We start from the raw sequence: 56841 nt of genomic DNA on the forward strand, positions 1-56841 counted from the left end.
CGCAGGCCCGAGAGGCGCTCCGCCGCGGCGACGCAGATGCGCATGTCGCCCTGGCGGCGGTAGAGCTGGGCGCTCTCGCCGGTCACGTCGCGCAGGTGCGTGAGCACCGGGCCCGCCGTGGCGAGCAGCCGGTCCTCGCCCGCCGCCGCGGCCAGTTCGGCCAGGCGCGGGCCGAGGATGAAACGGCCCTGCATGTCGCGCGCCACCATGCGGTGGTGTTCCAGCGCCACGGCCAGGCGATGGGCCGTGGGTCGTGCCAGTCCGGTCGCCGCGACCAACCCCGCGAGGGTGGCCGGACCGGACTCCAGAGCGCTCAGGACGAGGGCTGCCTTGTCCAGAACGCCGACGCCGCTACTGTTGTCCATGCAACGATACTTGCGTCTCACTCTGTGAAACGCAAGTTCAATTTTCCGTGGAACCCGCCACTCTGGATGCACGGAAGCAACGCGGCCCGTGGACCACCGGGCCTGGCGGCGGACGCCCGGGAGCAGGGGTGCGGGCGCCGTCTCCCCACAGATCTAGTTGGGCCGGCGCACCATCTGCCGGCCGGAGGGACAGCGATGGGTAGGACACTCGCGGAGAAGGTCTGGGACGACCACGTCGTCCGGCGCGCCGAGGGCGAGCCCGACCTCCTCTTCATCGATCTGCACCTGCTGCACGAGGTGACCAGCCCGCAGGCCTTCGACGGCCTGCGCAAGAACGGCCGCCGGGTGCGCCGTCTCGACCTCACCATCGCCACCGAGGACCACAACACCCCCACCCTCGACATCGACAAGCCGATCGCCGACCCGGTCTCCCGGGTCCAGCTGGAGACGCTGCGGAGGAACTGCGCCGAGTTCGGTGTCCGGCTGCACCCGCTGGGCGACGTAGAGCAGGGCGTCGTGCACGTCGTCGGCCCGCAGCTGGGTCTGACCCAGCCCGGCATGACCGTCGTCTGCGGCGACTCGCACACCTCCACGCACGGCGCCTTCGGCGGACTCGCGTTCGGCATCGGCACCTCCCAGGTCGAGCACGTCCTGGCCACCCAGACGCTGCCGATGGCCCGCCCGAAGACCATGGCGATCACGGTCGACGGCGAACTGCCCGAGGGCGTCACGGCCAAGGACCTGATCCTGGCGATCATCGCGAGGATCGGCACCGGCGGCGGCCAGGGCTACGTCCTGGAGTACCGGGGCGAGGCCATCGAGAAGCTCTCGATGGAGGCCCGGATGACCATCTGCAACATGTCGATCGAGGCCGGCGCCCGCGCGGGCATGATCGCCCCCGACGAGACGACGTTCGCCTACCTCGAGGGCCGTCCGCACGCCCCGAAGGGCGAGGACTGGGACGCGGCCGTCGCCTACTGGAAGACGCTGAGGTCCGACGAGGACGCCGTGTTCGACGCCGAGGTGGTCATCGAGGCCGCCGAGCTGTCGCCGTTCGTCACCTGGGGCACCAACCCGGGCCAGGGCGCCCCGCTTTCGGCGTCCGTCCCCGACCCTGCTTCGTACGAGGACGCCTCGGAGCGGCTCGCCGCCGAAAAGGCCCTGGAGTACATGGGGTTGGAGGCCGGCCAGGAGCTGCGCTCCATCGACGTGGACACCGTCTTCGTAGGTTCCTGCACCAACGGCCGCATCGAGGACCTGCGCGCCGCCGCGGACGTCATCAAGGGCCGCAAAGTCGCCGACGGCGTGCGGATGCTGGTCGTCCCGGGCTCCGCGCGGGTGGGTCTGCAGGCCGTCTCGGAGGGCCTGGACGTGGTCTTCAAGGAGGCCGGCGCCGAGTGGCGGCACGCGGGCTGCTCGATGTGCCTGGGCATGAACCCCGACCAGCTCGCCCCCGGTGAGCGCTCCGCCTCCACCTCCAACCGCAACTTCGAGGGCCGGCAGGGCAAGGGCGGCCGCACCCACCTGGTGTCCCCGCAGGTCGCCGCCGCCACCGCGGTCCTCGGTCACCTGGCCTCCCCGGCCGACCTCGCCGCAGCCGACGCCCGTACGCCCGCTGGAGTCTGATCAGTCATGGAAGCATTCACCACCCACACCGGCCGGGCCGTCCCGCTGCGCCGCAGCAACGTCGACACCGACCAGATCATCCCCGCCCACTGGCTCAAGAAGGTCACCCGGGACGGGTTCGAGGACGGACTGTTCGAGGCCTGGCGCAAGGACGCGTCCTTCATCCTCAACCAGCCCGAGCGCGCGGGCGCGACCGTGCTGGTCGCCGGCCCCGACTTCGGCACCGGCTCCTCCCGTGAGCATGCCGTCTGGGCGCTGCAGAACTACGGCTTCAAGACCGTGATCTCCTCCCGCTTCGCCGACATCTTCCGCGGCAACTCGCTGAAGAACGGCCTGCTGACGGTCGTCCTCGACCAGAAGACCGTGGACGCGCTGTGGGAGCTCACCGAAGCCGACCCCACGGCGGAGATCACCGTCGACCTCCAGACCCGCGAGGTGCGCGCCGAGGGCGTCACCGCCTCCTTCGAGCTCGACGAGAACTCCCGCTGGCGGCTGCTGAACGGGCTCGACGACATCTCCATCACGCTGCGGAACGAGCCGGACATCGCCGCGTACGAGGCGAAGCGCCCGTCCTTCAAGCCGAGGACGCTCACGGCCTGACCCGCGCCGCGGCCGAAGTCCTCGCCAGAGGTCGACTTTCGGCCACCGGAACACCCCTCCCGTACCCCCGATCGCCCCGATCGGGGGTACGGGCATGTCCGCACCCATTCGGCTCCGCGCGCTTCCTTGAGGGCCTCCAACTTGCCACGTTAAGAAGGTGGTTGTTGGGGTACACGTGTCACGTGCCCGTGATCCACGCGTGTGTCCGGACGGCCGTGAGAGGCGGCAGTTACCCCCTGCGCAGGCGACAACTCGCCCCAGATGGCACAATCTGTGCATGGAACACGACGGCCAACTCCAGCTCTATGCGGCGCTCGCGGTCCAGCTCAAGGAAGCGCACACGAAGGTGCGCGCACTGCAAGTCCCGGAGGGCGTACGGGTGGCGCTGACCCGGAAGCTGCTGGTCATTACGGCCGCGGCCAAACATGATCTCGCCGATGCGGCAAGGCGTCTGGAGCGGTTCACCGAGGACCTCGACGAGGGTCGATTCCCCGAAGGGGAACGCTGAACCGGCCGGGACGACCGAGTCCGTTGCGGCACAAGGGTGATTAGCCCGTTTCGTGTTTGATTTGCGGTATATATCTGCCTAACGTGCGAAAAAGCTTGAACACTTTCGTTCTGGCGATGTCTCCGAAGGGGAAGACGTGAACAAGGCGCAGCTCGTAGAAGCGATTGCCGACAAGGTGGGCGGCCGCCAGCAGGCCGCCGACGCCGTCGACCACGTACTGGACGCCATCGTCCGCGCGGTCGTCGCGGGGGAGCGGGTCTCGGTCACCGGCTTCGGTTCGTTCGAGAAGGTCGACCGCCCGGCCCGCTACGCCCGTAACCCCCAGACGGGCGAGCGGGTTCGGGTCAAGAAGACCTCCGTTCCGCGCTTCCGTGCGGGCCAGGGTTTCAAGGACCTGGTGAGCGGCTCGAAGAAGCTGCCGCGCGGTGGTGAGGTCTCGGTCAAGAAGGCGCCCAAGGGCAGCCTGAGCGGTGGCGCTTCGGCCACGGTCAAGAAGGCCGCCGCCAAGAAGACGACGGCGAAGAAGGCGGCGGCCAAGAAGACCGCCACCGCGAAGAAGGCCGCCACCAAGACGGCGGCGGCCAAGAAGACCACGGCCAAGAAGGCGCCCGCCAAGACCGCGGCGACGGCGAAGACCGCCGCCGCGAAGAAGACGACCGCCAAGAAGGCCCCGGCGAAGAAGGCGACGGCCACGAAGGCGCCCGCCAAGAAGTCGACCGCGCGCAAGACCACCGCCAAGAAGACCACCACCCGCAAGAAGTAGCGGGCCCTGGTCCGTCCCTTCGGACAGAGCGGCACTCACGCACCGGGCCGGACTCCCTCGGGAGCCCGGCCCGCGGTGTGTCCCGGGGCCTGTCCGGAGCGCCGGGCGGTCAGAACGTCTGGAGCGTCACCAGCGTGATCCGCCGGGCCCCGCCCTCGCCCTCGGTCTCGATGCGCACCCGCTGCCCGGGACGCAGCAGCAGCAGACCCCCCGCGTCGAACGCCGGGGCGTCGAAGGGCACCGGCGTGCCGTCGTCCAGGAGCACCTGACCGCTGCGGCTGTCGGGGTCGTAGGTGTACGCGGTGGCCTGCATGCCGGCAGCCTACTGCTCCGTGATGAGCGACCGCGCGGCGACCGCGGCCGTGTGGGGGCCGACGCCCAGCGCCAGCGCCGCCCGCAGGTCGTCGCCGGTGTCCACGTCCTGCCGCACCGAGTCCACCCCGTCGAGGCCCAGCTCCACGGCTCCGGACTCCCGGTGCCGGGCCCGGGAGCCGGGGCCGAAGAACGGGCGCAGTTCCCGGCCCCCGCTCGCGGCCAGCAGCGTCGTGCCGAGCCCGGCGGCGTCGGCGAGGAACGCGCGCGGGAACGCGGCGGCCGCATCGAGGACGCGGGCCAGTTCCGGCGGGCGGAGCGCCGGGAGATCGGCGTTGAGCGCCGCGACGCACGCCGCGCGGCGAGCGGCGCCCGCCACCGTCGCGCCGTGGGCGAGAGCCGCGTTGAGGCCGCCGCGCGGCTCGTCCGGGACGATTCCGGCCCCCAGCGCGGTCAGCTCCCGGGAGGCGAGGGCGTCGTCCGTGACGACCACCACATCCCGTACCGCCGGGCACGTCAGCGCGGCCGCCACCGTGTCCTGGGCGAAGGCGAGCGCGAGGCCCGGGCGCAGGCCGTCGTCCGCGGTGTCCGAGAGCCTGCTCTTGGCCCGGTCCAGCGGCTTCAGGGGTACCACCAAGGTCCACTGCACGAGTGTTACGTCCCTCTCTTGTCGCGGCCATTGTCACCCGGTACACGGGGCGGCGAGGGGGGCGGGCGTACGGTGTTCTCGACAGACCGGCGGCCCGGGGCGACACTTGTGCGGCCCGTCGGGCCTCCGGGTCCGGGCCCCGGGCCTGTCATTCGGAAGAGGAAGGTGTACTTGTGCCGCGCCGCAGAATCGGCTTCTGGTACCGCTTCGCCGCGGTTCTCTGCAAACCGCCGCTGGTGGTTCTGCTCAAGCGGGACTGGCGCGGAATGGAGAACATTCCGGCCGAGGGTGGATTTATCGCCGCGGTGAACCACAATTCGCACATCGACCCCTTCGCCTACGCGCACTTTCAGTACAACACCGGACGCGTTCCGCGATTCCTGGCGAAGAGCGGGCTTTTCAACAAGGGATTCATCGGCGCCGCGATGCGCGGCACCGGACAGATCCCCGTCTACCGCGAGAGCACCGACGCGCTCAGCGCCTTCCGGGCCGCGATCGACGCCGTGGAGCGCGGCGAGTGCGTCGCCTTCTACCCCGAGGGCACCCTCACCCGCGACCCGGACGGCTGGCCCATGACCGGCAAGACCGGCGCCGCGCGCGTCGCCCTGCAGACCAAGTGCCCCGTGATCCCGGTCGCCCAGTGGGGCGCCAACGAACTGCTGCCGCCGTACGCCAAGAAGCCCAGCCTGCTGCCGCGCAAGACCCACCGCGTGCTGGCCGGGCCGCCGGTGGACCTCGACCGCTTCTACGAGCGGGAGATGACCCCGGAACTGCTCAAGGAGGCGACGGAGGTGATCATGGCGGCCGTCACGCGCCAGCTGGAGCAGATCCGCGGCGAGAAGGCCCCCGAGACGCCGTACGACCCGCGCCGTGAGCGGATCGAGCAGCGCCGCAGGACGCACGCGCAGCGACGGGACGAGCGAACACAGGAGCGGACGCGGGGCGGCAGGCCCGCCGCGCGGGAAGAGGGGCTGGGCACGTGAGCGAGCCGGTCAAGGCGGCCGTCTTCGGTACCGGATCGTGGGGCACGGCCTTCGGCATGGTCCTCGCCGACGCGGGCTGCGACGTCGTGCTGTGGGGACGGCGCCCCGAACTCGCCGAGGCGGTCAACTCCACCCGCACCAACCCCGACTACCTGCCCGGGATCGAACTCCCGGAGAACCTGCGGGCCACCACGGACGCCGTCGATGCCGCGCGCGGCGCGGACTTCACCGTCCTCGCGGTCCCCTCGCAGACGCTGCGCGACAACCTCGCCGACTGGGCGCCGCTGCTCGCGCCCGGCACGGTCCTGGTGTCGCTGATGAAGGGCGTCGAACTCGGCTCCGCGATGCGGATGAGCGAGGTGATCGACGACGTCGCCAAGGTCGGCGCCGAACGCATCGCCGTGGTCACCGGCCCCAACCTGGCCCGGGAGATCGCCGCCCGGATGCCGGCCGCCGCCGTGGTGGCCTGCACCGACGAAGCCGTCGCCCGGCGCCTCCAGACCGCCTGCCACACGTCGTACTTCCGGCCGTACACCAACACCGACGTCATCGGCTGCGAACTGGGCGGCGCGGTGAAGAACGTGATCGGGCTGGCCGTCGGCATCGCGGACGGCATGGGGCTCGGCGACAACGCCAAGGGCTCGCTCATCACCCGGGGCCTCGCCGAGACCACCCGGCTCGGAGTGGCGCTCGGCGCCGACCCGCTGACCTTCTCCGGACTCGCGGGCCTGGGCGACCTGGTGGCCACCTGCTCCTCGCCGCTGTCGCGCAACCACACCTTCGGCACCAACCTCGGCAAGGGCCTGACCCTCGCGGAGACCATCGCGGTCACCAAACAGACCGCCGAGGGCGTCAAGTCCTGCGAGTCGGTGCTGGACCTGGCCCGCCGGCACGGGGTCGACATGCCGCTCACCGAAACGGTCGTCTCCATCGTGCACGAGGGCAAGCCCCCGGTGGTCGCCGTCGAGGAACTGATGTCGCGCAGCGCGAAGCCCGAGCGACGCTGAGCGACGGCCCCCTCCGTTCGGCTCACGCACGGCGTTGCGGGCGCTGTATCCCGGCACCACGGGCAGGTACTCTCGTCGCGATATGAGCACCGAGAACCTCCCCCAGAGCCCCGAGCAGCCGTCCCGCAAGCCGCGTGTGGCCGTCGTGTTCGGCGGGCGCAGCTCCGAACACGGGATCTCCGTGGTCACCGCCGGAGCCGTCCTCAAGGCCATCGACCGGACCGCGTACGACGTCCTGCCGATCGGCATCACCCCCGGCGGCCGCTGGGCGCTCACCGCCGACGAGCCGGAGCGCATGGCGATCAGCGACCGCCGTACGCCCAGCGTCGACCAGCTCGCCGAGTCGACGGAGGGCGCCGTGGTGCTCCCCGTCGACCCCGCCGACCGCGAAGTCGTCTACAGCGAGCCGGGCTCGGTGCCCAAGGCGCTCGGCGAGGTCGACGTGGTCTTCCCGGTGCTGCACGGCCCCTACGGTGAGGACGGCACCCTCCAGGGGCTCCTGGAGCTCTCCGGCGTCCCCTACGTCGGCTCGGGCGTGCTCGCCTCGGCCGTCGGCCAGGACAAGGAGTACATGAAGCGGGTGTTCACCTCCTTCGGGCTGAAGGTCGGCCCGTACCTGGTGATCCGGCCGCGCGAGTGGGAGCGGGACGAGTCAGCCGCCCGCGGGAAGATCGTCGACTTCGCCGGCGAGCACGGCTGGCCGCTGTTCGTGAAGCCCGCGCGCGCGGGCTCGTCGATCGGCATCACCAAGGTCGACGACCTGTCCGCTCTGGACGGGGCGATCGCCGAGGCCCGGCGCCACGACCCGAAGATCCTCGTCGAGGCGGCGCTGCGCGGCCGGGAGATCGAGTGCGGCGTGCTGGAGTTCGAGGACGGCCCGCGCGCCTCGCTGCCGGCCGAGATCCCGCCGCCCGACGCGCACGCGTACTACGACTTCGAGGCCAAGTACATCGATTCCACGCCCGGCATCGTGCCCGCGCCGCTGACCGACGAGGAGACGGCCGAGGTGCGGCGGCTCGCGGTGGAGGCGTTCGACGCGGCCTCCTGCGAGGGGCTGGTCCGCGCGGACTTCTTCCTCACCGAGGACGGCGAGTTCGTGATCAACGAGATCAACACCATGCCCGGCTTCACGCCCATCTCGATGTACCCGCAGATGTGGCAGGCCACCGGGGTGAGCTACCCGGAGCTGGTCGACCTGCTGGTGCGGGCGGCACTGCGCCGGTCGACCGGACTGCGCTGAGCCGCGCACGCACGCGTCAGGGGGCGATCCCCTCGGGGATCGTCTTCTTCAGGGCCGGGGCGAGGTCGATCAGCACGCCCGTGCCGTCCCGCCCGTCGGCCACCTCGACCTCGACGTACGCCTCGCGGTTGGCGGTGGTGAAGCGCTGCACGTCGTCGCCCCGCGTCTCCATGAGCCAGTCGACGCCGTTCACCCCGCCCGGCACCGCGTCGGCGTCGTTGCCGTTGGCCACCCTCGGGTCGGTCATCTTCGGGGGTCGCTCGACACCGCACCGCAGTATGATCGCCACGCCGCCCCAGCCCGCGGTCAGTTCGGACGCGGGTTCGGGATCGTCGCGACTCTCACCGTCCACCTTCGCCGGCAGGGCCTCGTCCAGGTTCTGACACAGCTCGGTGACCTTCGCGTCCGGGCGGGGAACCGCCGCGGACGCGCTGTCGTCTGCCGAGGAGCAGCCCGCGACGGTGATCAGCACCGCGAGCGCGGACAGGACGGCGTGCCGGTGACGGGAAGAGTTCACCGGCACAGGGTAGACGGGGGCTACAGATGGACGACCGGGCAGGTCAGGGTTCGGGTGATGCCGTCCACTTGCTGGACTTTGGCGACCACCATGCGGCCCAGTTCGTCGACGGTGTCGGCCTGGGCGCGCACGATCACGTCGTACGGTCCGGTCACGTCCTCGGCCTGGATGACTCCAGGGATCCTGCCGATCAGCTCGGCGACGGTCGACGCCTTGCCGACCTCCGTCTGGATCAGGATGTACGCCTGTACCACGGAACCTCCAGGGCGGCCACGAGGATCATGTGGGGAAAAGGAACGCCACGGTATCGCGTCGCCGCTCCTCGCGGGGAGACCCGCGGGAGCCGGGCCTTGCGCGCCGGGGTACAGACACGAGAGAAGTTGACGGTCACTTCGACCGTAGCGAGGACGCGAACGACTCGCGACCGGGCACGCACAGGGACAGAAGGGTCGAAAGGGAAATGAAGGGCACTGTTGGTGAGCTCGGGGAGTTCGGGCTCATCAGGGAGCTCACCTCCCGTCTCACCACCACCCCGGCGGTCCGGGTCGGCCCCGGCGACGACGCCGCGGTGGTCTCCGCGCCCGACCGCAGGGTCGTGGCCAGCACCGACATCCTGCTGGAGGGCCGGCACTTCCGCCGCGACTGGTCCACGGCCTACGACGTCGGCCGCAAGGCCGCCGCGCAGAACCTCGCCGACATCGCCGCCATGGGCGCCGTGCCGACCGCGCTGCTGCTCGGCCTCGTCGTCCCGGCGGAACTGCCGGTGACCTGGCCCAGCGAGCTGATGGACGGCCTGCGCGACGAGTGCCAGGTGGCCGGCGCCGCGGTCGTCGGCGGCGATGTCGTACGCGGCGACACGATCATGGTGTCGATCACCGCGCTCGGCGACCTGCGCAACCAGGAGCCCGTGACCCGGGGCGGCGCGCAGCCCGGTGACCTCGTCGCGGTGACCGGCTGGCTGGGCTGGTCCGCGGCCGGACACGCGGTGCTCTCCCGCGGTTTCCGCTCGCCGCGCGCCTTCGTCGAGGCGCACCGGCGTCCCGAACCGCCGTACCACGCGGGGCCCGCGGCCGCCGGGCTCGGCGCCACCGCGATGTGCGACGTGAGTGACGGGCTGATCGCCGACCTCGGGCACATCGCCGAGGCCAGCAAGGTCCGCATCGACATCCGCTCCGGCACGATCGACATCCCCTCGCAGATGAACGACATCGGCCAGGCCGTCGGCGTCGACCCCATGCAGTGGGTGCTGACCGGGGGAGAGGACCACGCGATCGTGGCGACCTTCCCGCCGGACGTGAAGCTGCCCGCCCGCTGGAAGGTGATCGGCGAGGTGCTCAACCCGTCGGCGCTGCCCCAGGTGACGGTCGACGGGGCGCCCTGGACGACCCAGGGCGGCTGGGACCACTTCGGGGACATCGAGTCATGAGCGCGCCGCCCGGGGTGCTCACCGTGGCCGGCTCCGACTCCGGCGGCGGCGCGGGGATCCAGGCCGACCTGAAGACGATGCTGGCGCTCGGCGTGCACGGCATGAGCGTGCTCACCGCGGTGACCGCGCAGAACTCCCTGGGCGTGCAGGGCGCCTGGGAGCTGCCCGTGGAGGCGGTGCGGGCCCAGTACCGCAGCGTCGTCGACGACATCGGGGTGCAGGCGGTCAAGACCGGCATGCTGTCCTCCGCCGAACTCGTCGAGGCGGTGGCCGACTTGATCTCCGGCACGGATGCGCCGGCGGTCGTCGACCCGGTGGGGGTCTCCAAGCACGGGGACCCGCTGCTCGCGGCCTCCGCGCTGGACTCCGTACGGACGAAACTGCTGCCGGTGGCGACCGTGGCCACGCCGAACCTGGACGAGGTGGCACAACTCACGGACGTACGGGTCGGGTCGGAACCCGACATGCGCCGGGCGGCCCGGGCGGTGCTGGCGTTCGGGCCGCGCTGGGTGGTGATCAAGGGCGGCCACCTGTCCGGCGACGCCGTGGACCTGCTCACCGACGGATCCGAGGAGCACTGGCTGCGCGCCCCCAGGCACGACAACCGCCACACCCACGGCACGGGCTGCACACTGGCGTCGGCGATCGCGTCGGAACTGGCGAAGGGCCGGCCCGTGCCGGAGGCGGTGACGACGGCCAAGGCCTACGTCACCGGAGCGATAGCATCCGGCTTCGCGTTGGGTGAGGGAATCGGCCCGGTGGACCACGCCTGGAACCTGAACCCGCCGCGCTGACCCCGGACGACCGCTGCCGCATGCCGCCGTCCCCGTGGGCAGTCGTCCGCCCGGGCAGTCGTGCCTCCCCCAGTGCCTCAAGGGCCTGGGAGGCACTCCCGGGGCGATGGGGATCCCCCCGCTCGAGCGAGGCCGGGAGTGGGGGAGGGCGGGCGCCGGGGGCATCCCCTCCGGGGGAGGTACCCCGCGAGCGCCGGGCCGCGCGAACACCCCCGGCCCGCACCCACGCGGAGCACCCCCGCAAGCGTGCCGGACCACAGCAAAGAGCCGGCCCACCCCAAGGTGGACCGGCTGGTTGCGGCGAAACCGGCTATGGCCGCGCGCTCAGCGAAAGCGTCAGCGCGAGACCTTGCCGGCCTTGATGCACGAGGTGCAGGCGTTCACGCGCTTCGGCGTCCCACCGACCACGGTACGCACACGCTGGATGTTCGGGTTCCAGCGACGGGGCGTACGGCGGTGCGAGTGCGAGATGTTGTTGCCGAAGCCCGGCCCCTTGCCGCAGACGTCGCAGTTGGCAGCCACGGGTCACTCCAAAGACTTCAGATGCACTTACGGTTGATCCCGGCAGGCCGGGATCGAAATTCCGGACTCCAGGAGTCCTGCGGAATCTGAGTGGCGTTACCGGGGGAGAGGCCCGATCGGATCGGGCAACCGGAGCAGCATACAACGGCTGCACCCGTAGAACGAAACTACCACGGCAGCTCAGGGGCCCGCCTCCGGCCTTCTTCCGGCGGACGGCGTCCCACGGTCTACGCTGCCTGCCACGGCCGGCAGCTCAGGGAGGCGCAGGTGGCGCAGGTGCCGCAGACATTCTTCGATGCTCTCGCGGTGCGTTCCTGGTGCGGTCTCGCGCTCGAGGCGCTGGGGCGGGCCCGTGAGGAGATCGACGCGATCAACGTCTACCCGGTGGCCGACGGGGACACCGGGACGAATCTCTATCTGACCGTCGAGTCGGCGACCGCGGCGGTGGAGGCGGTGTTCGCGGGGCACGAGGCCGGCGGGGACCGGCGGCCGGCGCTGGCCGACGCCGTACGGGCGATGGCGCACGGGGCGCTGATCGGCGCCCGCGGCAACTCCGGGACGATCCTGGCGCAGTTGCTGCGCGGCATGGCCCAGGTGCTGGCCGCGGACGGAGCCCCGGCCCACGCCGACGGGGAGGGGCTGCGGACCGCCCTGCGGCACGCGGCCGACTCCGCGCGCCAGGCGGTCGCGCACCCCGTCGAGGGCACGGTCCTCACCGTCGCCGCGGCCGCCGCCGAAGCCGCCGGCCGGGCGGACGGCGACTGCGGGGAGGTGGCGCGGGCGGCTTACGAGGGAGCCCGCGCGGCACTCGCCGAGACCCCGGCCCGACTGGCCGTCCTCCGGCGCGCCGGGGTGGTCGACGCGGGCGGCAGGGGGCTGGTGGCGGTGCTCGCGGCGCTGGTGGAGACGTTCACGGGGGAGGCGCCGCGGGGCATGCCGGCGGTGGGCGGCCCGTGGCGCGGCTCCATCCGCGTCGCCGGTCCCGTGCCGCACGCGCGCGTGGAGGAGACCGGCGGCCCCGGCGCGTGCGCGGAGGGCGGCGCCGCGCCGGGGCCGGGGGCCGGAGGCCCCGCCTTCGAGGTGATCTATCTGCTGGAGGCCGGCGACGCGGCCGTCGCGCGGCTGCGCGACCGGCTCGACGCGCTGGGCGACTCGCTCGTGGTGGTCGGCGGGGACGGGCTGTGGAACGTCCATGTGCACGTGGACGACGCGGGCGCCGCCGTGGAGGCCGGGGTCGAGGCCGGCCGGCCGTACCGGATCCGGATCACCCACTTCGGCGTGGGGGACGCCCACACCACCGGGGCCGAGCCGGCGGCGCCCGGGGAACGCGCTCAGCGGGCCGTCGTGGCCGTGGTGCCCGGCGAGGGCCTGGCGGGTCTGTACGCCGAGGCGGGCGCGACCACCGTGCTCGCCCGTCCCGGGGAGCCGCCCGCGAGCGGTGAACTCGTCCAGGCGGTGCGGCGCGCGCACGCGCGGGAGGTGGTGCTGCTGCCCAACGACGCCGACCTGCGCCACACCGCCGCCGCGGCGGCCGAGCAGGTCCGCGCGGAGGGCGTCCGGGTGGCGCTCATCCCCACCCGCTCCGCGGTCCAGGGCATCGCGGCGCTCGCGGTGCACGAGCCGGAGCGCCGTTTCGACGAGGACGTGGTGTCGATGACGTCGGCGGCGGGCGCGACCCGCTACGCCGAGGTCACCGTCGCCGAGCACCAGTCCTGGACCATGGCGGGCATCTGCCAGGCCGGGGACGTCCTCGGCCTGGTCGACGGGGACGTGGCCGTGATCGGGCAGGACCTCACGGCCACCGCCGAGGCCGTCCTCGACCGCATGCTCGCGGCCGGCGGCGAACTGGTCACCCTGGTCCTCGGCGACGACGCCCCCGAATCCGTCGCCGCCCGCCTGGAGACCCATGTCCGCGAGGGCTACCTCGCCGTCGACACGGTGGTGTGCCACGGCGGCAGACAGGGCGCCCTGCTGCTCATCGGGGTGGAGTGACCCGCACGGGACCTCCGTGCGGAGCCGGGCCCCGGCGTCCGCGTGTTGTCAGTGCCGTGGTGTGCAATGGATCCCGTGCCCGCACTCGACGAACCACTGAAGAAGGTGCTCGGCCCCGCCACCGCGAAGGTGATGGCCGAGCATCTCGGCCTGCACACCGTCGGCGACCTCCTGCACCACTACCCGCGCAGATACGAGGAGCGCGGTCAGCTCACCCACCTCGCCGACCTCCCCATGGACGAGCACGTCACGGTGGTCGCCCAGGTCGCCGACGCCCGTCTGCACACCTTCGCCTCCGCCAAGGCCCCGCGGGGCAAGGGCCAGCGCCTCGAGGTGACCATCACGGACGGCAGCGGCCGGCTGCAACTGGTCTTCTTCGGCGCCGGTGTCCACAAACCGCACAAGGACCTCCTGCCGGGAACCCGCGCGCTGTTCGCCGGCAAGGTCTCCGTCTTCAACCGCCGCCTCCAACTCGCCCACCCCGCCTATGAGTTGTTGCACGGTGATGCCGAGGAGACGGTCGAGACGTGGGCCGGCGCCCTCATCCCGATCTACCCCGCCACCGCCAAACTGGAGTCCTGGAAGATCGGCAAGGCGCTCCAGACGGTGCTGCCCAGCGCCCAGGAGGCCGTCGACCCCCTCCCGGAGTCCCTCCGCGCGGGCCGCGGACTGGCCGCCCTCCCCGAGGCACTCCTCAAGATCCACCGCCCGCACACCAAGGCGGACGTCGAGGACGCCCGCGCCCGCCTCAAGTGGGACGAGGCCTTCGTCCTCCAGGTCGCCCTCGCCCGCCGCCGCCACGCCGACGCGCAACTCCCCGCCGTGGCCCGTCGCCCGAAGCCCGGCGGTCTCCTCGCCGCCTTCGACGACCGCCTCCCCTTCACCCTCACCGAGGGCCAGCGGAAGGTCTCCGCCGAGATCTTCGCCGACCTCGCCACCGAACACCCCATGCACCGCCTGCTCCAGGGCGAGGTGGGCTCCGGCAAGACACTGGTCGCCCTGCGCGCCATGCTCGCCGTCGTCGACGCGGGCGGGCAGGCGGCGATGCTCGCGCCCACCGAGGTGCTCGCCCAGCAGCACCACCGGTCGGTCACCGAGATGATGGGGGAGCTGGCCGAGGGAGGGATGCTCGGGGGAGCGGACGACGCCACCAAGGTGGTGCTGCTCACCGGCTCCATGGGGGCGGCGGCGCGGCGCCACGCGCTGCTCGACCTGGCCACCGGCGAGGCCGGCGTCGTCATCGGCACGCACGCGCTGATCGAGGACAAGGTGCAGTTCCACGACCTGGGCCTGGTCGTGGTCGACGAACAGCACCGCTTCGGCGTGAAGCAGCGCGACGCCCTGCGCGGCAAGGGCAAGCAGCCCCCGCACCTGCTCGTCATGACCGCCACCCCCATCCCGCGCACGGTCGCGATGACGGTCTTCGGCGACCTGGAGACCTCCGTCCTCGACCAGCTCCCGGCCGGCCGCTCGCCCATCGCCAGCCATGTCGTCCCGGCCGCCGACAAGCCGCACTTCCTCGCCCGCGCCTGGGAGCGGGTCCGCGAGGAGGTCGCGAACGGGCACCAGGCGTACGTGGTCTGCCCGCGCATCGGCGACGAGGAGGACGACCCGAAGAAGGCGGGCAGGAAGAAGCCCGCCGAGGACGAGGCGGAGAAGCGGCCCCCGCTCGCCGTCCTGGACATCGCGGAGCAGCTCGCGAAGGGGCCGCTGCGGGGGCTCCGGGTGGAGGTCCTGCACGGGCGCATGCAGCCCGACGACAAGGACGCCGTCATGCGCCGCTTCGCGGCCGGCGAGGCCGACGTCCTGGTCGCCACGACCGTCATCGAGGTCGGGGTCAACGTCCCCAACGCCACCGCGATGGTGATCATGGACGCCGACCGCTTCGGCGTCTCCCAGCTCCACCAGCTGCGCGGCCGGGTCGGCCGCGGCTCGGCCCCGGGGCTGTGCCTGCTGGTCACCGAGATGCCCGAGGCGAGCGCGGCCCGGCAGCGGCTGAACGCCGTCGCCTCCACCCTCGACGGCTTCGAGCTCTCCCGCATCGACCTGGAACAGCGCCGCGAGGGCGACGTGCTGGGCCAGGCGCAGTCCGGCACCCGCTCCAGCCTGCGCATGCTCGCCGTCATCGAGGACGAGGAGATCATCGCCGAGGCGAGGCAGGAGGCGGCGGCGGTGGTGGCCGCCGACCCGGACCTGACGAACCTGCCCGCCCTGCGCACGGCGCTGGACGCCCTGCTGGACGAGGAACGGGAGCAGTACCTGGAGAAGGGCTGACAGACTGGGGTCAGCCACCGACCAGCACACACCGACAAGGACCGAGGACATGACTCGCGTGATCGCCGGCGCGGCCGGCGGACGCCGCCTGGCCGTTCCGCCGGGACAGGGGACCCGCCCGACCTCCGACCGCGCGCGCGAGGGCCTCTTCTCCACCTGGCAGTCCCTGCTCGGCGGCCCGCTGGACGGCGAACGCGTCCTCGACCTGTACGCCGGTTCCGGCGCCGTCGGCCTGGAGGCCCTGTCCCGCGGCGCCGGACACGTCCTGCTCGTCGAAGCCGACGCCCGCGCCGTCCGCACGGTCCGGGAGAACGTGAAGGCGCTCGGACTCCCCGGCGCCGAGGTCGGATCCGGCAAAGCGGAACAGATCGTCCGCGCCGCGCCCCCGCGGGAGCCGTACGACATCGTCTTCCTCGACCCGCCCTACGCCGTCTCGGACGACGATCTCCGCGAGATCCTGCTCACACTCCGTTCGCAGGGCTGGCTCGCCGAAGAAGCCCTCGTCACCGTGGAGCGCAGCACCCGAGGCGGGGAATTCGCCTGGCCGCCCGGCTTCGAGGCGATCCGGGCCCGCCGCTACGGCGAGGGAACGTTTTGGTACGGTCGCGCCGCCTCTACGTGCGAAGACGCACGATGACCGGACCGGAGAGCGAGGGATCACACGTGCGCCGCGCCGTATGCCCCGGGTCGTTCGACCCGATCACCAACGGACACCTCGACATCATCGCCCGGGCCTCCCGGCTGTACGACGAGGTCTACGTCGCGGTGATGATCAACCAGTCCAAGAAGGGCCTGTTCGAGATCGAGGAGCGGATCGACCTGATCCGCCGGGTCACCGCCGAGTACGGCAACGTCCGCGTCGAGGCCTTCCACGGCCTGCTCGTCGACTTCTGCAAGCAGCGCGACATCCCCGCCATCGTCAAGGGCCTGCGCGCGGTCAGCGACTTCGACTACGAACTGCAGATGGCCCAGATGAACAACGGCCTCTCGGGCGTGGAGACCCTCTTCGTCCCCACCAACCCCACCTACAGCTTCCTGTCCTCCTCGCTCGTCAAGGAGGTCGCGGCCTGGGGCGGCGACGTCGCCCACCTGGTGCCGCCGGAGGTCCTGACGGCCCTCACCGAACGCCTTCGCCGGGACTGACCGCCCGTACCCGGCGGTCCGGTGTCCACCGGACGCCCCGTGGTCGTACAGTCGTCCCGTCCGTCTCCAACACAGCTGTAGAGAGTGGCGAGCACACGGTGGACGTGCAGAAGAAGCTCGATGAGATCGTCGCCGCGGTCTCCAGTGCCCGGTCGATGCCCATGTCGGCCTCGTGCGTGGTCAACCGCGCCGAGCTGCTCTCGATGCTCGAAGAGGTGCGTGCGGCGCTGCCCGACTCCCTCGCCCAGGCCGAGGAGCTGATCGGCGGCCGGGCGCAGATGGTCGAGCAGGCCCGCCAGGAGGCCGAGCGGATCATCGAGAGCGCGCACGCCCAGCGCGGCTCCCTGATCTCCGACACCGAGATCGCCCGCCGCTCCCAGAACGAGGCCGACCGGATCCTCGGCGAGGCCCGCAAGGAGGCCGAGGAGATCCGCGCGGAGGCCGACGACTACGTCGACTCCAAGCTGGCCAACTTCGAGGTCGTCCTCACCAAGACGCTCGGCTCCGTCGGCCGCGGCCGCGAGAAGCTGCTCGGCACCGGCCCCGGCCTCGACGAGCAGGGCTACGAGGACGAGGACGCCCCCGAGCGCAGCCACGACCCGGAGACCCTGCGCCGCAGCGCCGACGAGTACGTCGACGTCAAGCTCGGCGCCTTCGAGGCGGTCCTCGCCAAGACGCTGGAGGCGGTGGGGCGGGGCCGGCAGAAGCTGCACGGCCGGATCGCCACCGACGACCTCGGCGCCCTCGCCGACGACCCGACGACCGTCCAGCACTCCAGCGACGCCGACTACCTGGCCGACCTCGCGTCCCTCGCCGAGCAGGACGCCGCCACGGCCGGGCGGTCCGAGCCGCAGCGGCAGACCTACGCCCAGCCGGAGCCCGCCTACGGCTATCAGCAGCAGCCGGACCCGTACGCCGACTACCAGCAGCAGTACGGCGGACAGCAGGACGCCTACTCCTCCGTCTCCGGCTACGCCCCGGCGGGCGGCGCCCCCGTCCAGCAGGCCGACCCGTACGCCGCGTACCAGGGCTACGACGCGCAGGGGCAGGCGTACGACCCGGACCAGGGGCGGCAGGCCGGGCACGACCAGCAGGGCTACGCCCTGGACGAGACCAGCCTCTTCGACACCAGCATGATCACGCCCGAACAGCTGCGGGCCTACGAGCGCGAGCGGGGCCTGTAGGGGCGGATTGGGCCGGGAGCGAAAGGTCCAGTATCCTGGCTCTTCGGTCGCGCTTACGTCCGCGATCCACGCTGCCCGGGAACATCGCGGGGCAGTGGTACCTCTGAGCTCGAAGACCGAAAGCAGGAATGGCCCTGAACGCCCGCCTCGACCACCGCAACCCCCTCGTGTTCGACACACACGAACTGGGGCGGCGTCCTGGTGCGCTGCAGCGCCTGAACCGTACGGTCGACGCTCCCAGGGATCTCGGTATCGCGGGGGTCATCGGAGTGCCGGAAGGCGCCCCGGTGGAGATGGAACTCCGACTCGAGTCGGTCATGGAAGGTGTGCTCGTCACAGGCACCGCCCGTGCGAAGGCCGAGGGGGAGTGCGTAAGGTGTCTGGAGCCGCTGGAGCAGGAGCTCGAAGCGGACTTCCAGGAGCTGTTCTCGTACCCTGACGCCGACGACCGGGGCCGTGTGATCGCGGAACCGGGCGACGACGCCGAGGACGACGAGGACAGGCTCTTCCTCGAGGACGGCCTGTTCGACCTCGAGCCCGTGCTGCGTGATGCGGTGGTGCTCGCACTGCCGATGCAGCCGGTGTGCCGGGAAGACTGCCCGGGTCTGTGCGCCGAGTGCGGAGCACGGCTCGCGGACGACCCGGACCACCACCACGACGCCGTCGACATCCGTTGGGCGGCTTTGCAGGGACTCGCCGGCACCATGAGGGACGGCGAGAAGGACGAGATGAGCGGCGCCGAACCGGGCGTCGACGAGAAGCAGGAGAAGTAGCCGTGGCTGTTCCGAAGCGGAAGATGTCGCGCAGCAACACGCGCCACCGCCGGTCGCAGTGGAAGGCTGCGGTCCCCACCCTGGTTGCGTGCGAGCGCTGCCACGAGCCCAAGCAGCAGCACATCGCGTGCCCGTCTTGCGGCACTTACAACAAGCGCCAGGTCCTCGAGGTCTGAGCGGCTGGTGAGAGGCACTGTGTCGACGCCGAAGAAGAACTCAGCGGACAACCAGGCCTCGTCCCACACGCTTCTGGAAGGGCGGCTCGGCTACCGGCTCGAGTCCGCCCTTCTGGTGCGTGCGCTGACCCACCGTTCCTACGCGTACGAGAACGGCGGCCTGCCGACGAACGAGCGGCTGGAGTTCCTCGGGGACTCCGTGCTCGGCCTCGTCGTCACGGACACGCTGTACCGCACCCACCCCGACCTGCCCGAAGGCCAGCTGGCCAAGCTGCGGGCCGCGGTGGTCAACTCGCGTGCGCTGGCGGAGGTGGGCCGCGGGCTCGAACTGGGCTCCTTCATCCGGCTCGGCCGCGGTGAAGAGGGAACGGGCGGCCGGGACAAGGCGTCCATCCTCGCCGACACCCTGGAAGCGGTGATCGGCGCCGTCTATCTCGACCAGGGCCTGGACTCGGCGGCGGAGCTGGTGCACCGCCTGTTCGATCCCCTGATCGAGAAGTCCTCGAACCTCGGTGCCGGCCTGGACTGGAAGACCAGTCTCCAGGAGCTCACCGCGACCGAAGGACTCGGCGTGCCCGAGTACCTGGTCACGGAGACCGGCCCCGATCACGAGAAGACCTTCACTGCTGCCGCCCGCGTCGGAGGCGTCTCGTACGGCACCGGCACCGGCCGCAGCAAGAAGGAGGCGGAGCAGCAGGCCGCCGAGTCCGCCTGGCGGTCCATCCGGGCCGCCGCGGACGAGCGCGCCAAGGCGGCGGCGGAGGCGGAGGAGACCGTCCGCGCCGCCGAAGCCGATGCCTCCGGGAAGAGCGCCGACGCCCCGTCGGCCTCCGCCTGACGAACCACGCGACCCGAGCGCCCGCCCCGCACCGGGACGGGCGCTCGGTCTCGTCCACCGGCCCTGGGAGGGGACACCATGCCCGAGCTGCCCGAGGTCGAGGTCGTACGGCGCGGACTCGAGCGGTGGGTCGCCCACCGGACCGTCGCCGACGCCGAGGTGCTGCATCCGCGCGCGGTACGCCGTCACCTCTCCGGCGCCGACGACTTCGCGCACCGGCTCGAGGGACACCGCGTCGGCGTCCCCAGCCGCCGCGGCAAGTACCTGTGGCTGCCGCTGGAGGACACCGACCAGTCGGTCCTGGCCCACCTCGGCATGAGCGGCCAGCTGCTGGTGCAGCCGCACACGGCGCCGGACGAGAAGCACCTGCGCGTCCGCGTCCGCTTCACCGACACCCTGGACACCGAGCTCCGCTTCGTGGACCAGCGCACCTTCGGCGGCCTGTCCCTGCACGACAACACCCCCGACGGGCTGCCCGACGTCATCGCGCACATCGCCCGGGACCCCCTCGACCCGCTCTTCGACGAGGAGGCGTTCCACCAGGCGCTGCGCCGCAAGCGGACCACCATCAAGCGGGCCCTGCTCGACCAGTCACTGATCAGCGGCGTCGGCAACATCTACGCCGACGAGGCGCTGTGGCGGGCCCGCATCCACTACGAGCGCCCGACGGCCGGCTTCACCCGTCCGCGCACCCTGCTCCTGCTGGGCCACGTCCGGGACGTCATGAACGCGGCCCTCGCCGTGGGCGGCACCAGCTTCGACAGCCTCTACGTCAACGTCAACGGGGAGTCCGGCTACTTCGACCGGTCCCTGGACGCGTACGGCCGTGAGGGTCTGCCCTGCCGCCGCTGCGGTACGCCGGTGCGCCGACGGGCGTGGATGAACCGCTCCAGCTACTTCTGCCCGAGGTGTCAGCGGGCGCCGCGCGTCTCGTCGTAGCGCTCACGGGCCCGGAGCACGGCGTCCATGCTGCCCTCGACGCACTGGATGAGGGACAGCAGACGCCGGGCGATCTCGTGGCCCAGCGGCGTCAGCTCGTAGTCCACGCGGGGCGGGTTGGTGGGCTGGGCCTCGCGGTGCACCAGCCCGTCGCGCTCCAGCGCGTGCAGCGTCTGGGAGAGCATCTTCTCGCTCACCCCGTCGACCCGGCGGCGCAGCTCGTTGAACCGGAGCGAGCCCTCGTGGAGCGCGCCGAGGGTCAACGCGCCCCAGCGCCCGGTCACGTGCTCCAGCGTGCCGCGGGACGGGCACGCCTTGGCGAACACGTCGAAGGGAAGCTCCTGCTCCCTCGGGCGCCGCACGGTCGTCATACGGGCAAGCCTACGTCAGGGCGGCGCTGACCATCAGAGTGCGCTGACCACAGGTCAGTACCCGAAGTTCTGGGTCCACCACGGACCGCCCGACCCCATGTGGACGCCCACACCCAGCGTCTTGAAGTCGCAGTTCAGTATGTTCGCCTTGTGGCCGGGGCTGTCCATCCAGGCCTGCATCACGGCCTCGGCGTCGGCCTGGCCCCGGGCGATGTTCTCGCCGCCCAGGTTGGCTATGCCGGCCGTCCTGGCCCTGTCCCACGGGGTGTCGCCGTCGGGGTCGGTGTGGTCGAAGAAGCCCCGTTCGGCCATGTCGTCGCTGAACGCCGTGGCCAGACCGGTCAGCGAACTGCTCGCGACGACCGGGCTGCACCCCACCTTGGCCCGCTCCACGTTGACCAGCCGGAGCACCTCGGCCCCCGCGACGGCCTCCGCCGACCCGGCCACCGGACTGCTCGTCTTCTTCTCCGGCTCCGGTTCCGGCTCCGGCGCCGCCTCGCGGGACGGCGTCTCCTGCGCGGTCCTCTCCGGAGCCGCCGCGGTCTCCTTTTTCTCCGGAGTCCTCTTCTCCGGGGTCTTCTCCGGCGCGGTCGATGCCGACGCCGACGCCGACGCCGAGGCGGACGGCCCGGACGAGGCGGAGCGCTCGGCGTCACGGCTCGCCGGGGTGGCGGCGTCGCGGCCCGGGCTCTCCAGGCTGCCGGACGTGCCGCCCTGCCCGCTGGGCGAGTTGGTCGGCGCGTCCCCGGCCTGCACGCTCTCACCGGAGGCGCTGTCGCCGCCGAGCCGGTAGTTCTCCAGACCGGGCACCGTGCCCGTGGCCACCGCCACCGTGCCGAGGGCCACCGCGGCGGAGACGCCGAGCAGGCCGGTGCGGACCGGGGCCACGGCCTTCTTCTTCCGGCGCCGGTGTCCGCCGGTACGGGGGGCGTCGTCGTCGGGCGCGAGGCCGTCACCGGCGAAGGCGTGGCCGATCCGGTCCGGATCCGCCGGGAAGCCGGCGCCCGGGAAGCCGCCGCGGGCGAAGTCGCCGCCCCCGGCGGGGGATCCGGCACCGTCCGTCGCGTAGAGGTAGGCCTCGCTCTTCGCGTACGTCTCGGCGTACGCCTGCGGGTTCAGATACGGCGCGGTGCCCATCGTGGGCGGGCCGTCCCCCCGGTCGTTCCTCGGAAGCGGACCGCCGTCGTAGGGGGCGTCGTGAGTGGCCCCGGCGGCGCGGCCCGTGGCGGCGCGGCCGGCGGCGGAGCGTCGGTGGCGTCCCATGTCCTGGCCTTCCTCGTCCTCGCGGTCGACTCGTGCTGGCGACCAACCCGAAACGCGACGATCACGAAACTCACACGAACGAGTGAGTTTCATATGAGATTTATGGGTGGGGACGCTACCGCATGGCGCAAGGACGCCGTGTGCCCCCAGTGACTTTGTCCGGTTAGGTTGCAGCCATGAGCGAGGATGTGCGATTGATCGCCTGGGTGCGGGGACGTGTCCAAGGTGTGGGTTTCCGCTGGTTCACGCGCGCCAAGGCGCTGGAGATCGGCGGCCTGAGTGGTTTTGCTCTCAATCTGGGCGACGGCAGGGTCCAAGTGGTCGCCGAGGGCGCCCGGGAGCGCTGTAAAGGGCTGCTGGACTGGCTCCAGACCGGCGACACGCCCGGACACGTGGACGGAGTCACCGAGATCTGGGACACACCCCGCGGCGGCTACGACGGCTTCGCCATCCGCTGATCCCGCCCGCTCCGGCGGCCCCGAACGCCCCGGGCGGTCCGCGCGGCGGGCCCTCCTCGGAGGAAAAGTCCTGGTGATTGCCGAGAAGGGCTTGCCGTGGGCGGCGCCGGCGGCCAAGATGATCGCCACGTCCCGAGGACCCGTGAGACCCGCGCCGCCGCTCTCCGCCGGCCGTGCGCACCCGGTTGTCCGCCGATACGGGGCGTGATCGTGTTGACCCTCAAACTTTTTGGTGAGACGCTGAAAGCCCCGCGCACCTTAGCTGTTTGGCATGGCTGAACGGCAGCACGACTCCAGGCCTGCCAAGCACCGCGGGTGCGAATCCCTCACGACCCACACCGCATCGGTCGGTCACTCATTGTGGAGGACCATCCATCATGGCAAAGGCGCTTCTCGGTTACGTCGGCGGCTCCGACCCGCGACTCCTCGCCGAGATGCGACGGCTCCAGCAGCGCGTCCAGGACCTGGAATCCGAGCTCGTACGGATCCAGGCGGAGAAGGACGCGCTGGCGGCTGCCGCTTCTCACGACAGGATCATGGAGAGCGTTGACGCACACCAGGCGGAGCCTGCGCTCACCTGATCACTTCACCGCCGCACGAACAGCACAGCAGTGGTCGGGCCCGCCCGTCACCACCGTCGAGCAGTCAGAACTCCAAGGGACGCCCCGGCGTCCCTTTTTTCTTTCCCGCCTCCGCGACCTCACCCCGGCACCCGCGCCCCCGCGCACGGCGCTTAGCACTCGCTGTCCCGCGCATCCTTTCACCGTCTTCAACGTCTGGTGTGCCCTGCGCGTTCACCCGCGAAACCGTGTGTTCACGGAGCGGGATCCGCCCGGCGGGTAGAGTCCGGCGGCGTGCACCTCAAGGCCCTGACCCTCCGCGGCTTCAAGTCGTTCGCCTCCGCGACCACGCTCCGTTTCGAGCCGGGGATCACCTGCGTCGTGGGTCCGAACGGCTCGGGCAAGTCCAACGTCGTGGACGCGCTCAGCTGGGTCATGGGCGAGCAGGGCGCCAAGTCGCTGCGCGGCGGCAAGATGGAGGACGTCATCTTCGCCGGCACCACCGGCCGCCCCCCGCTGGGCCGCGCCGAGGTGTCCCTGACCATCGACAACTCCGACGGCGCCCTCCCCATCGAGTACTCCGAGGTCACCATCACGCGGATCATGTTCCGCAACGGCGGCAGCGAGTACCAGATCAACGGCGACACCTGCCGGCTCCTCGACATCCAGGAACTGCTGTCCGACTCCGGCATCGGCCGTGAGATGCACGTCATCGTCGGCCAGGGCCGGCTCGACTCCGTCCTGCACGCCGACCCCACGGGCCGCCGCGCCTTCATCGAGGAGGCCGCCGGCGTCCTCAAGCACCGCAAGCGCAAGGAGAAGGCGCTGCGGAAGCTGGACGCGATGCAGGCCAACCTCGCCCGTGTGCGGGACCTCACCGAGGAACTGCGGCGCCGGCTCAAGCCGCTCGGCCGCCAGGCCGCCGTCGCGCGGCGGGCCGCCGTCATCCAGGCCGACCTGCGCGACGCCCGGCTGCGGCTGCTCGCCGACGACCTCGTACGGCTGCGCGAGGCGCTGCGGGCCGAGATCGCCGACGAGACCGTCCTCAAGGAGCGCAAGGAGGCGGCCGAGGCCGAGCTGGGGCGGGCGCTCCGGCGCGAGGCCCACCTGGAGGACGAGGTGCGCCGGCTCAGCCCGCGCCTGCACAGCGCCCAGCAGACCTGGTACGAGCTCTCCCAGCTCGCCGAGCGGGTGCGCGGCACGATCTCGCTGGCCGACGCGCGCGTGAAGAGCGCGACGTCCGCGCCCGTCGAGGAGCGGGGCGGGCGGGACCCGGAGGACATGGAGCGCGAGGCCGCCCGCGTCCGCGAGCAGGAGGCCGAACTGGAGGCCGCCCTGGAGGCGGCCGAACGCGCCCTGGAGGACACGGTCGCCCACCGCGCGGAACTGGAACGCGAACTCGCCCAGGAGGAACGGCGCCTGAAGGACGTCGCGCGGGCCGTGGCCGACCGGCGCGAAGGGCTCGCCCGGCTCAAGGGACAGGTGGGCGCGGCCCGTTCGCGTGCCGCCGCGGCCCAGGCCGAGATCGAGCGGCTGGCCGCCGCGCATGACGGGGCCCGGGAGCGGGCCGTCGCCGCACAGGAGGAGTACGAGGCGCTCCGGGCCGAGGTCGACGGCCTCGACGCGGGCGACACCGAACTCGCCGAGCGGCACGAGGACGCCAGGCGACGGCTCGCGGAGGCCGAGACCGCCCTCACCGCAGCCCGCGAGGCGGTCACCGCCACGGAACGGGAACACGCCGCGACCCAGGCCCGCCACGAGGCACTGGCGCTCGGCCTGCGCCGCAAGGACGGCACCGGCGCCCTGCTGGGAGCGAAGGACCGCCTCACGGGGCTGCTGGGTCCGGCCGCGGAGCTGCTGGCGGTGACGGCCGGCTACGAGGTACCGCTCGCGGCCGCGTTCGGCACGGCGGCGGACGCCCTGGCGGCGACCTCACCGTCCGCCGCGGCCGACGCGATCCGCCTGCTCCGGGCACAGGACGCGGGCCGGGCGGCCCTGCTCCTGACCGGGACACCGGACCTGCGAAGGGGCACGGAGGACCGCGCGACCGAGCTCGACGGCCCCGGCTCCCCCCTCCCCGCCGAGCGCCTCGTCAGCGGACCTCCCGAGCTGATGCCGGCCGTACGACGGCTCCTGCGCCACATCGTCGTCGTCGGCACCCTGGAGGAGGCCGAGGAGCTCGTCGCCGCCCACCCCCATCTCACCGCCGTCACCGCCGACGGCGATCTGCTCGGCGCCCACTTCGCGCAGGGCGGTTCGGCGGGCGCCCCCAGCCTGCTGGAAGTACAGGCGTCCGTGGACGAGGCCGCCGCCGAGCTGGAGGAGCTGGCCGCGCGGTGCGCGGAGCTGGCCGAGGCGCAGGAGGCGGCGGCCGGCCGGCGCCGGGAGTGCGCGGGCCTCGTCGAGGAGCTCGGGGAGCGGCGCCGGGCCGCGGACCGGGAGAAGTCCTCCGTCGCCCAGCAGCTCGGCCGGCTCGCGGGACAGGCGCGCGGTGCCGCCGGGGAGGCCGAGCGGGCCGAAGCCGCGGCGGCCCGGGCCCAGGAAGCCCTCGACAAGGCGCTCATCGACGTCGAGGAACTCGCCGAGCGGCTCGCCGTCGCCGAGGAGACGCCGTTCGAGGAGGAGCCCGACACCGCCGTACGCGATCGGCTCGCCGCCGACGGGGCCAACGCCCGCCAGACGGAGATGGAGGCCCGTCTCCAGGTCCGTACGCACGAGGAGCGGGTGAAGGGGCTCGCCGGACGGGCCGACTCACTGGACCGCGCCGCCCGCGCGGAACGCGAGGCACGCGCGCGTGCCGAACAGCGCCGGGCCCGGCTGCGCCACGAGGCCGCCGTCGCCGGGGCCGTGGCCTCCGGCGCCCGGCAGCTCCTCGCACACGTCGAGGTCTCCCTCGCCCGCGCCGACCGGGAGCGCACCGCCGCCGAGGCCGCCAAGGCCCGCCGCGAGCAGGAACTCGCCCGCGCCCGCACCGAGGGACGCGATCTCAAGGCGGAACTCGACAAGTTGACGGATTCAGTTCACCGAGGCGAGGTACTAGGAGCGGAGAAGCGGCTGCGGATGGAGCAGCTGGAGACCAGGGCGCTGGAGGAACTGGGTGTGGAACCGGCCGGGCTGGTGTCGGAGTACGGTCCGCACCAGCCGGTGCCGCCCTCGCCCCCCGCCGGGGACGAACAGCTGCCGGAGGCTGATTCCCATGGCGGCTCCGCCGCGGGGGAGCACCCGCGCAACCGGCCCCGCCCCTTCGTCCGGGCCGAGCAGGAGAAGCGCCTGAAGGCCGCCGAGCGCGCCTACCAGCAGCTCGGCAAGGTGAACCCGCTCGCCCTGGAGGAGTTCGCGGCGCTCGAGGAACGCCACCAGTTCCTCAGCGAGCAGCTGGCGGACCTGAAGAAGACCCGCGCGGACCTGCTCCAGGTCGTCAAGGAGGTCGACGAACGCGTCGAACAGGTCTTCACCGAGGCCTACCGGGACACCGCGCGCGAGTTCGAGGGCGTCTTCTCCCGGCTGTTCCCGGGCGGCGAGGGCCGTCTGGTGCTGACCGACCCCGACAACATGCTCACCACGGGCGTGGACGTCGAGGCGCGGCCGCCGGGCAAGAAGGTCAAGCGGCTCTCCCTGCTCTCGGGCGGTGAGCGGTCGCTGACCGCGGTGGCGATGCTCGTGTCGATCTTCAAGGCGCGGCCCAGCCCGTTCTACGTCATGGACGAGGTCGAGGCCGCCCTCGACGACACCAACCTCCAGCGGCTGATCCGGATCATGCAGGAGCTGCAGGAGGCCTCGCAGCTGATCGTGATCACGCACCAGAAGCGCACCATGGAGGTCGCCGACGCGCTCTACGGCGTCTCCATGCAGGGCGACGGCGTGTCCAAGGTCATCAGCCAGCGTCTGCGCTAGAGCAGCACACAATCTTCAAGTTCTGAACGATCTTTACTTCCGCACGTCTCCAAAGTCACAACACACGGCCTATTGACTTCAATAGTTGAAGACATAGTCTCTGCAATGTTGCTTTTACCTTCAGGTACCTTCAGTTGGACCTCGAAGGGCTGACCCCCCATCCGGCGACGTTGCCGGTGGCCCGAGGAGTACAACGTGACCAGCACACCGCAGGCACAGCAGTCAGGAGCCAAGGCGGCTCACCCCGATCATCTCGGGCACGTCATCTTCATCGCGGCGGCGGCCGCCATGGGCGGTTTCCTCTTCGGCTACGACAGCTCCGTGATCAACGGCGCCGTCGAGGCCGTCCGCGACCGCTACGACATCGGCTCCGCCGCGCTCGCGCAGGTCATCGCCATCGCCCTGATCGGCTGTGCCATCGGCGCCGCGACCGCCGGCCGCATAGCCGACCGCATCGGCCGCATCCGGTGCATGCAGATCGCCGCGGTCCTGTTCACCGTCAGCGCCGTCGGCTCCGCGCTGCCCTTCGCGCTGTGGGACCTCGCCTTCTGGCGCGTCGTCGGCGGCTTCGCCATCGGCATGGCCTCCGTCATCGGCCCGGCCTACATCGCCGAGGTCGCCCCGCCCGCCTACCGCGGCCGGCTCGGTTCCTTCCAGCAGGCCGCGATCGTCGTCGGCATCGCCGTGTCCCAGCTGGTCAACTGGGGCATCCTCAACGCCGCCGACGGCGACCAGCGCGGTGAGCTGATGGGCCTGGAGGCCTGGCAGGTCATGCTCGGCGTCATGGTGATCCCGGCCGTCCTGTACGGCCTGCTCTCCTTCGCCATCCCCGAGTCCCCGCGCTACCTGATCTCCGTCGGCAAGCGCGAGCGCGCCCGGCAGATCCTCGAAGAGGTCGAGGGCAAGGACATCGACCTGACCGCCCGCGTCACCGAGATCGAGTCGGCGATGCACCGCGAGGAGAAGTCCAGCTTCAAGGACCTGCTCGGCGGCAGCTTCTTCTTCAAGCCGATCGTCTGGATCGGCATCGGCCTGTCGGTGTTCCAGCAGTTCGTCGGCATCAACGTCGCGTTCTACTACTCCTCGACGCTGTGGCAGTCGGTCGGCGTCGACCCGACGGACTCGTTCTTCTACTCGTTCACCACGTCGATCATCAACATCGTCGGCACCGTCATCGCGATGATCTTCGTCGACCGCATCGGCCGCAAGCCGCTCGCGATCATCGGCTCCGTCGGCATGGTGATCGGTCTCGCCCTCGAGGCCTGGGCCTTCTCCGCCGACCTCGTCGACGGGGCGCTGCCGGCCACCCAGGGCTGGGTCGCCCTGATCGCCGCGCACGTCTTCGTCCTCTTCTTCGCCCTGTCGTGGGGCGTGGTCGTCTGGGTCATGCTCGGCGAGATGTTCCCCAACCGGCTCCGCGCCGCCGCCCTCGGCGTCGCCGCCGCCGCGCAGTGGATCGCCAACTGGGCCATCACCGCGAGCTTCCCCTCGCTGGCCGACTGGAACCTGTCGTTCACCTACGTGATCTACACGGTCTTCGCCGCGCTCTCCATCCCGTTCGTCCTGAAGTTCGTGAAGGAGACCAAGGGCAAGACGCTGGAGGAGATGGGCTGAGCAGCCCTCCCAGTCCGGGGAGGAGGGCTCACGTCCCCGCTGCCCCTCTCCTCGTACCTTCGCCGCCGCCCTCGCCCGGGTCACCCGGGCGAGGGCGGCGGTGTGTTCTCCCCGGGGAGCCGGGCATCAGGCGTGGGCCTTCGCGGGTCCCGCGCGTACAACGGACGGCCTCGTGAGAGGTCGCGCCATACTGGGGCTGTTATGGACATCGTCATCCTTGCTGTAGTCATCGCCGTGGTCGTGCTCGGCGCGCTCGGCGGGCTCATCGTCGGCAGTCGGCGCAGGAAGCCACTGCCCCCGCCGCCGCCCGCCGCGCCCGACATCACCGCCCCTCCGACCGAGCCGCACGTCGGCGAAGAGGCCGAGACGCCGCGGGAGGAACCGCGGCGCACCATCGAGGAGGTTGATCTTCCGGCGGGCGCCGGTCCCGTCGTCATCGAGGAACCGCCCGCCGCCGAGGCTCCCGAGATCGAGATCCCGGAGCCCACCGCCGGCCGTCTGGTCCGGCTGCGCGCCCGTCTCTCCCGTTCGCAGAACGCCCTGGGCAAGGGTCTGCTCACCCTGCTGTCCCGCGAGCACCTCGACGAGGACACCTGGGAGGAGATCGAGGACACCCTGCTCACCGCCGACGTCGGTGTGCAGCCCACCCAGGAGCTGGTCGAGCGGCTGCGCGAGCGCGTGAAGGTACTCGGCACCCGCACCCCCGAGGAGCTGCGCGGACTGCTCCGTGAGGAGCTGATCACGCTGGTCGGCCCCGAGATGGACCGCACCGTGCACACCGAGAACCCGGCCGGCGGCCCCGGCGTCGTGATGGTCGTCGGCGTCAACGGCACCGGCAAGACCACCACCACCGGCAAGCTCGCCCGCGTCCTGGTCGCCGACGGCAACACCGTCGTGCTCGGCGCCGCCGACACCTTCCGTGCCGCCGCCGCCGACCAGCTGCAGACCTGGGGCGAGCGGGTCGGCGCCCACACCGTGCGCGGCCCGGAGGGCGGTGATCCGGCCTCCGTCGCGTTCGACGCGGTCAAGGAGGGCAAGGAGATGGCCGCCGGCGCCGTGCTCATCGACACCGCGGGCCGGCTGCACACCAAGACCGGCCTCATGGACGAGCTCGGCAAGGTCAAGCGGGTCGTGGAGAAGCAGGCCCCGCTGGACGAGGTGCTGCTCGTGCTCGACGCCACCACCGGTCAGAACGGTCTGGTGCAGGCGCGGGTCTTCGCCGAGGTCGTCGCCATCACCGGCATCGTGCTCACCAAGCTGGACGGCACGGCCAAGGGCGGCATCGTGATCGCCGTCCAGCGCGAGCTGGGCGTGCCGGTCAAGCTGATCGGGCTCGGTGAGGGCGCGGACGACCTGGCGCCGTTCGAGCCGGACGCGTTCGTGGACGCCCTCATCGGGGAGTGAGGTCCGACTCCGTCAGACGGATCCGGCAGACGCGAGGAAGCGCCCGCCCCCGAGCAGAGCGGGGGACGGGCGCTTCGCCGTGTCCGGGGGTGTGCGGCGTCGGTGTGGGCCGGGGCGGGTCGCTCCGCCCGGCGCTTGCGGGGGTGCCTGCCCCACTCCCGGCTGCTCCCTCGCTCCCGACTTCGCTCGAGCGGGGGACCCCCGTCGTCCTGGGGGTGCCTCTCGGGCCCTTTCGGGCTCCGGGGAGGCACGACTGCCCGCGGAGTGCGGGGCCCGTCCGTGTGGCTACCCACCCGACCGGTGCGCCACGTACGCCAGCGTGCCCAGCAGCAGACGCGCCTCGGGCGGGCGGGACGCCGAGTCCAGGGCGGGGGAGCGGAGCCAGCGCACCGGGCCCAGGCCGCCTTGGTCGGACGGCGGCGCCGTGATGTGCGTACCCGGTCCGAGACCGCGCAGGTCCAGGGCGGCCGGGTCGTCCCAGCCCATGCGGTAGAGCAGCTCGGGCAGTGCGGCGGCGGCGCCGGGGGCGACGAAGAAGTGGGCGCGGCCGTCCGGGGTGGCGGCGACCGGGCCGACCGGCAGGCCCATGCGCTCCAGCCGGGCCAGGGCGTGGCGTCCGGCGGCCTCCGCGACCTCGATCACGTCGAACGCCCGTCCGACCGGCAGCATCAGCGAGGCCCCCGGGAACTCCGACCACACCGCGGTCACCTCGTCCAGCGGGGCCCCGGCGCGGATCACCGGCGCGTGGTCCAGCGGATGCGCGCCCGGCGCCCGGCAGCCGGCGCTCCCGCAGGAGCAGACGCCCGCGGCGGCCCGGACGCCCGGCACCACGTCCCAGCCCCACAGCCCGGTGTACTCCGCCGCGACGGTGCCGTCCGAGGAGCGGCTCCGGCGACGCGAGCCGGACCGGATGTCGCGGATGCCCCGACTGATGCCGATCGTGAAGCCCATGCCCCCTCCAACGGGTCCGACACAGCGGCGGTTACGTAGCGAACGCGGAAAGTGACTCTCTGTTTCCGACTTCCCGGCGTCGCTCTCCTCAACCGGCGCTTCGAAGCGCCAGGGGTGGTGCGTCCGGCCGTGCGCGCCCTTCGGTGCACCGCTGCGTTCGCTTTTGACTGTCCCGTGTCAAGTGAATCGTGGGATGGCCACGGGGAGTTCATTCGAAGGGGTGGCGAATGGTGGCGATTGTGGTTCCGTCGTGGTGGGGCGGGTGATCGTGGGGTTACTGTGTGTGCACGGCTTCTTGGGGCACGTGCATTCGTGGGTATGCCGGAGGCAACTCGGCTTTCCGTTCGAAGGGTGACAATCGTCGGACGGGCGGCCCCGACAACCGGCATTCTGATAGGGCTTGGCGCACTCGGCGACAAGTGGTCTTCAGGGATGGGGGCGTTCCAGTGAGCGGCAACGGCGGTGGCGGGACGAGCGCTGCGAGTGCGGAGAAACGGCCGAACGAGCTGCTCGCGTCGTGGTTCGTCCGCAGCGGCTGGTCCAAGGGCGAACTCGCCCGCCAGGTCAACCGCAGGGCACGCCAGTTGGGCGCTCACCACATTTCCACCGACACCTCGCGCGTGCGCCGCTGGCTGGACGGCGAGAACCCTCGCGAGCCGATCCCCCGGATCCTGTCCGAGCTGTTCTCCGAACGCTTCGGCGTCGTCGTCTCCGTCGAGGACCTGGGCCTGCGCGCCACCCGTCCGGCCCCCTCCGCGACCGGCGTCGACCTGCCCTGGACGGGCCCGCAGACCGTGGCCCTGCTCAGCGAGTTCTCGCGCAGCGACCTGATGCTGGCGCGGCGCGGCTTCCTCGGGAGCTCGCTGGCCCTCTCCGCGGGCCCGTCCCTCATCGAGCCCATGCAGCGCTGGCTCGTCCCCTCCCCGTCCGCCCCGCTGGCCCCGCCCGAGGCCGAACCGGTGTCCTCCTCCGCCCGCGCCCGCGGCCGCCTGTCCAGGCCGGAGCTGGACCTGCTGGAGACCACCACCGTGATGTTCCGGCAGTGGGACGCCCAGTGCGGCGGCGGCCTGCGCCGCAAGGCGGTCGTCGGACAGCTGCACGAGGTGACCGACCTGCTCCAGGAACCCCAGCCCGAGGCCACCACCCGGCGCCTGTTCAAGGTCGCCGCCGAACTCGCCCAACTTGCCGGCTGGATGTCGTACGACGTCGGGCTCCAGCCCACCGCGCAGAAGTACTTCGTGCTCGCCCTGCACGCCGCCAAGGAGGCCGGCGACCGGCCGCTCGGCTCCTACGTGCTGTCCAGCATGAGCCGGCAGATGATCCACCTCGGCCGGCCCGAGGACGCCCTGGAGCTGATCCACCTCGCGCAGTACGGCAGCCGGGACTGCGCGAGCCCGCGCACCCAGTCCATGCTGTATGCGATGGAGGCCCGCGCCTACGCCAACATGGGCCAGCCCGGCCGGTGCAAGCGGGCGGTGCGGATGGCCGAGGACACCTTCGCCGAGGCCGACGAGTGGGACGAGCCCGACCCCGACTGGATCGGCTTCTTCTCCGAGGCCGAGCTGTACGCGGAGAACTCCCACTCCTACCGCGACCTCGCCTACGTCGCCGGCCGCAGCCCCACCTACGCCTCGCTCGCCGAGCCGCTGATGCGGCGGGCCGTGGAGCTGTTCGGCCGGGAGGGCGGCGAACACCAGCGCTCCTACGCCCTCAACCTGATCGGCATGGCCACCGTCCACCTGCTGCAGAGCGAGCCCGAGCAGAGCACGGTCCTCGCCACCGACGCCATCAAGGCGGCCAAAAAGGTCCGTTCCGAGCGCGTCAACACTCGTATCCGAAAGACGGTCGACACCGCCGTACGCGACTTCGGGGGCCTCGCCGAAGTCGTCGAACTCGGCGAGCGGCTCGCGATCGAGCTGCCCGAGACCGCGGACGCGGTCTGACACCCCCGAGCCACCGCTAGGCCCCGGCCGTGGCCGGCCCTCCCGAACTGCCCGACTCGGCTCCCCCATGCCAGGTCATGCGGAGGCCGGCCGCGGCCGGTCGTGTGTCTCCCCGGCCACGGCTCACCGCCGTCCACCGAAGGTCGCGCCACGATAACGATCGGCGCTGCCCGGTTCCGGCGGTTCACCGACCCGTAACACGCCGGGTGCCTTCGTCACGGCGGCGAAACAACGAGGGGCTTCCACCGAAACGGCGCTGCGCGAATCTCATGGCGCATAACCGGCCCACCCCTCAATCCGCCCAAGGCTTCGCCCGCACGGGGCCGTACCAACGACGAGGAGACGCCGATGGCACCAGCCATCACCCTGGCCGCAGACGCGCCCACGCTGTCCGCCGCCAACACAGGGTTCATGCTCATCTGTTCCGCCCTGGTGATGCTCATGACCCCGGGTCTCGCCTTCTTCTACGGAGGCATGGTCCGCGTCAAGAGCACGCTGAACATGCTGATGATGAGCTTCATCAGCCTGGGGATCGTCACCGTCCTGTGGGTGCTGTACGGCTTCTCCATGGCGTTCGGCACCGACTCCGGCAGCGTCATCGGCTGGAACTCCGACTGGGTCGGCCTGAGCGACATCGGCCTGACCGAACTCTGGGACGGCTACACCATCCCGGTCTTCGTCTTCCTGGTCTTCCAGCTGATGTTCGCCGTCCTCACGCCCGCGCTGATCAGCGGAGCGCTCGCGGACCGCGTGAAGTTCACCGCGTGGGCGCTGTTCGTCGCCCTGTGGGCCACCGTCGTCTACTTCCCGGTCGCGCACTGGGTCTGGGGCGCCGGCGGCTGGGCCTTCGAGCTGGGCGTCATCGACTTCGCCGGCGGCACGGCGGTCCACATCAACGCCGGCGCCGCCGCGCTCGGTGTGATCCTGGTGATCGGCAAGCGCATCGGCTTCAAGAAGGACCCGATGCGCCCGCACAGCCTCCCGCTGGTCATGCTCGGCGCCGCGCTGCTGTGGTTCGGCTGGTTCGGCTTCAACGCCGGCTCCTGGCTCGGCAACGACGACGGCGTCGGCGCGCTGATGTTCGTCAACACCCAGGTCGCCACCGGCGCCGCCGTCCTCGGCTGGCTCGCCTACGAGAAGATCCGTCACGGCGCGTTCACCACGCTGGGCGCAGCCTCCGGCGCGGTCTCCGGTCTGGTCGCCATCACCCCGGCCGGCGGCGCGGTCTCCCCGCTCGGCGCGATCGCCGTCGGCGTCATCGCCGGTGTGCTGTGCGCCATGGCCGTCGGCCTGAAGTACAAGCTCGGCTACGACGACTCCCTCGACGTCGTCGGCGTCCACCTCGTCGGCGGCATCCTCGGCTCGCTCCTCATCGGCTTCTTCGCCACCGGCAAGGGCCAGTCCGACGTCGCGGGCCTCTTCTACGGCGGCGGCCTGGACCAGTTCTGGAAGCAGTGCGCCGGTGTCTTCGGCGTCCTCGCCTACTCCCTGGTCGTCTCCGCGGTCCTCGCCCTCCTCCTGGACAAGACCATCGGTATGCGAGTCTCCGAGGACGACGAGGTGGCCGGCATCGACCAGGCCGAGCACGCCGAGACCGCATACGACTTCAGCGGAGCCGGCGGCGGCGCGGCCCGCACCGCGGTCACCGCCCCCGTCGCCCCGGCCGAGAGCAAGAAGGTGGACGCATGAAGCTCATCACCGCCGTCGTCAAGCCGCACCGGCTCGACGAGATCAAGGAGGCCCTGCAGGCCTTCGGAGTCCACGGCCTGACCGTCACCGAGGCCAGCGGCTACGGCCGCCAGCGCGGCCACACCGAGGTCTACCGCGGCGCCGAGTACACCGTCGACCTGGTGCCCAAGATCCGCATCGAGGTGCTGGTCGAGGACGACGACGCCGAGCAGCTGATCGACGTCGTGGTCAAGGCGGCCCGCACCGGCAAGATCGGTGACGGCAAGGTCTGGTCGGTCCCGGTGGAGACGGCCGTACGGGTACGGACCGGCGAGCGCGGCCCGGACGCGCTCTGAGACACGAGGACGGGAGTCGCCGGGTGACGAGTACGAACGTGACGAAGGAAACAGAGGACTCGGGACCCGGCGGTTACGCGGCGGCCCGGCTGCGCCTCCTCACCGAGGAGGCGCGGTCCGGGCCGCCGCGCCGTACCGCTCTGGCGGACCTCACCGACGACTGGCTCGGCGGGCTGTTCGCGGCGGGCGCGCAGGGGGCGCGCGGGGTGTCCCTGGTCGCCGTGGGCGGCTACGGACGCGCGGAACTGTCCCCGCGCAGCGACCTCGACCTCCTCCTGCTGCACGACGGAAGCGACCCCGAGGCGGTCGCCGCCCTGGCGGACCGCCTCTGGTACCCCGTCTGGGACCTGGGTCTCGCCCTCGACCACTCCGTCCGCACCGCCGCCGAGGCCCGCAAGGCCGCGGGCGAGGACCTCAAGGTGCAGCTCGGCCTGCTGGACGCCCGGCACATCGCCGGCGACCTCGGCCTCACCACGTCGCTGCGCACCACGGTGCTCGCCGACTGGCGCAACCAGGCGCCGAAACGCCTTCCCGCCCTGCGGGAGCTGTGCGAGGAACGCGCCGAACGCCAGGGCGAACTGCAGTACCTCCTGGAACCCGACCTCAAGGAGGCCCGCGGCGGACTGCGCGACGCCACCGCCCTGCGCGCCGTCGCCGCCTCCTGGCTGGCCGACGCCCCGCGCGAGGGCCTCGCCGACGCCCGCCGCCGGCTCCTCGACGTACGGGACGCCCTGCACCTGACGACCGGGCGTGCCACCGACCGGCTCGCGCTCCAGGAACAGGACCAGGTCGCGGCCGAACTGGGCGTGCTCGACGCGGACGCGCTGCTGCGGCAGGTCTACGAGGCCGCGCGGGTCATCGCCTACGCCGGAGACGTCACCTGGCGCGAAGTGGGACGCGTCCTGCGCTCCCGCGCGGTGCGGCCCCGACTGCGCGCCGTCCTCGGCGGCGGGAAACCGGCGCCCGAGCGCTCCCCGCTGGCCGAGGGGGTCGTGGAACAGGACGGCGAGGTGGTGCTCGCCCGCGCCGCGCGCCCCGACCGCGACCCCGTGCTTCCCCTGCGCGCCGCGGCGGCCGCCGCCCAGGCCGGACTCCCCCTCTCCCCGCACGCCGTACGGCGCATGGCGGCCGGCGCCCGCCCGCTGCCCGCGCCCTGGCCCGCCGAGGCCCGCGAACAGCTCGTCACCCTGCTGGGCTCGGGGCGTCCCACCATCGAGGTCTGGGAGGCGCTGGAGGCGGAGGGACTGGTCAGCCTGCTGCTGCCGGACTGGGACCGGGTGCGCTGCCGCCCGCAGCGCAACGCCGTGCACCTGTGGACCGTCGACCGGCACCTCATCGAGACCGCCGTGCGCGCCTCCGCGTTCACCCGCCGGGTCGGCCGCCCCGACCTGCTGCTGGTCGCCGCGCTGCTGCACGACATCGGCAAGGGCTGGCCCGGCGACCACTCGGTGGCCGGCGAGGTCATCGCCAGGGACGTGGCCGCCCGCATCGGCTTCGACCAGCACGACGTCACGGTGGTCGCCACCCTCGTACGCCACCATCTGCTGCTCGTCGAGACCGCCACCCGGCGCGACCTGGAGGACCCCGCCACCGTGCGCGCGGTCGCCGACGCCGTCGGCGCCCAGGGCACCCTCGAACTGCTGCACGCCCTCACCGAGGCGGACGCCCTCGCCACCGGCCCGGCCGCCTGGTCGTCCTGGCGCGCCTCGCTCGTCGCGGACCTGGTCGAACGGGTCGGTGCCGTGCTGTCCGGGGACGCCCCGGACGGGCCCGAGGAAGCCGTGCCCACCGCGGAACAGGAGCGCCTCGCGATCGAGGCCGTCGCCACGGGCGCGCCGGTGCTGTCCCTGCGGGCCCGGGCCGAGCCGCCCACCGAGCCCTCCGGCGGCCCCGAGCCGCTGGGCGTGGAGCTGCGCATCGCCGTACCCGACCAGGCGGGCGTGCTGCCCGCCGTGGCCGGGGTGCTCGCCATGCACCGGCTGACCGTGCGCACGGCCGAGCTGCGGGCCCTGGACCTCCCGGACGGCGTGGACGGCTCCGTACTGCTGCTGGACTGGCGGGTCGCCGCCGAGTACGGCTCCCTGCCCCAGGCCGCCCGGCTCCGCGCGGACCTCGTCCGCGCCCTCGACGGCACCCTGGACATCGCCGGCCGGCTCGCCGAACGGGACGCCGCCTACCCGCGCCGCCGGGGCGTGGTGGCGCCCCCGCCGCGCGTGACGGTCGCCCCGGCCGCCTCCCGGCACGCCACGGTGATCGAGGTCCGGGCCCAGGACGCCCCCGGGCTGCTGTTCCGCATCGGGCGGGCGCTGGAGGACGCGGCCGTGCGGGTGCGCAGCGCGCACGCGAGCACGCTGGGCGCGAACGCGGTCGACGCCTTCTACGTGACCTCGCCGGACGGCTCGCCCCTTCCCGGCGAGGAGGCGGTGTCCATGGCCCGGAAACTGGAGGAGACGCTGCGGGCGTGACCTCGTGGTCCTTCCGTGCGCCGATCGGGCGTGCCCCCCGCCCGCGCGGGAATCCGCTCCCGTCCGCCGACTCCGGCGGGCGGGGGCGATTTGCTCGCCGGGCCGGATACCCTGGAGGGCAGCCCAGATTCGCCCCCGACCCCGAGGACCGACGCCGCCGTGTTCGATACTCTCTCCGACCGCCTCAGCGCGACCTTCAAAAACCTCCGCGGAAAAGGCCGGCTGAGCGAAGCGGACATCGACGCCACGGCGCGTGAGATCCGCATCGCCCTGCTGGAAGCGGACGTGGCCCTGCCGGTCGTCCGCACGTTCATCAAGAACGTCAAGGAGCGCGCGCTCGGCGCCGAGGTCTCCAAGGCGCTGAACCCCGCCCAGCAGGTCCTCAAGATCGTCAACGACGAGCTCGTCACGATCCTGGGCGGCGAGACCCGCCGGCTGCGCTTCGCCAAGCAGCCGCCGACCGTGATCATGCTGGCCGGTCTGCAGGGTGCCGGTAAGACCACCCTCGCGGGCAAGCTCGGCCGCTGGCTCAAGGAGCAGGGCCACTCCCCGGTGCTGGTCGCCGCCGACCTCCAGCGCCCCAACGCCGTCAACCAGCTGAGCGTCGTCGCCGAGCGCGCGGGCGTAGCCGTCTACGCGCCCGAGCCGGGCAACGGCGTGGGCGACCCGGTGAAGGTCGCCAAGGACTCCGTCGAGTTCGCGAAGACCAAGGTCCACGACATCGTGATCGTGGACACCGCCGGCCGCCTGGGCATCGACCAGGAGATGATGCGGCAGGCCGCGGACATCCGCGACGCCGTCTCCCCGGACGAGATCCTGTTCGTCGTCGACGCCATGATCGGTCAGGACGCCGTCAACACCGCCGAGGCGTTCCGCGACGGCGTCGGCTTCGACGGCGTGGTGCTCTCCAAGCTCGACGGCGACGCCCGCGGTGGTGCGGCCCTGTCGATCCGGCAGATCACCGGCAAGCCGATCATGTTCGCGTCCAACGGTGAGAAGCTCGACGACTTCGACGCCTTCCACCCGGACCGGATGGCCTCCCGCATCCTCGACATGGGCGACCTGCTCACCCTGATCGAGCAGGCGGAGAAGACGTTCAGTCAGGAAGAGGCCGAGAAGATGGCCTCCAAGCTGGCGTCGAAGAAGGGCCAGGACTTCACCCTGGACGACTTCCTGGCCCAGATGGAGCAGGTCAGGAAAATGGGCTCCATCTCGAAGCTGCTCGGCATGTTGCCCGGCATGGGCCAGATCAAGGACCAGATCAACAACCTGGACGAGCGGGACGTCGACCGCACCGCCGCGATCATCAAGTCGATGACCCCGGCCGAGCGCCAGGAGCCGACGATCATCAACGGCTCGCGCCGCGCCCGTATCGCCAAGGGCTCCGGTGTCGAGGTCAGCGCGGTGAAGGGCCTGGTCGAGCGGTTCTTCGAGGCCCGCAAGATGATGTCCCGGATGGCCCAGGGCGGCGGCATGCCGGGGATGCCCGGGATGCCGGGCATGGGCGGCGGCCCGGGCCGGCAGAAGAAGAAGCAGAAGCAGGCCAAGGGCAAGCAGCGCTCCGGCAACCCGATGAAGCGCAGGCAGCAGGAGCAGGAGGAGGCCGCGCGCCGCGCCGCCGCCGCGGAGGGCGCGGGCGCCTTCGGGCTGCCGCAGCAGGGCGGCAAGGACTTCGAGCTGCCCGACGAGTTCAAGAAGTTCATGGGCTGAGAACCCGTCGTACGGCGCCGGGGCGCCCCCTCGTCGGAAGGGGGGCGCCCCGGTGCCGTGTCCGCCGTGTCTCCCCGGCCCCGTGTCCCGTGCCTCAGGCAACGCGGGCGACGAGGTACCGGAACACGTTCGGCATCCACACGGTCCCGTCCTGCCGCTGGTACGGGTGCAGGGCCTCCGCCAGTTCCTTGTCGACCTGCGCCTGGTCCGTGGCCATGACCGCCGGGTCGAACAGTCCGGTCGACTTCAGGCCCCGTACCGCGCTGTCCGCGTCGGCGTAGCCGAACGGGCAGGCCACCCGTCCGGAGCCGTCCGGCCACAGCCCCGCCCGCGCGGCGACCCGCTCCAGGTCGTCGCGGTCCGTGGGGCGCCAGGCGCCCGTGCCGCCGCGCAGCGGTTCCGCCGGTCCGGCGGCCGCCCGGAGCACGGACGCCGTGGCGCACCGCTCCGGCGGACCCCAGCCGGTCAGCACCACGGCCGCTCCGCGCCCGGCGAGCGGCACCGCCTCGGCGAGCAGACCGCCCAGCCGTTCCGCGTCGCCCGCGAGACAGCCGATCGGCTCGAAGGCGGTCACCACGGTGTACGCGTCCGCGCGGGCGGCCTCACCGGGCGAACCCCGCACGATCCGGATGTCGTCACGCACGCGTGCGTCCCGCTCGTCGGGCAGCAGCCGCTCCCGAGCGAGGGCCAGCCGGTCGGCACAGGCGTCGACGCCGGTGACCGCGGCACCGCGCGAGGCCGCCATCAGCAGGGCCAGTCCCGAGCCGCAGCCGAGGCCGAGCAGTCGTGTCGTGGGACCCACGTCCAGTCGCTCGTAGACGGCCTCGTAGAGCGGTACGAGCATCCGCTCCTGGATCTCGGACCAGTCACGCGCGCGTGCACGCAGGTCCACACGGGGGGCGGCCCCCGTACGAGGCGGGTGCTGCCGCACGAGCGTAGGTGTCATAGGTAAGCGCCCCAATCAGCCGAGAGTTGCCGTAGTGCCCGATTCCCTGGCCCCCGTGCAGTGCGCCCCGCACACCCCCCGTATGCCAGGAAACTCCGCCCTCGTCGTGTCGTCCAGTGGAATGCGCCGACGGCTTGGTAGTCGCCTGTGCCAGTGGCAAGGATTCACCTTCCGGTCATCCCGGCCCGCCCGTTCCTTCATGGCGGAGGCACCCGTACGCCGGTTCCGGCCAAGGTCGACGGAGCCGGGAGCGGCTTGTGGCGGGGCGGTGCGCGGTCGCGGGGGCGGACCCGGTAACGTCGCGCCCGTGGCGTGCCCGCCGAGCCGGACGCCGTGTCCCCGCGAGAGCGACCGAAACGCCTCTTGCGCATCCGCGAGCCTCACGCGCACCGGCGCGCGGAGACCGCTCACGCGCGGGGCGTACGTCAGCCTACGCACCACCTTGAGGTGAGCTGCGAGGCTTCTCCGCAGATCAGCGCACCCGTACTCGTCAGGGCACATCAGTGCCAACTGACGGGTACGTGCAAATTATTTGGGATGCCCCGGAATCGGAACACAGAGGCACCCAGGCTCGTTGTCATTACGTGAGCACGACACAGACACCACCTGTTCTCGCCGCAGAGCTGGCGCAGGCGTGGGCCGACATTCAGCGGTACCACCCCGAGCTGCCCGATCTTGCCGCGCCCGAGTCCCTGATCGGGGAGTCGTCGTCCGCGTGCGGTCACGAACTCTCCTTCGAACGACTGCTGCACGAGGCAGTCCACGGCGTCGCCGCCGCGCGCGGCGTACGCGACACATCCCGCGCCGGCCGCTACCACAACCGCAGATTCCTCGCGATCGCCGAGGAGCTGGGCCTGGACCACCCCGAGGAACCGCACCCCAGCAGCGGCTTCTCACTGGTCACGCTCACTCCCGAGGCGAAGCGCCGCTACCGCCCGACGACGGAGCGCCTCCAGCGCGCCCTGAAGGCCCATTCCGCGGCGACCGCGGGCGACACCGCCCGCAGCTTCCGCGGCCCGGCCGCACGGCACGGCTCCTCCGGGGGCGGTGTCCGCGTCAAGGCCGTCTGCGACTGCGGCCGCAACGTCCGCGTCGTCCCCTCGGTCCTCGCCCAGGCCCCCATCGTCTGCGGAGGCTGCGGCAAGCCCTTCCGGATCCCCGACGTGGTGGCGGCCGCGAGCTGACGGCCCCGGCATCTCGTGGATGCCGGGACCACCCCGCCGCCCCGCCGTCATCGCCGGCACCCGTGCCTCTCCCGGAGCCCGAAAGGGCTCCGGGAGAGGCGTACCCGGAGCGGCACGGGCGGGCGCGGCGGCGCCTCGTCTGCGCCGAGCGGCGCACCCGCCGCGCGGTCACCGGGACGACGGACACCCCTCCGGCGTGCCCACTTTCCCGCACTCCCTCGGTGAAGCGCGTCCCACGGGGTGTGGCACAATGGCTAGCTGTACTCGACAGTCGCACAGGACCCCTCTCTCCTCCGGCTGACGCGTCCATCGGGCACTCGGGTACCGCAACCCCACGCGGCACATCCCGCCGTGCCCCACCACGTCAATTTCAGGAGAACCCACTCCCGTGGCAGTCAAGATCAAGCTGAAGCGTCTGGGCAAGATCCGTTCGCCTCACTACCGCATCGTCGTCGCCGACTCCCGTACCCGCCGTGACGGCCGGGCCATCGAGGAGATCGGCAAGTACCACCCGACGTACAACCCGTCGGTGATGGAGGTCGACGCCGAGCGCGTGGCGTACTGGCTCGGTGTCGGCGCCCAGCCGACCGAGCCCGTGCTCGCCATCCTGAAGAAGACCGGCGACTGGCAGAAGTTCAAGGGCGAGCCCGCCCCGGCTCCGCTGCTCCAGCCCGCCGAGAAGTCGGCCCGCCCGTCCTTCGAGGCGCTCGGCGGCGACGACGAGGGCAAGGGTGAGGCGATCACCCAGAAGAAGAAGGCTGAGAAGAAGGACGAGGCGGCCGCTGAGTCCTCTTCGTCTGCGTCGACCGAGGCCTGAGCATGCTCGAGGAGGCTCTCGAGCACCTCGTGAAGGGCATCGTCGACAACCCTGACGATGTGCAGGTCGCCTCGCGCAACCTGCGCCGCGGGCGTGTGCTCGAGGTCCGGGTCCACCCGGACGACCTCGGCAAGGTGATCGGCCGCAACGGCCGCACCGCGCGCGCCCTGCGTACCGTCGTGGGCGCCATCGGCGGCCGCGGTGTCCGCGTCGACCTCGTCGACGTGGACCACGTCCGCTGACGCCGAACGCAGTACCGGCTCGGGCCGGGGAAGGCCACTGGGCCGTCCCCGGCCCGCAGTCGTACGAGCCGTGAGTGGGCTCGTCGCAGTTCGACAGGAGATCAAGCACAGTGCAGCTGGTAGTCGCTCGCATCGGCCGCGCCCACGGCATCAAGGGCGAGGTCACCGTGGAGGTCCGCACCGACGAACCGGAGCTGAGGCTCGGGCCCGGTGCCGTCCTGACCACCGACCCCGCCTCCGTCGGGCCGCTCACCATCGAGACCGGCCGCGTCCACAGCGGCCGCCTCCTGCTGCGCTTCGAGGGCGTCCACGACCGCAACGGCGCCGAGGCCCTGCGCAACACCCTCCTCATCGCCGACGTCGACCCGGACGAGCGCCCCGAGGACGAGGACGAGTACTACGACCACCAGCTGATCGACCTCGACGTCGTCACGGAGGACGGCGAGCAGGTCGGCCGGATCACCGAGATCTCGCACCTGCCCACCCAGGACCTCTTCGTGGTCGAGCGCCCCGACGGCAGCGAGGTGTACGTGCCGTTCGTCGAGGAGATCGTCACCGAGATCGACCTGGAGGAGCAGCGCGCGGTCATCGACCCGCCGCCCGGCCTGATCGACGACCGCGCCGAGATCGCCTCCGCACGGGACGCCGCCGGGGAAGAGGCGTGATGCGGCTCGACGTCGTCACGATCTTCCCCGAGTACCTGGAACCGCTGAACGTCTCCCTCGTCGGCAAGGCACGCGCGCGCGGTCGGCTGAACGTGCAGGTGCACGATCTGCGCGACTGGACGTACGACCGGCACAACACCGTGGACGACACCCCGTACGGCGGCGGCCCCGGCATGGTCATGAAGACCGAGCCATGGGGAGACGCGCTCGACTCGGTCCTCGCGGACGGCTACGAGGCCGGTTCCCGCGAGCCGGCCCTGATCGTCCCCACCCCCAGCGGCCGGCCCTTCACCCAGGAACTGGCCGTCCGGCTCTCCGAGCGCCCCTGGCTGATCTTCACCCCGGCCCGTTACGAGGGCATCGACCGCCGTGTCGTCGACGAGTACGCCACCCGGATGCCCGTGTACGAGGTGTCCATCGGCGACTACGTCCTGGCCGGCGGCGAGGCGGCGGTCCTCGTCGTCACGGAGGCCGTCGCCCGGTTGCTCCCCGGCGTCCTCGGCAACGCCGAGTCGCACCGCGACGACTCCTTCGCGCCCGGGGCCATGGCGAGCCTCCTGGAGGGCCCCGTCCACACCAAGCCGCCGCGGTGGCGCGGGCGCGGCATCCCGGACGTGCTGCTCAGCGGCCACCACGGGAAGATCGCCCGCTGGCGGCGCGACGAGGCGCTGCGCCGGACCACCGCCAACCGGCCCGACCTCATCGAGCGCTGCGACCCCGCGGCCTTCGACAAGAAGGACCGCGAGATGCTGTCCATCCTGGGCTGGGAACCGGACCCCGCCGGAGAGCCGTACGGCCGATTTTGGCGCAGGACCGGCGGCATGGAAGAATAGGCCGCTGCTGTGCGTGGTCCGGCGCGCGCCCCTGCCGCAGGGGGACACGACGCCCGCCCCGAACCGCACGGCATCGGTCCCAGCCTCTAGTTGCCGTTGATGACCTGCGGCATCAGCGAAGAAAGCAGACGAAATGTCTCACCTGCTCGACTCCGTCGACTCCGCGTCGCTGCGCAGCGACGTCCCCGCCTTCCGTCCCGGCGACACCGTGAACGTCCACGTGCGCGTCATCGAGGGCAACCGCTCCCGTGTGCAGCAGTTCAAGGGCGTGGTCATCCGCCGCCAGGGCGCCGGCGTGCGCGAGACCTTCACGGTCCGCAAGGTCTCCTTCTCCGTCGGCGTCGAGCGCACCTTCCCGGTGCACACCCCGATCGTGGAGAAGATCGAGCTCGTCACCAGGGGCGACGTCCGCCGCGCCAAGCTGTACTACCTGCGCGAGCTGCGCGGCAAGGCGGCGAAGATCAAGGAGAAGCGCGAGAACTGAGTGCTTTACCGGCGTCATATCGCGGCCGGATAGCATCTGGCCCCGATGGACACCGAAGCACAGCCGACGGAGCGCGACCGCTCCCTCCCCCCGGCCGGATCCGAGGACACCTCGGAGACGGCGGGGTCGGAGGGGCGGTCGCGTTCCGCGTTGGTGCCGCGTCCCACGTCCTGGCTGCCCGGCGGACGGATTACCCTGACCCTGCTGCTCTGCCTGGTGTTCCTGCTGGCGGTGAACACGTTCGTGGCGCGGCCGTTCCAGATTCCCAGCGGATCGATGGAACAGGGATTGAGGGTCGGGGACCGTGTGCTCGTAAACAAGGTGGCGTACCGCTTCGGGGCCGGGCCGCAGCGCGGTGACGTGGTGGTGTTCGACGGAACCGGGTACTTCGGTGCCGCCGACTACGTCAAACGGGTCGTCGGGGTGGGCGGGGACCACGTGGTCTGCTGTGACGGGGAGGGGAGGATCCGGGTGAACGGCCGGTCGGTCGACGAGTCGGGCTTCCTTTACCCCGGCGACAGCCCTTCCACGGTGGCCTTCGACGTCGTCGTGCCCGACGGGCGCCTGTTCGTCCTCGGGGACCACCGCGGCCGCTCCAGCGACTCCCGCGACCACCTCGGCTCGCCCGGCGGCGGCATGGTCCCGGTCGACAGCGTGATCGGCCGCGCCGACGGGATCGTCTGGCCCTTCGACCACGCCACCCGGCTGCACCGGCCCGACGCCTATGCGCGCGTGCCCGCCCCGGCGACGAACGCGGCGGAGGGCGCCCATGGGTAACCGCGGCAAGCCGCGCGGTGTCCCGGACGACGCCGCGGAGAACCTGCTGCCCACCGGCTCCCGCCGCGCGGCCGGCCCGGCCCCCGGACGCAGCCGGGCGGAGCGGCGCAAGCTCCAGCGCAAGGTCAAGCGGCGCCGCAGACGCGGCGCCGTCAAGGAGATCCCCCTGCTCGTGGGGGTCGCCGTCGTGATCGCGCTGGTGCTGAAGACGTTCCTCGTCCAGGCTTTCGTCATCCCGTCCGGCTCCATGGAGCAGACGATCCAGATCGGTGACCGGGTGCTGGTCGACAAGCTCACCCCGTGGTTCGGCTCCAGGCCGCAGCGCGGGGACGTCGTCGTGTTCAAGGATCCCGGCGGCTGGCTCCGGGACGAGCAGACCGCGCCGAAGAAGGACGACCCCGTCGGGATCAAGCAGATCAAGGAGGGGCTCACCTTCATCGGACTGCTGCCGTCCGAGAACGAGAAGGACCTCATCAAGCGGGTCGTCGGCGTCGGCGGCGACCGCGTCCAGTGCTGCGACAAGCAGGGCCGGGTCACCGTCAACGGCGTTCCCCTGGACGAGGACTACCTGTATCCCGGCAACGCCCCGTCCACGACGCCGTTCGACATCACCGTCCCCGAGGGGCGGCTGTGGGTGATGGGCGACCACCGGGCCAACTCCGCCGACTCGCGTTTCCACCAGGACACCGACTACGGCGGCACCGTCTCTGAGGACGAGGTGGTGGGCCGGGCGATGGTCATCGCCTGGCCGCTCGGCCACTGGAGCATGCTGGAGGAGCCGACGACCTACGCGTCCGTGTCGGACTCGGCGTCCGGATCGACCGCTGCCGCCCCGCTGTCGCATAGGGTTGCCCCGGACGATCCCGATGGAATGGTCCAGCTCCCGAGCCCTGCGGAACTCCCGCTCGTTATGGGAGTGGTGGGCCTGCGCCGGGCATGGTGCGGGCGGCGGCAGAGAGTGAGGAGTTGGCGTGGGGGATGCGGCGGTTGGCGCACGGTCCGGGCGCGAGGGCGAGGAGCACCGCGGGCGTCCCGGGGAAGCGGCCGGTCCGGCGGCTGACGACTTCGTGGCCTCGGGGAACGGCTCCCCGACGGGTGACGGCTCCCCGACGGGTGGCGGCGACGGACCCGGGGACGGGCAGCCCCCCACGGCGCAGGGCGGTCCGGGCGACGGCACCCCCCAGGCGAAGCAGCCCCGCTCCTTCTGGAAGGAACTGCCGATCCTGATCGGCATCGCGCTGGTGCTGGCGCTGCTGATCAAGACGTTCCTGGTGCAGGCGTTCTCCATCCCCTCCGACTCGATGCAGAACACCCTCCAGCAGGGCGACCGGGTGCTCGTCGACAAGCTCACCCCCTGGTTCGGCTCCGAGCCCGAGCGCGGTGAGGTCGTCGTCTTCCACGACCCCGACAACTGGCTGGCGGGCGAGCCGACGCCCGACCCGAACCCCCTGCAGAAGGTCCTCAGCTGGATCGGCCTGATGCCGTCCGCGGAGGAGAAGGACCTGATCAAGCGGGTCGTCGGGGTCGGCGGTGACACGATCGAGTGCAAGGGCACCGGCCCGCTGAAGGTCAACGGCGTGGCGTTGAACGAGCCGTACGTGTATCCCGGCAACACCCCGTGCAGCCAGGACGACCAGGGCGGCCAGTTCAAGGTGAAGGTCCCCGAGGGCCACATCTGGGTCATGGGCGACCACCGCCAGAACTCCCGGGACTCGCGGTACAACCAGGCCGATAGGAACGACGGTTTCGTCCCCGTGGACAAGGTCGTCGGCCGCGCCGTCGTCATCGCCTGGCCGATCAACCGCTGGACCAACCTGCCCGTCCCGGACACCTTCGACCAGCCCGGTCTGGCCGCCGGATCGTCGTCCGCCGCGGTCCTGGCGGCCGCGCCCCAGGGACTCGCGCTCGCGGGCGCGGTGCCGCTGGTGCTCTGGCGGCGCCGGCGGTACGGCGCCGGAGAGGCCCGCCGGGAGGGCTGACCCGGTCCGGTACCGCCGGGTAGGGTGCCGCCCATGAGTGGTCAGAGCACGACGCGTACGGTCCCCGGCAACGGCGGCTCGGGCGCCGCCCGGGCGCCCGGCCGGGCCGGGCAAAGGCTGTCCGGGCTGGCCGTGGCTCTGGGTACGGTGCTGTTCCTCGGCGGCTTCGCCTGGGGAGCGGTGCTGTACCGGCCGTACACCGTGCCCACCCCCTCGATGGAGCCGACGATCGGCGCCGGTGACCGGGTGCTGGCCGAGCGCATCGACGGGGGCGACGTCCGCCGTGGTGACGTGGTCGTCTTCACGGACACGACGTGGTCGGACCTCCCCATGGTGAAGCGGGTGGTCGCCGTCGGGGGTGACACGGTCTCCTGCTGCCAGGACGGCAAGCTGAAGGTCAACGGCGAGGAGATCGACGAACCGTACCTCGCCGAGGGCACGGCGGCCGAGTCCGGCGCCATCCCCGAGGTGACCGTGCCGAAGGGGCGCCTGTTCCTGCTCGGCGACGAGCGCTCCGGGTCGCTGGACTCCACGGCCCACCTGACCGACGCCGCCGGCGGTACCGTCTCCCGCGGCGCGGTCCAGGCCAGGGTCGACGCCGTGGTCTGGCCGATGAACGGCATGATCGAGGCGCCCACCGGCTTCGAGCAGCTCGGTGCGCTCTCCTCGCCGGGCCCGCTCAGGACCGTCGTCGCGCTGGTGATCGCCGGTGCCGTGCTCGTTCTCGGCGGAGCCGCGTACGGGCCCCTCGCCAAGTGGGCGGGTGCGTCCCGGGGCCGGGCCGACGCGAGGGCCGCCGATGCCCGCTGAGCCCGTCCCGGCGGCCGGGGAATCCGGTACGGGCGGACCGCGCAGGGTCGCCCGGGTGGTCCTGCTCGACCCGCGGGACCGCATCCTGCTGCTGCACGGCCATGAACCGGACGACCCGACCGACGACTGGTGGTTCACGCCCGGCGGCGGCGTGGAGGGCGACGAGACCCGTGAACAGGCCGCCCTGCGGGAACTCGTCGAGGAGACCGGCATCACCGAGGTCGAACTCGGGCCCGTGCTGTGGCGGCGGAGGTGTTCCTTCCCGTTCGCCGGCCGCCGCTGGGACCAGGACGAGTGGTACTACCTCGCCCGCACCACCCGGACCGCGATCGCGGCCACGGCGCTGACCGAGCTGGAGCGGCGCAGTGTCGCCGGAGCACGCTGGTGGACGTACCCGGAACTCGTTCGGGCACATGAGACGGTGTATCCGACCAGACTCGCCGAGCTGCTGCGCACGCTGCTCGACGAAGGTCCCCCGGCCGGGCCCGTGACCTTGGACACCGAAATCGTCCGGTGACTTTCGGGACTGGCGCACAATGGTGGGATCGCACGGCTGAAGGGGAACATGCCATGAGCGCCGAGGACCTCGAGAAGTACGAGACCGAGATGGAGCTGAAGCTCTACCGGGAGTACCGCGATGTCGTCGGTCTGTTCAAATACGTGATCGAGACCGAGCGGCGTTTCTATCTCACCAACGACTACGAGATGCAGGTGCACTCGGTCCAGGGCGAGGTGTTCTTCGAGGTGTCGATGGCGGACGCCTGGGTCTGGGACATGTACCGGCCGGCCCGGTTCGTGAAGCAGGTGCGGGTGCTGACGTTCAAGGACGTGAACATCGAGGAGCTCAACAAGAGCGACCTGGAGCTGCCGGGCGGGTGACCGGCTCACTCGTACGAGTGGCGGAGTTGTCCACAGCCGCCGAGTTCCGCACCAAGATCCACTCCATCGGACGTAACGCGTGACCGTTGGCGCCGGAGGTGGTGCCGACATGAACGCACATCGCGCACGCGGCGCGCTCGGCAGGTACGGCGAGACACTGGCCGCACGGCGGCTGACTCAGGCCGGGATGACGGTCCTGCAGCGCAACTGGCGCTGCGGCAGGACCGGCGAGATCGACATCGTGGCCCGGGACGGGGACGCCCTGGTCGTCTGCGAGGTGAAGACCCGCAGGGCAGGCCCCTTCCAGCACCCCATGGAGGCGGTCACGCCGGCCAAGGCCGACCGTCTGCGGGACCTCGCCGGACGCTGGCTCCAGGAACACGGGGGAGCGCCGCCCGGCGGGGTGCGCATCGACCTGGTCGGCGTGCTGCTGCCGGCCCGCGGCGCACCCGTGGTCGAGCACGTCCGGGGGGTGGCCTGACATGGGGTTCGCGCGTACGTGCTCGGTGACGCTGGTGGGCGTCGAGGGCGTGGTCGTGGAGGTCCAGGCCGATCTGGAGCCCGGGGTCGCGGCCTTCACCCTGGTGGGGCTGCCCGACAAGAGCCTGACGGAGAGCAGGGACCGGGTCAGGGCGGCGGTGGTCAATTCCGGCGGCGAGTGGCCGCAGAAGAAACTCACCGTGGGACTCAGCCCGGCGTCCGTCCCGAAGGCCGGCAGCGGGTTCGACCTGGCGGTCGCCTGCGCGGTGCTCGGCGCCGCCGAACGGATCGATCCGCGGGTGCTCGGCGACCTCGTCATGATCGGCGAGCTGGGTCTGGACGGCCGGGTGCGGCCGGTGCGCGGCATCCTGCCGGCCGTACTGGCAGCGGCCGACGCGGGATACGAGCAGGTGGTGGTGCCCGAGTGCGCCGCCGCCGAGGCCTCGCTGGTGCCGGGCGTGTCCGTCCTGGGCATCCGCAGCCTGCGCCAGCTGATCGCGTTGCTCACCGACGAGCCCGTACCGGAGGAGGACGCCGAGGAGCAGACGCGGCCCGACCCGCTGCTGGCGGGGCTGCGCGCCCCGGGCACCGGAGCGGACACCGGGATGCACGGCGTCGGCGCGGCACCGCAGGACCAGGGCCATGACCTCGCGGACGTCGTGGGCCAGCTCTCGGCGCGGACGGCCGTGGAGGTGGCCGCGGCCGGCGGACACCACCTCTTCCTGGAAGGACCGCCGGGCGCCGGCAAGACCATGCTGGCGGAGCGGTTGCCGTCGATCCTGCCGTCGCTGGACCGGCAGGCCTCGCTCGAGGTGACGGCCGTGCACTCGGTGGCGGGACTCCTGCCCCCGGGCAAACCCCTGATCGACACGGCCCCCTACTGCGCCCCGCACCACTCGGCCACCATGCAGGCACTCGTCGGCGGCGGCCCCGGCACGGCCCGGCCGGGAGCGGTGTCCCTCTCCCACCGAGGCGTGCTCTTCCTGGACGAGACCCCGGAGTTCAGCAGCCGGGCCCTGGACGCCCTGCGGCAGCCGCTGGAGTCCGGGCACGTGGTCATCGCGCGCAGCGCGGGTGTGGTGCGCTTCCCCGCCCGCTTCCTGATGGTGCTCGCCGCCAATCCGTGCCCCTGCGGGCGGTTCTCGCGGACGAACGACCAGTGCGAGTGCCCGCCCTCGGCGATCCGCCGCTACCAGGCCCGGCTGTCCGGGCCGCTGCTCGACCGGGTCGACCTGCGGGTCGAGGTCGACCGCGTCACGCGTGACGAACTGACGGCGGGCGGCGCCCGGGGCGAGAGCACCGCCACGGTCGCCGACCGGGTGCGCAGGGCCCGGGACCGTGCCGCGGCGCGGCTCGCCGGCACCCCGTGGCGCGCCAACAGCGAGGTCCCCGGACGGGAGCTGCGCAGCCGCTGGCACGCCGCTCCCGGCGCCATGGACGACGCCGAACGGAGCCTGGAGCGGGGCGTGCTCACCGCCCGGGGGCTCGACCGGGTCCTGCGGGTCGCCTGGACCGTCGCCGACCTGGCCGGCCACGACCGGCCGGACGCCGCGGACGTCGCCCTCGCCCTGCAACTGCGCACCGGCGTCCCGCGCGGCGTGCCCATGACCATCGGGGCGGGGGTGTGAGCGTCGTGGAGGGAACCGACGGCGAACTGCTCGGCCGGGTCTTCCTCACCCGGGTCGTCGAACCCGGTGACGAGACCGGCGGGCGCTGGGTGCGGGAGCTCGGCGTGGACGCCGTGGTGCGACGGCTGCGGGAACGGGGGGATCCGCTGCCGGGAGCGAGCGGTAAGCGGTGGGCCGGGCTGCTGGCCCGGGCGGAGCGGGCCGAACCGCGCAGTGACCTCGCCGCCGCGCGGGACGCCGGGGTGCGCTTCGTGGGCCCCGGAACCCCGCAATGGCCAGGGCAGCTCGACGACCTGGGCGACGCCCGGCCGCTCGGACTGTGGGTGCGCGGAGGAGCGGACCTGCGGATGTGGGCGCTGCGCTCGGTCGCCGTCGTCGGCGCCCGCGCCTGCACCGAGTACGGCGCGCACATGGCCGCCACCCTCTCCGCGGGCCTCGCCGAACGCGGCTGGGTCGTGGTCTCCGGCGGCGCCTACGGGGTCGACGGAGCCGCCCACCGCGGCGCCCTCGGCGCGGGCGGCGCCACCATCGCCGTACTCGCCTGCGGAGTCGACCGGCCCTACCCGCGCGGCCACACCGGGCTGATCGGCAGGATCGCGGAACAGGGACTCGTCGTCGGCGAGTTGCCGCCCGGCGACCATCCGACACCGAGCAGGTTCATCCTCCGCAACAGGGTGATCGCCGCGCTCACCCGGGGCACCGTCGTCGTCGAGGCCGCTCACCGCAGCGGCTCCCTGGTGACCGCCCGGGCGGCCCGGCGGCTGGGACGCCACACGATGGGAGTACCGGGGCCGGCCACCAGTGGGCTCTCCGCCGGGGTGCACGAACTGCTGCGGCAGGACGCGGTGCTGGTCACCGACGCCGACGAGGTCGTCGAACTCGTCGGCGACATGGGCGAACTCGCACCGGAACGCCGGGGACCGGTGCTGCCCCGGGATCTGCTCGACCCGGCCGGACAGCAGGTCCTCGCCGCGCTGCCGGGACGCGGAACGGCCCGGCCGGAGGAGATCGCGCTCGCCGCGCAGACCACCCCGGACGACGCGATCGCAAGACTGTACGAACTGAGAGCACTTGGTTACGTCGAACGACACGACGACGGCTGGAAGTTGACGCGCCAGGCGATGATCCCGGTCCAGGACGTCCCCGAACCCCGCTGACGGAGCGTGTTCGGCCGTCCGGGGGAACCCCCGACAACCCTGGGAATCCAACCCAGTTGGGCTACCCCGTCCATTACTCAGAGCGACGATCATGCCCCGGCGGGACGGTATCCGGAACGAATCTGCGCACGGTCCCACCTCGCCCCTTCGCACACCGCGACGCCTTAGTCACGCTACGCTCACGAGAGCCCCGACGCGGACAGGCGAGGACGGGCGAGGACCAGGCACCCAGACATCGGACGGACAGCGCACCCAGGCAGCACCAGTCCACGGCAGAACGGCACAAGGCGACGAATGCCCCAGCACACCTCCGGGTCCGACCGGGCGGCGATCCCCCCAGCCGCCCGCGACGGTGGCAGCGTGCGGCCGCCCGCTCCCTCGACACTCGACGAGCTGTGGCGGTCGTACAAGGCGACGGGGGACGAACGGCTGCGGGAACAGCTGATCCTGCACTACTCGCCGCTGGTGAAATACGTGGCCGGCCGGGTCAGCGTGGGGCTGCCGCCCAATGTCGACCAGGCGGACTTCGTCTCCTCCGGGGTCTTCGGACTGATCGACGCGATCGAGAAGTTCGACGTCGACCGCGAGATCAAGTTCGAGACCTACGCGATCACCCGCATCCGGGGCGCGATGATCGACGAGCTGCGGGCGCTGGACTGGATCCCGCGCTCGGTACGGCAGAAGGCGCGCAACGTGGAGCGCGCCTACGCCACGCTGGAGGCACGGCTGCGGCGCACCCCCTCCGAGAGTGAGGTCGCCGGTGAGATGGGCATCGCCGTGGAGGAGCTGCACGCGGTTTTCAGCCAGTTGTCGCTCGCGAACGTCGTCGCCCTGGAGGAGTTGCTGCACGTCGGGGGAGAGGGCGGCGACCGGCTGAGCCTGATGGACACCCTGGAGGACACCGCCGCGGACAATCCGGTGGAGGTGGTCGAGGACCGGGAGCTGCGGAGGTTCCTGGCGCGGGCCATCAACACACTGCCGGAGCGGGAGAAGACGGTGGTCACCCTGTACTACTACGAAGGGCTCACCCTCGCCGAGATCGGCAACGTGCTGGGCGTGACCGAGAGCCGGGTCAGCCAGATCCACACCAAGTCCGTGCTCCAGCTGCGCGCGAAGCTGGCGGGTTTCGGCCGCTGAGCCCTCCCGGCGGAGAGCCGGCCGATCCCCTGGCCGTCGCGGGCGGGGCGTCCGTAAAGTGGACGACGTGCCAAGGATTCGAGCGGCCTCCGTGGCCGAGCACCGGTCGATGCAGCGAGCCGCCCTGCTGGACGCGGCACGCTCCCTGTTGTCCGAGGGCGGTACGGAGGCGTTGACCTTCCCGGCCCTCGCCGAGCGCACCGGCCTCGCGCGTTCGTCCGTGTACGAGTACTTCCGCTCGCGGGCCGCGGTGGTCGAGGAGCTGTGCGAGGTCGACTTCCCGGTCTGGGCGGCGGAGGTCGAGGCGGCGATGGCGGTCGCCGGCGGCGCCGGCGCCAAGATCGAGGCGTACGTCCGCAAGCAGCTGGAACTGGTCGGGGACCGGCGGCACCGCGCCGTGGTCGCGATCTCCGCGAGCGAGCTCGACGCCGGCGCCCGGGAGAAGATCCGCGCGGCCCACGGCGGACTCGTCGCGATGGTCGTCGAGGCCCTGGCCGACCTGGGCCACGCCGAGCCCCGCCTCGCGGCGATGCTCCTCCAGGGCGTGGTCGACGCGGCCGTGCGCCGCATCGAGCTGGGCGCGGCGGAGCACCCGGACGCGATCACGGAAGCGGCGGTCGCGATGGCCCTGCGCGGCGTGCGGGGCTGACGGGGCGCGTTCCCGGGCCCTCACCCCGGCACCGGCACCCCCAGTACCGGCAGCAGTCTCGACGGCCCCCTGCGCAGGAGCCACGGGGGCAGCAGGGTGAGCGGATCCAGGTAGACGTCACCCCTCAGCAGGCCCCAGTGGACGCACGGGGCCGTGCAGTGGGAGCCCGTGGGGGCCAGCGTGCCGACCACCTGGCCCGCCGTCACCTCGTCGTCCTCGGTCACCGATGCGCGGACCGGTTCGTACGTGGTGCGCAACGGGGGTTCGCCCGTGCCGGTGAGCTCCACCGAGACGACGTCCTTCCCGGCCACCCGGCCCGCGAAGGAGACCCGGCCCGCCGCCACCGCCCGTACCGGCGTCCCCGGTGGAGCCGCCAGGTCCACGCCCCGGTGTCCGCGCCCGTACGCCGTCGCCGGCGGCTCCCAGCCGCGCAGCACCCGCGGTCGCACCCCCACCGGCCACACCTGCCCGACGGCCGGCGCCCCGGCCTCCTCGTCCGCCGGCGCCGCCGCCTTCGTCCATGCCGCCGACAGGCCCGGCGGAGGCGGGGCCGACAGCGCCGCCAGGGTCAGGACCACCAGAAGGACCAGCCGCGCACACGCCCTCGTGAATGCACTCTTTCGCATGCCGCCGAGCCTTCCGGACATCCGTGATCTCCGCCCGGACCTGTGGGCCACCGGCCGTTTGTGGACAACGGCGTCACCCGGCGCCTCGCGGGTCCCGTACACTTCTGGTGGCGATCCGGGTCACCGGGTCGACTTCGCACGCCCCGACATCAGGACCGGTCACGGCCGCAGTCCTGAGGTCAGCGCCCCTCGGTCCTTCGTGGCAACGGCGCGTCGCGGGCGTCAGGCGCGGGAGCCGTCCGGCACCCGCGGCACAACCGAGAAATTCAAGGAGATACGGCCATGGCCGTCGTCACGATGCGGGAGCTGCTGGAGAGCGGCGTCCACTTCGGTCACCAGACCCGTCGTTGGAACCCGAAGATGAAGCGCTTCATCTTCACGGAGCGCAACGGCATCTACATCATCGACCTGCTCCAGTCGCTGTCGTACATCGACCGCGCCTACGAGTTCGTCAAGGAGACCGTCGCCCACGGCGGCACGGTCATGTTCGTCGGCACGAAGAAGCAGGCGCAGGAGGCCATCGCCGAGCAGGCGTCCCGCGTCGGCATGCCCTATGTCAACCAGCGCTGGCTGGGCGGCATGCTCACCAACTTCTCGACCGTCTACAAGCGTCTGCAGCGCCTCAAGGAGCTCGAGCAGATCGACTTCGAGGACGTGGCCGCCTCCGGCCTCACCAAGAAGGAGCTGCTGGTCCTCTCCCGCGAGAAGGCCAAGCTGGAGAAGACCCTCGGCGGTATCCGCGAGATGCAGAAGGTGCCCAGCGCCGTCTGGATCGTGGACACCAAGAAGGAGCACATCGCGGTCGGCGAGGCCCGGAAGCTCAACATCCCGGTCGTCGCCATCCTCGACACCAACTGCGACCCCGACGAGGTCGACTACAAGATCCCGGGCAACGACGACGCGATCCGCTCCGTCACCCTGCTCACCCGTGTGATCGCCGACGCCGTCGCCGAGGGCCTGATGTCCCGCTCCGGTGTCGCCGAGGCCGGCAAGGGCGAGAAGGCCGCCGGCGAGCCGCTGGCCGAGTGGGAGCGCGACCTGCTCGCGGGCGAGAAGAAGGCCGACGAGGACAAGGCCGACGAGAACAAGGCCGAGGAGGCCGCTCCGGCCGCCGCCGAGCAGCCGGCCGAGGCCCCTGCCGCCGAGGCCCCCGCCGCCGAGGCCCCCGCTGCCGAGGCCGCCGAGGCCGAGCAGGCCTGACCGCCCCGTCAGAGCCGATGACGGCGGGAGCGGTGACATCCACCTCCGCTCCCGCCGTTCACCCGTAGGTCGGCGGCGTGTCGGGCATCTGCCGTCGAGCAGGCCCCCCGACCCCGCGGATCTCCGAACCTCCAGACTTCGAGAAAGATTCAGAGACTCATGGCGAACTACACCGCCGCCGACGTCAAGAAGCTCCGGGAGCTCACCGGCGCCGGCATGATGGACTGCAAGAAGGCGCTGGACGAGGCCGAGGGCAACGTCGAGAAGGCCGTCGAGGCGCTCCGCATCAAGGGCCAGAAGGGCGTCGCCAAGCGTGAGGGCCGCTCCGCCGAGAACGGCGCCGTGGTCTCGATCATCGCCGACGACAACTCCTCCGGTGTCCTCGTCGAGCTGAAGTGCGAGACGGACTTCGTCGCCAAGGGCGACAAGTTCCAGTCCGTGGCCACCACCATCGCCGAGCACGTCGTCAAGACCTCCCCGGCCGACCTCGAGGCCCTGCTCGCCTCCGAGATCGAGGACGGCAAGACCGTCCAGGCGTTCGTGGACGAGGCCAACGCCACCCTGGGCGAGAAGATCGTCCTGGACCGCTTCGCCCAGTTCTCCGACGGCTACGTGACGGCGTACATGCACCGCACGATGCCCGACCTGCCGCCGCAGATCGGTGTCCTCGTCGAGCTGGACAAGCCGAACGCCGAGATCGCCAAGGGCGTCGCCCAGCACATCGCCGCCTTCGCGCCGAAGTACCTCTCCAAGGAGGACGTGCCGGCCGAGGTCGTCGAGTCCGAGCGCCGCGTCGCCGAGGAGACCACCCGCGCCGAGGGCAAGCCCGAGGCCGCCCTGCCGAAGATCGTCGAGGGTCGCCTCAACGGCTTCTTCAAGGACGCCACGCTGCTCGGCCAGCCCTACGCGCTGGACAACAAGAAGTCCGTCCAGAAGGTCCTGGACGAGGCCGGTGTCACCCTGAAGCGCTTCACGCGCATCAAGGTCGGCATCTGAGTCCGTACCGCGACGGGCGTGCGACCCCGATAGGGTCGACAGCAGTCGTTCGGACACGCGTCCA

Annotated in this window: 58 protein-coding genes (1 of these 58 running past the window's edge); 47 read left to right on the top strand and 11 right to left on the bottom strand. The window is 72.0% G+C overall.

The window, feature by feature from the left end; translation table 11 throughout:
• A protein-coding gene (gene ndgR / locus ADK41_RS36505) for an IclR family transcriptional regulator NdgR (RefSeq protein WP_030824707.1) crosses the window boundary here: on the bottom strand, window positions 1-365 show its 5' portion. 349 nt of this gene lie to the left of the window's left edge; 365 of the gene's 714 nt are visible here — the first part of the coding sequence; its start codon is at window positions 363-365; its stop codon lies beyond the left edge, outside the window.
• Between the two features lie 195 nt (window positions 366-560).
• On the opposite strand from ndgR, the gene leuC reads away from it, so the two are divergent.
• The 4 genes from leuC to ADK41_RS36525 all read left to right on the top strand — a co-directional run bounded on the left by leuC (window position 561) and on the right by ADK41_RS36525 (window position 3862).
• Window positions 561-1991 carry a 3-isopropylmalate dehydratase large subunit gene (gene leuC / locus ADK41_RS36510; protein WP_030824709.1) on the top strand — a complete coding sequence of 477 codons (1431 nt, stop codon included), beginning with the start codon at window positions 561-563 and terminating at the stop codon, window positions 1989-1991.
• A 6-nt stretch (window positions 1992-1997) separates the two neighbouring features.
• Window positions 1998-2591, top strand: coding sequence for a 3-isopropylmalate dehydratase small subunit (leuD, locus tag ADK41_RS36515; protein ID WP_030824712.1), 594 nt, complete (start codon window positions 1998-2000; stop codon window positions 2589-2591).
• A gap of 277 nt (window positions 2592-2868) precedes the next feature.
• Window positions 2869-3099, top strand: a complete 231-nt coding sequence (locus ADK41_RS36520) for a hypothetical protein (protein WP_030824715.1) — start codon at window positions 2869-2871, stop codon at window positions 3097-3099.
• 136 nt (window positions 3100-3235) lie between these two features.
• Window positions 3236-3862, top strand: a complete 627-nt coding sequence (locus tag ADK41_RS36525) for an HU family DNA-binding protein (protein WP_030824717.1) — start codon at window positions 3236-3238, stop codon at window positions 3860-3862.
• 109 nt (window positions 3863-3971) lie between these two features.
• On the opposite strand, the gene ADK41_RS36530 is transcribed toward ADK41_RS36525, so the two are convergent.
• The gene (locus ADK41_RS36530; RefSeq protein WP_030824720.1) at window positions 3972-4175 is read right to left on the bottom strand and encodes a hypothetical protein; all 204 of its coding nucleotides are present in this window, start codon (window positions 4173-4175) and stop codon (window positions 3972-3974) included.
• A gap of 9 nt (window positions 4176-4184) precedes the next feature.
• Window positions 4185-4823, bottom strand: coding sequence for a 2-phospho-L-lactate guanylyltransferase (cofC, locus tag ADK41_RS36535; protein WP_030824723.1), 639 nt, complete (start codon window positions 4821-4823; stop codon window positions 4185-4187).
• 173 nt (window positions 4824-4996) lie between these two features.
• Between cofC and ADK41_RS36540 the strand changes: the two genes are divergently transcribed.
• From ADK41_RS36540 to ADK41_RS36550, 3 genes are all read left to right on the top strand, one after another.
• The gene (locus ADK41_RS36540) at window positions 4997-5806 is read left to right on the top strand and encodes a lysophospholipid acyltransferase family protein (RefSeq protein ID WP_030824727.1); all 810 of its coding nucleotides are present in this window, start codon (window positions 4997-4999) and stop codon (window positions 5804-5806) included.
• Window positions 5803-6813 carry an NAD(P)H-dependent glycerol-3-phosphate dehydrogenase gene (locus ADK41_RS36545; protein WP_030824729.1) on the top strand — a complete coding sequence of 337 codons (1011 nt, stop codon included), beginning with the start codon at window positions 5803-5805 and terminating at the stop codon, window positions 6811-6813. Before ADK41_RS36540 ends, ADK41_RS36545 begins: the two co-directional genes overlap by 4 nt.
• A gap of 82 nt (window positions 6814-6895) precedes the next feature.
• Complete coding sequence (locus ADK41_RS36550) at window positions 6896-8053, top strand: D-alanine--D-alanine ligase family protein (RefSeq protein WP_030824731.1); 1158 nt, start codon at window positions 6896-6898, stop codon at window positions 8051-8053.
• A gap of 16 nt (window positions 8054-8069) precedes the next feature.
• Here the strand turns inward: ADK41_RS36550 and ADK41_RS36555 are convergent, their stop codons facing one another.
• Both ADK41_RS36555 and ADK41_RS36560 read right to left on the bottom strand, forming a co-directional pair.
• Window positions 8070-8570: a DUF3515 domain-containing protein gene (locus ADK41_RS36555; protein WP_030824733.1), complete on the bottom strand. Its 501-nt coding sequence runs from the start codon at window positions 8568-8570 to the stop codon at window positions 8070-8072.
• Window positions 8571-8590: 20 nt separating this feature from the next.
• Window positions 8591-8824, bottom strand: a complete 234-nt coding sequence (locus ADK41_RS36560) for an Lrp/AsnC family transcriptional regulator (protein ID WP_030824735.1) — start codon at window positions 8822-8824, stop codon at window positions 8591-8593.
• Between the two features lie 206 nt (window positions 8825-9030).
• On the opposite strand from ADK41_RS36560, the gene ADK41_RS36565 reads away from it, so the two are divergent.
• Together ADK41_RS36565 and thiD are read left to right on the top strand one after the other, a co-directional pair.
• Entirely contained in the window at window positions 9031-9996 is a 966-nt protein-coding gene (locus ADK41_RS36565) for a thiamine-phosphate kinase (RefSeq protein ID WP_030824737.1), read from the top strand.
• On the top strand, window positions 9993-10790 hold the full coding sequence (gene thiD, locus ADK41_RS36570; RefSeq protein WP_030824739.1) for a bifunctional hydroxymethylpyrimidine kinase/phosphomethylpyrimidine kinase: 798 nt from the start codon (window positions 9993-9995) through the stop codon (window positions 10788-10790). The genes ADK41_RS36565 and thiD overlap by 4 nt, the downstream gene beginning before the upstream one ends.
• 336 nt (window positions 10791-11126) lie before the next feature.
• Here the strand turns inward: thiD and rpmB are convergent, their stop codons facing one another.
• Window positions 11127-11312 carry a 50S ribosomal protein L28 gene (gene rpmB / locus ADK41_RS36575; protein WP_004924906.1) on the bottom strand — a complete coding sequence of 62 codons (186 nt, stop codon included), beginning with the start codon at window positions 11310-11312 and terminating at the stop codon, window positions 11127-11129.
• Window positions 11313-11579: 267 nt separating this feature from the next.
• Here rpmB and ADK41_RS36580 point away from each other — a divergent pair, with 267 nt between their 5' ends.
• The 9 genes from ADK41_RS36580 (at window position 11580) to mutM (ending at window position 20631) form a co-directional block, all read left to right on the top strand.
• Window positions 11580-13304, top strand: a complete 1725-nt coding sequence (locus ADK41_RS36580) for a DAK2 domain-containing protein (protein ID WP_030824740.1) — start codon at window positions 11580-11582, stop codon at window positions 13302-13304.
• Window positions 13305-13370: 66 nt separating this feature from the next.
• Window positions 13371-15578, top strand: a complete 2208-nt coding sequence (gene recG / locus ADK41_RS36585) for an ATP-dependent DNA helicase RecG (protein WP_030824743.1) — start codon at window positions 13371-13373, stop codon at window positions 15576-15578.
• A gap of 49 nt (window positions 15579-15627) precedes the next feature.
• The gene (gene rsmD, locus ADK41_RS36590; protein ID WP_030824745.1) at window positions 15628-16215 is read left to right on the top strand and encodes a 16S rRNA (guanine(966)-N(2))-methyltransferase RsmD; all 588 of its coding nucleotides are present in this window, start codon (window positions 15628-15630) and stop codon (window positions 16213-16215) included.
• Window positions 16216-16241: 26 nt separating this feature from the next.
• Window positions 16242-16721, top strand: coding sequence for a pantetheine-phosphate adenylyltransferase (coaD, locus tag ADK41_RS36595; RefSeq protein WP_037804001.1), 480 nt, complete (start codon window positions 16242-16244; stop codon window positions 16719-16721).
• A gap of 98 nt (window positions 16722-16819) precedes the next feature.
• The gene (locus ADK41_RS36600; RefSeq protein ID WP_030824750.1) at window positions 16820-17905 is read left to right on the top strand and encodes an ATP synthase F0 subunit B; all 1086 of its coding nucleotides are present in this window, start codon (window positions 16820-16822) and stop codon (window positions 17903-17905) included.
• A 128-nt stretch (window positions 17906-18033) separates the two neighbouring features.
• Entirely contained in the window at window positions 18034-18678 is a 645-nt protein-coding gene (locus tag ADK41_RS36605) for a YceD family protein (protein ID WP_030824754.1), read from the top strand.
• Between the two features lie 2 nt (window positions 18679-18680).
• On the top strand, window positions 18681-18854 hold the full coding sequence (gene rpmF, locus ADK41_RS36610) for a 50S ribosomal protein L32 (RefSeq protein ID WP_003951102.1): 174 nt from the start codon (window positions 18681-18683) through the stop codon (window positions 18852-18854).
• 19 nt (window positions 18855-18873) lie between these two features.
• On the top strand, window positions 18874-19692 hold the full coding sequence (gene rnc, locus ADK41_RS36615) for a ribonuclease III (protein WP_030824757.1): 819 nt from the start codon (window positions 18874-18876) through the stop codon (window positions 19690-19692).
• A gap of 78 nt (window positions 19693-19770) precedes the next feature.
• A complete protein-coding gene (mutM, locus tag ADK41_RS36620; RefSeq protein WP_030824760.1) occupies window positions 19771-20631 on the top strand; it encodes a bifunctional DNA-formamidopyrimidine glycosylase/DNA-(apurinic or apyrimidinic site) lyase in 861 nt (286 codons plus the stop codon).
• Here the strand turns inward: mutM and ADK41_RS36625 are convergent.
• Window positions 20604-21002 carry a winged helix-turn-helix transcriptional regulator gene (locus ADK41_RS36625; protein WP_030824763.1) on the bottom strand — a complete coding sequence of 133 codons (399 nt, stop codon included), beginning with the start codon at window positions 21000-21002 and terminating at the stop codon, window positions 20604-20606. The two genes, mutM and ADK41_RS36625, sit on opposite strands and share 28 nt — an antisense overlap.
• A 54-nt stretch (window positions 21003-21056) precedes the next feature.
• Window positions 21057-22265, bottom strand: coding sequence for a CAP domain-containing protein (locus ADK41_RS36630; RefSeq protein ID WP_030824766.1), 1209 nt, complete (start codon window positions 22263-22265; stop codon window positions 21057-21059).
• A gap of 176 nt (window positions 22266-22441) precedes the next feature.
• Here ADK41_RS36630 and ADK41_RS36635 point away from each other — a divergent pair, with 176 nt between their 5' ends.
• From ADK41_RS36635 to ftsY, 5 genes are all read left to right on the top strand, one after another.
• Complete coding sequence (locus tag ADK41_RS36635; protein ID WP_030824769.1) at window positions 22442-22723, top strand: acylphosphatase; 282 nt, start codon at window positions 22442-22444, stop codon at window positions 22721-22723.
• A gap of 377 nt (window positions 22724-23100) precedes the next feature.
• Window positions 23101-23304: a hypothetical protein gene (locus ADK41_RS36640; RefSeq protein WP_030824772.1), complete on the top strand. Its 204-nt coding sequence runs from the start codon at window positions 23101-23103 to the stop codon at window positions 23302-23304.
• A 273-nt stretch (window positions 23305-23577) separates the two neighbouring features.
• A complete protein-coding gene (gene smc / locus ADK41_RS36645; protein ID WP_030824774.1) occupies window positions 23578-27177 on the top strand; it encodes a chromosome segregation protein SMC in 3600 nt (1199 codons plus the stop codon).
• Window positions 27178-27372: 195 nt separating this feature from the next.
• A complete protein-coding gene (locus tag ADK41_RS36650) occupies window positions 27373-28791 on the top strand; it encodes a sugar porter family MFS transporter (protein WP_030824777.1) in 1419 nt (472 codons plus the stop codon).
• 201 nt (window positions 28792-28992) lie between these two features.
• Entirely contained in the window at window positions 28993-30195 is a 1203-nt protein-coding gene (ftsY, locus tag ADK41_RS36655) for a signal recognition particle-docking protein FtsY (protein ID WP_030824780.1), read from the top strand.
• A 285-nt stretch (window positions 30196-30480) separates the two neighbouring features.
• On the opposite strand, the gene ADK41_RS36660 is transcribed toward ftsY, so the two are convergent.
• Window positions 30481-31146 carry a bifunctional DNA primase/polymerase gene (locus tag ADK41_RS36660; RefSeq protein WP_030824782.1) on the bottom strand — a complete coding sequence of 222 codons (666 nt, stop codon included), beginning with the start codon at window positions 31144-31146 and terminating at the stop codon, window positions 30481-30483.
• Between the two features lie 446 nt (window positions 31147-31592).
• Between ADK41_RS36660 and nsdA the strand changes: the two genes are divergently transcribed.
• The 5 genes from nsdA to ffh all read left to right on the top strand — a co-directional run bounded on the left by nsdA (window position 31593) and on the right by ffh (window position 39288).
• Window positions 31593-33089, top strand: coding sequence for a transcriptional repressor NsdA (nsdA, locus tag ADK41_RS36665; RefSeq protein ID WP_030824784.1), 1497 nt, complete (start codon window positions 31593-31595; stop codon window positions 33087-33089).
• Between the two features lie 348 nt (window positions 33090-33437).
• Window positions 33438-34778, top strand: a complete 1341-nt coding sequence (locus tag ADK41_RS36670) for an ammonium transporter (RefSeq protein WP_030824786.1) — start codon at window positions 33438-33440, stop codon at window positions 34776-34778.
• Entirely contained in the window at window positions 34775-35113 is a 339-nt protein-coding gene (locus ADK41_RS36675) for a P-II family nitrogen regulator (protein ID WP_004924863.1), read from the top strand. Before ADK41_RS36670 ends, ADK41_RS36675 begins: the two co-directional genes overlap by 4 nt.
• 23 nt (window positions 35114-35136) lie before the next feature.
• Complete coding sequence (locus ADK41_RS36680) at window positions 35137-37578, top strand: [protein-PII] uridylyltransferase (protein ID WP_030824788.1); 2442 nt, start codon at window positions 35137-35139, stop codon at window positions 37576-37578.
• 159 nt (window positions 37579-37737) lie between these two features.
• Window positions 37738-39288 carry a signal recognition particle protein gene (gene ffh / locus ADK41_RS36685; protein ID WP_030824791.1) on the top strand — a complete coding sequence of 517 codons (1551 nt, stop codon included), beginning with the start codon at window positions 37738-37740 and terminating at the stop codon, window positions 39286-39288.
• Between the two features lie 94 nt (window positions 39289-39382).
• On the opposite strand, the gene ADK41_RS36690 is transcribed toward ffh, so the two are convergent.
• Window positions 39383-40234, bottom strand: a complete 852-nt coding sequence (locus tag ADK41_RS36690; protein ID WP_030824794.1) for a methyltransferase domain-containing protein — start codon at window positions 40232-40234, stop codon at window positions 39383-39385.
• A gap of 584 nt (window positions 40235-40818) precedes the next feature.
• Here ADK41_RS36690 and ADK41_RS36695 point away from each other — a divergent pair.
• The 17 genes from ADK41_RS36695 (at window position 40819) to ADK41_RS36775 (ending at window position 53955) form a co-directional block, all read left to right on the top strand.
• Window positions 40819-41418 carry a hypothetical protein gene (locus tag ADK41_RS36695; protein ID WP_030824797.1) on the top strand — a complete coding sequence of 200 codons (600 nt, stop codon included), beginning with the start codon at window positions 40819-40821 and terminating at the stop codon, window positions 41416-41418.
• A gap of 388 nt (window positions 41419-41806) precedes the next feature.
• Window positions 41807-42235 carry a 30S ribosomal protein S16 gene (gene rpsP / locus ADK41_RS36700; RefSeq protein ID WP_030824800.1) on the top strand — a complete coding sequence of 143 codons (429 nt, stop codon included), beginning with the start codon at window positions 41807-41809 and terminating at the stop codon, window positions 42233-42235.
• Between the two features lie 2 nt (window positions 42236-42237).
• Complete coding sequence (locus tag ADK41_RS36705) at window positions 42238-42477, top strand: RNA-binding protein (RefSeq protein ID WP_003973401.1); 240 nt, start codon at window positions 42238-42240, stop codon at window positions 42475-42477.
• A 110-nt stretch (window positions 42478-42587) separates the two neighbouring features.
• Complete coding sequence (gene rimM, locus ADK41_RS36710; RefSeq protein ID WP_030824804.1) at window positions 42588-43142, top strand: ribosome maturation factor RimM; 555 nt, start codon at window positions 42588-42590, stop codon at window positions 43140-43142.
• Window positions 43142-43975 (top strand): tRNA (guanosine(37)-N1)-methyltransferase TrmD, encoded by an 834-nt coding sequence (gene trmD, locus ADK41_RS36715; RefSeq protein WP_030824807.1) that lies wholly within the window; start codon window positions 43142-43144, stop codon window positions 43973-43975. Before rimM ends, trmD begins: the two co-directional genes overlap by 1 nt.
• 133 nt (window positions 43976-44108) lie before the next feature.
• Window positions 44109-44459 (top strand): 50S ribosomal protein L19, encoded by a 351-nt coding sequence (gene rplS / locus ADK41_RS36720; protein WP_004924850.1) that lies wholly within the window; start codon window positions 44109-44111, stop codon window positions 44457-44459.
• A gap of 45 nt (window positions 44460-44504) precedes the next feature.
• Window positions 44505-45236 (top strand): signal peptidase I, encoded by a 732-nt coding sequence (lepB, locus tag ADK41_RS36725; protein WP_030824811.1) that lies wholly within the window; start codon window positions 44505-44507, stop codon window positions 45234-45236.
• On the top strand, window positions 45229-46296 hold the full coding sequence (gene lepB, locus ADK41_RS36730; protein WP_030824814.1) for a signal peptidase I: 1068 nt from the start codon (window positions 45229-45231) through the stop codon (window positions 46294-46296). The genes lepB (ADK41_RS36725) and lepB (ADK41_RS36730) overlap by 8 nt, the downstream gene beginning before the upstream one ends.
• Window positions 46208-47215: a signal peptidase I gene (gene lepB, locus ADK41_RS36735; RefSeq protein WP_030824817.1), complete on the top strand. Its 1008-nt coding sequence runs from the start codon at window positions 46208-46210 to the stop codon at window positions 47213-47215. Before lepB (ADK41_RS36730) ends, lepB (ADK41_RS36735) begins: the two co-directional genes overlap by 89 nt.
• 33 nt (window positions 47216-47248) lie before the next feature.
• Window positions 47249-48025, top strand: coding sequence for a signal peptidase I (gene lepB, locus ADK41_RS36740; protein WP_030824820.1), 777 nt, complete (start codon window positions 47249-47251; stop codon window positions 48023-48025).
• Window positions 48015-48542 carry an NUDIX hydrolase gene (locus ADK41_RS36745; RefSeq protein WP_030824822.1) on the top strand — a complete coding sequence of 176 codons (528 nt, stop codon included), beginning with the start codon at window positions 48015-48017 and terminating at the stop codon, window positions 48540-48542. Before lepB (ADK41_RS36740) ends, ADK41_RS36745 begins: the two co-directional genes overlap by 11 nt.
• Before the next feature lie 53 nt (window positions 48543-48595).
• Window positions 48596-48904 carry a DUF2469 domain-containing protein gene (locus ADK41_RS36750; RefSeq protein ID WP_003965949.1) on the top strand — a complete coding sequence of 103 codons (309 nt, stop codon included), beginning with the start codon at window positions 48596-48598 and terminating at the stop codon, window positions 48902-48904.
• Between the two features lie 79 nt (window positions 48905-48983).
• Complete coding sequence (locus ADK41_RS36755; protein WP_030824825.1) at window positions 48984-49385, top strand: YraN family protein; 402 nt, start codon at window positions 48984-48986, stop codon at window positions 49383-49385.
• A 1-nt stretch (window position 49386) separates the two neighbouring features.
• The gene (locus tag ADK41_RS36760; RefSeq protein ID WP_030824828.1) at window positions 49387-51012 is read left to right on the top strand and encodes a YifB family Mg chelatase-like AAA ATPase; all 1626 of its coding nucleotides are present in this window, start codon (window positions 49387-49389) and stop codon (window positions 51010-51012) included.
• The gene (gene dprA / locus ADK41_RS36765; protein ID WP_030824831.1) at window positions 51009-52169 is read left to right on the top strand and encodes a DNA-processing protein DprA; all 1161 of its coding nucleotides are present in this window, start codon (window positions 51009-51011) and stop codon (window positions 52167-52169) included. The genes ADK41_RS36760 and dprA overlap by 4 nt, the downstream gene beginning before the upstream one ends.
• 294 nt (window positions 52170-52463) lie before the next feature.
• Window positions 52464-53306: an RNA polymerase sigma factor WhiG gene (gene whiG / locus ADK41_RS36770; RefSeq protein WP_030824834.1), complete on the top strand. Its 843-nt coding sequence runs from the start codon at window positions 52464-52466 to the stop codon at window positions 53304-53306.
• A gap of 91 nt (window positions 53307-53397) precedes the next feature.
• Window positions 53398-53955, top strand: a complete 558-nt coding sequence (locus ADK41_RS36775) for a TetR/AcrR family transcriptional regulator (RefSeq protein ID WP_030824837.1) — start codon at window positions 53398-53400, stop codon at window positions 53953-53955.
• Between the two features lie 20 nt (window positions 53956-53975).
• On the opposite strand, the gene ADK41_RS36780 is transcribed toward ADK41_RS36775, so the two are convergent.
• Window positions 53976-54581 carry a M23 family metallopeptidase gene (locus ADK41_RS36780; protein WP_051843126.1) on the bottom strand — a complete coding sequence of 202 codons (606 nt, stop codon included), beginning with the start codon at window positions 54579-54581 and terminating at the stop codon, window positions 53976-53978.
• A gap of 282 nt (window positions 54582-54863) precedes the next feature.
• On the opposite strand from ADK41_RS36780, the gene rpsB reads away from it, so the two are divergent.
• Window positions 54864-55781 (top strand): 30S ribosomal protein S2, encoded by a 918-nt coding sequence (gene rpsB, locus ADK41_RS36785; RefSeq protein ID WP_030824842.1) that lies wholly within the window; start codon window positions 54864-54866, stop codon window positions 55779-55781.
• 159 nt (window positions 55782-55940) lie between these two features.
• Window positions 55941-56777 carry a translation elongation factor Ts gene (gene tsf, locus ADK41_RS36790; protein WP_030824845.1) on the top strand — a complete coding sequence of 279 codons (837 nt, stop codon included), beginning with the start codon at window positions 55941-55943 and terminating at the stop codon, window positions 56775-56777.
• Window positions 56778-56841: the final 64 nt, after the last annotated feature.

It is taken from the genome of Streptomyces caelestis, assembly GCF_001279005.1.
In the GTDB taxonomy this organism is placed as follows: Bacteria; Actinomycetota; Actinomycetes; order Streptomycetales; family Streptomycetaceae; genus Streptomyces; species Streptomyces heliomycini.

Coding starts and splice junctions, on each gene's coding strand:
- leuC (WP_030824709.1), top strand. CDS start 561: ATGGGTAGGACACTCGCGGAGAAGGTCTGGGACGACCACGTCGTCCGG.
- leuD (WP_030824712.1), top strand. CDS start 1,998: ATGGAAGCATTCACCACCCACACCGGCCGGGCCGTCCCGCTGCGCCGC.
- ADK41_RS36520 (WP_030824715.1), top strand. CDS start 2,869: ATGGAACACGACGGCCAACTCCAGCTCTATGCGGCGCTCGCGGTCCAG.
- ADK41_RS36530 (WP_030824720.1), bottom strand. CDS start 4,175: ATGCAGGCCACCGCGTACACCTACGACCCCGACAGCCGCAGCGGTCAG.
- ADK41_RS36550 (WP_030824731.1), top strand. CDS start 6,896: ATGAGCACCGAGAACCTCCCCCAGAGCCCCGAGCAGCCGTCCCGCAAG.
- ADK41_RS36565 (WP_030824737.1), top strand. CDS start 9,031: ATGAAGGGCACTGTTGGTGAGCTCGGGGAGTTCGGGCTCATCAGGGAG.
- thiD (WP_030824739.1), top strand. CDS start 9,993: ATGAGCGCGCCGCCCGGGGTGCTCACCGTGGCCGGCTCCGACTCCGGC.
- recG (WP_030824743.1), top strand. CDS start 13,371: ATGGATCCCGTGCCCGCACTCGACGAACCACTGAAGAAGGTGCTCGGC.
- rsmD (WP_030824745.1), top strand. CDS start 15,628: ATGACTCGCGTGATCGCCGGCGCGGCCGGCGGACGCCGCCTGGCCGTT.
- ADK41_RS36605 (WP_030824754.1), top strand. CDS start 18,034: ATGGCCCTGAACGCCCGCCTCGACCACCGCAACCCCCTCGTGTTCGAC.
- mutM (WP_030824760.1), top strand. CDS start 19,771: ATGCCCGAGCTGCCCGAGGTCGAGGTCGTACGGCGCGGACTCGAGCGG.
- ADK41_RS36625 (WP_030824763.1), bottom strand. CDS start 21,002: ATGACGACCGTGCGGCGCCCGAGGGAGCAGGAGCTTCCCTTCGACGTG.
- ADK41_RS36630 (WP_030824766.1), bottom strand. CDS start 22,265: ATGGGACGCCACCGACGCTCCGCCGCCGGCCGCGCCGCCACGGGCCGC.
- ADK41_RS36635 (WP_030824769.1), top strand. CDS start 22,442: ATGAGCGAGGATGTGCGATTGATCGCCTGGGTGCGGGGACGTGTCCAA.
- ADK41_RS36640 (WP_030824772.1), top strand. CDS start 23,101: ATGGCAAAGGCGCTTCTCGGTTACGTCGGCGGCTCCGACCCGCGACTC.
- ftsY (WP_030824780.1), top strand. CDS start 28,993: ATGGACATCGTCATCCTTGCTGTAGTCATCGCCGTGGTCGTGCTCGGC.
- ADK41_RS36660 (WP_030824782.1), bottom strand. CDS start 31,146: ATGGGCTTCACGATCGGCATCAGTCGGGGCATCCGCGACATCCGGTCC.
- ADK41_RS36670 (WP_030824786.1), top strand. CDS start 33,438: ATGGCACCAGCCATCACCCTGGCCGCAGACGCGCCCACGCTGTCCGCC.
- ADK41_RS36675 (WP_004924863.1), top strand. CDS start 34,775: ATGAAGCTCATCACCGCCGTCGTCAAGCCGCACCGGCTCGACGAGATC.
- ADK41_RS36690 (WP_030824794.1), bottom strand. CDS start 40,234: ATGACACCTACGCTCGTGCGGCAGCACCCGCCTCGTACGGGGGCCGCC.
- ADK41_RS36705 (WP_003973401.1), top strand. CDS start 42,238: ATGCTCGAGGAGGCTCTCGAGCACCTCGTGAAGGGCATCGTCGACAAC.
- trmD (WP_030824807.1), top strand. CDS start 43,142: ATGCGGCTCGACGTCGTCACGATCTTCCCCGAGTACCTGGAACCGCTG.
- rplS (WP_004924850.1), top strand. CDS start 44,109: ATGTCTCACCTGCTCGACTCCGTCGACTCCGCGTCGCTGCGCAGCGAC.
- lepB (WP_030824811.1), top strand. CDS start 44,505: ATGGACACCGAAGCACAGCCGACGGAGCGCGACCGCTCCCTCCCCCCG.
- lepB (WP_030824814.1), top strand. CDS start 45,229: ATGGGTAACCGCGGCAAGCCGCGCGGTGTCCCGGACGACGCCGCGGAG.
- lepB (WP_030824820.1), top strand. CDS start 47,249: ATGAGTGGTCAGAGCACGACGCGTACGGTCCCCGGCAACGGCGGCTCG.
- ADK41_RS36745 (WP_030824822.1), top strand. CDS start 48,015: ATGCCCGCTGAGCCCGTCCCGGCGGCCGGGGAATCCGGTACGGGCGGA.
- ADK41_RS36750 (WP_003965949.1), top strand. CDS start 48,596: ATGAGCGCCGAGGACCTCGAGAAGTACGAGACCGAGATGGAGCTGAAG.
- ADK41_RS36760 (WP_030824828.1), top strand. CDS start 49,387: ATGGGGTTCGCGCGTACGTGCTCGGTGACGCTGGTGGGCGTCGAGGGC.
- whiG (WP_030824834.1), top strand. CDS start 52,464: ATGCCCCAGCACACCTCCGGGTCCGACCGGGCGGCGATCCCCCCAGCC.
- ADK41_RS36780 (WP_051843126.1), bottom strand. CDS start 54,581: ATGCGAAAGAGTGCATTCACGAGGGCGTGTGCGCGGCTGGTCCTTCTG.
- rpsB (WP_030824842.1), top strand. CDS start 54,864: ATGGCCGTCGTCACGATGCGGGAGCTGCTGGAGAGCGGCGTCCACTTC.
- tsf (WP_030824845.1), top strand. CDS start 55,941: ATGGCGAACTACACCGCCGCCGACGTCAAGAAGCTCCGGGAGCTCACC.